The sequence below is a fragment of the Brevibacillus sp. LEMMJ03 genome (assembly GCF_007197875.1).
GTDB classification, from domain to species: Bacteria; Bacillota; Bacilli; order Brevibacillales; family Brevibacillaceae; genus Brevibacillus; species Brevibacillus thermoruber.
Genome location: NZ_VKJN01000017.1, coordinates 1 through 57,248, shown reverse-complemented (window position 1 = coordinate 57,248; position 57,248 = coordinate 1). Strand labels below are relative to the sequence as shown.

54 protein-coding genes and 2 pseudogenes (1 of these 56 running past the window's edge) are annotated in these 57,248 nt (G+C 59.7%); 39 read left to right on the top strand and 17 right to left on the bottom strand.

Annotated elements, in window-relative coordinates:
* Positions 1-995 carry the 5' portion of a CynX/NimT family MFS transporter gene (locus FOI68_RS18650; protein WP_143864004.1) on the bottom strand. 205 nt of this gene lie to the left of the window's left edge, so the window shows 995 of its 1,200 coding nt (coding positions 1-995); the start codon lies at positions 993-995; the stop codon falls past the left edge of the window.
* A gap of 13 nt (positions 996-1,008) precedes the next feature.
* Positions 1,009-1,239, bottom strand: a pseudogene (locus FOI68_RS18645) (GNAT family N-acetyltransferase); the annotation flags it as partial.
* 234 nt (positions 1,240-1,473) lie between these two features.
* Here FOI68_RS18645 and FOI68_RS18640 point away from each other — a divergent pair.
* The 3 genes from FOI68_RS18640 to purD all read left to right on the top strand — a co-directional run bounded on the left by FOI68_RS18640 (position 1,474) and on the right by purD (position 4,895).
* On the top strand, positions 1,474-1,842 hold the full coding sequence (locus FOI68_RS18640; protein WP_044897749.1) for a hypothetical protein: 369 nt from the start codon (positions 1,474-1,476) through the stop codon (positions 1,840-1,842).
* A 162-nt stretch (positions 1,843-2,004) separates the two neighbouring features.
* On the top strand, positions 2,005-3,552 hold the full coding sequence (gene purH / locus FOI68_RS18635) for a bifunctional phosphoribosylaminoimidazolecarboxamide formyltransferase/IMP cyclohydrolase (protein WP_044897748.1): 1,548 nt from the start codon (positions 2,005-2,007) through the stop codon (positions 3,550-3,552).
* A 74-nt stretch (positions 3,553-3,626) separates the two neighbouring features.
* Positions 3,627-4,895 (top strand): phosphoribosylamine--glycine ligase, encoded by a 1,269-nt coding sequence (gene purD, locus FOI68_RS18630; RefSeq protein WP_035298909.1) that lies wholly within the window; start codon positions 3,627-3,629, stop codon positions 4,893-4,895.
* A 60-nt stretch (positions 4,896-4,955) separates the two neighbouring features.
* Here purD and FOI68_RS23625 read toward each other — a convergent pair whose 3' ends face one another.
* Both FOI68_RS23625 and FOI68_RS18625 read right to left on the bottom strand, forming a co-directional pair.
* Entirely contained in the window at positions 4,956-5,093 is a 138-nt protein-coding gene (locus FOI68_RS23625; protein ID WP_185973983.1) for an EYxxD motif small membrane protein, read from the bottom strand.
* A 12-nt stretch (positions 5,094-5,105) separates the two neighbouring features.
* A complete protein-coding gene (locus FOI68_RS18625) occupies positions 5,106-5,561 on the bottom strand; it encodes a YgaP family membrane protein (RefSeq protein WP_143864003.1) in 456 nt (151 codons plus the stop codon).
* 220 nt (positions 5,562-5,781) lie between these two features.
* Between FOI68_RS18625 and FOI68_RS18620 the strand changes: the two genes are divergently transcribed.
* The 10 genes from FOI68_RS18620 (at position 5,782) to FOI68_RS18575 (ending at position 15,444) form a co-directional block, all read left to right on the top strand.
* Positions 5,782-7,542, top strand: coding sequence for an adenine deaminase C-terminal domain-containing protein (locus FOI68_RS18620; RefSeq protein ID WP_143864002.1), 1,761 nt, complete (start codon positions 5,782-5,784; stop codon positions 7,540-7,542).
* A 683-nt stretch (positions 7,543-8,225) separates the two neighbouring features.
* On the top strand, positions 8,226-9,179 hold the full coding sequence (locus tag FOI68_RS18615) for a branched-chain amino acid ABC transporter permease (protein ID WP_035298916.1): 954 nt from the start codon (positions 8,226-8,228) through the stop codon (positions 9,177-9,179).
* Between the two features lie 9 nt (positions 9,180-9,188).
* Entirely contained in the window at positions 9,189-10,478 is a 1,290-nt protein-coding gene (locus FOI68_RS18610) for a branched-chain amino acid ABC transporter permease (protein ID WP_029100811.1), read from the top strand.
* Positions 10,479-10,500: 22 nt separating this feature from the next.
* Positions 10,501-11,277, top strand: a complete 777-nt coding sequence (locus FOI68_RS18605; protein WP_029100810.1) for an ABC transporter ATP-binding protein — start codon at positions 10,501-10,503, stop codon at positions 11,275-11,277.
* Between the two features lie 18 nt (positions 11,278-11,295).
* A complete protein-coding gene (locus FOI68_RS18600; protein WP_044897744.1) occupies positions 11,296-12,003 on the top strand; it encodes an ABC transporter ATP-binding protein in 708 nt (235 codons plus the stop codon).
* 346 nt (positions 12,004-12,349) lie between these two features.
* On the top strand, positions 12,350-12,691 hold the full coding sequence (locus FOI68_RS18595; RefSeq protein WP_160297079.1) for a matrixin family metalloprotease: 342 nt from the start codon (positions 12,350-12,352) through the stop codon (positions 12,689-12,691).
* A gap of 68 nt (positions 12,692-12,759) precedes the next feature.
* Positions 12,760-13,359, top strand: coding sequence for a hypothetical protein (locus tag FOI68_RS18590; protein ID WP_143864000.1), 600 nt, complete (start codon positions 12,760-12,762; stop codon positions 13,357-13,359).
* 23 nt (positions 13,360-13,382) lie between these two features.
* Positions 13,383-14,405, top strand: a complete 1,023-nt coding sequence (gene pdxR, locus FOI68_RS18585) for a MocR-like pyridoxine biosynthesis transcription factor PdxR (RefSeq protein WP_255433674.1) — start codon at positions 13,383-13,385, stop codon at positions 14,403-14,405.
* Positions 14,406-14,456: 51 nt separating this feature from the next.
* Positions 14,457-15,140 (top strand): AzlC family ABC transporter permease, encoded by a 684-nt coding sequence (locus FOI68_RS18580; protein ID WP_143863998.1) that lies wholly within the window; start codon positions 14,457-14,459, stop codon positions 15,138-15,140.
* Positions 15,130-15,444, top strand: coding sequence for an AzlD domain-containing protein (locus tag FOI68_RS18575; RefSeq protein ID WP_238551018.1), 315 nt, complete (start codon positions 15,130-15,132; stop codon positions 15,442-15,444). The genes FOI68_RS18580 and FOI68_RS18575 overlap by 11 nt, the downstream gene beginning before the upstream one ends.
* Positions 15,445-15,484: 40 nt before the next feature.
* On the opposite strand, the gene FOI68_RS18570 is transcribed toward FOI68_RS18575, so the two are convergent.
* The 3 genes from FOI68_RS18570 to FOI68_RS18560 form a co-directional block, all read right to left on the bottom strand.
* Positions 15,485-16,660: an MFS transporter gene (locus tag FOI68_RS18570; protein ID WP_035298921.1), complete on the bottom strand. Its 1,176-nt coding sequence runs from the start codon at positions 16,658-16,660 to the stop codon at positions 15,485-15,487.
* Complete coding sequence (locus FOI68_RS18565; protein ID WP_029100806.1) at positions 16,660-17,106, bottom strand: MerR family transcriptional regulator; 447 nt, start codon at positions 17,104-17,106, stop codon at positions 16,660-16,662. Before FOI68_RS18565 ends, FOI68_RS18570 begins: the two co-directional genes overlap by 1 nt.
* Positions 17,107-17,282: 176 nt before the next feature.
* The gene (locus tag FOI68_RS18560; protein ID WP_035298925.1) at positions 17,283-18,038 is read right to left on the bottom strand and encodes an IclR family transcriptional regulator; all 756 of its coding nucleotides are present in this window, start codon (positions 18,036-18,038) and stop codon (positions 17,283-17,285) included.
* 213 nt (positions 18,039-18,251) lie between these two features.
* Between FOI68_RS18560 and FOI68_RS18555 the strand changes: the two genes are divergently transcribed.
* Genes FOI68_RS18555 through FOI68_RS18535 form a run of 5 tightly spaced genes read left to right on the top strand, consistent with a single transcriptional unit; the run spans position 18,252 to position 23,262 of the window.
* Positions 18,252-19,367, top strand: coding sequence for an ABC transporter substrate-binding protein (locus FOI68_RS18555; protein ID WP_029100804.1), 1,116 nt, complete (start codon positions 18,252-18,254; stop codon positions 19,365-19,367).
* Between the two features lie 8 nt (positions 19,368-19,375).
* Positions 19,376-20,470 (top strand): ABC transporter ATP-binding protein, encoded by a 1,095-nt coding sequence (locus FOI68_RS18550; RefSeq protein ID WP_143863997.1) that lies wholly within the window; start codon positions 19,376-19,378, stop codon positions 20,468-20,470.
* Positions 20,471-20,473: 3 nt separating this feature from the next.
* Positions 20,474-21,316, top strand: coding sequence for an ABC transporter permease (locus FOI68_RS18545; RefSeq protein WP_035298929.1), 843 nt, complete (start codon positions 20,474-20,476; stop codon positions 21,314-21,316).
* Positions 21,313-22,113, top strand: a complete 801-nt coding sequence (locus FOI68_RS18540) for an ABC transporter permease (protein ID WP_143863996.1) — start codon at positions 21,313-21,315, stop codon at positions 22,111-22,113. Before FOI68_RS18545 ends, FOI68_RS18540 begins: the two co-directional genes overlap by 4 nt.
* Positions 22,114-22,125: 12 nt before the next feature.
* A complete protein-coding gene (locus tag FOI68_RS18535; RefSeq protein ID WP_143863995.1) occupies positions 22,126-23,262 on the top strand; it encodes a M20 family metallopeptidase in 1,137 nt (378 codons plus the stop codon).
* Between the two features lie 155 nt (positions 23,263-23,417).
* On the opposite strand, the gene FOI68_RS18530 is transcribed toward FOI68_RS18535, so the two are convergent.
* From FOI68_RS18530 to FOI68_RS18520, 3 genes are all read right to left on the bottom strand, one after another.
* On the bottom strand, positions 23,418-24,623 hold the full coding sequence (locus tag FOI68_RS18530) for a branched-chain amino acid ABC transporter substrate-binding protein (RefSeq protein WP_029100799.1): 1,206 nt from the start codon (positions 24,621-24,623) through the stop codon (positions 23,418-23,420).
* Positions 24,624-24,897: 274 nt separating this feature from the next.
* Entirely contained in the window at positions 24,898-26,295 is a 1,398-nt protein-coding gene (locus FOI68_RS18525; protein ID WP_143863994.1) for a HAMP domain-containing sensor histidine kinase, read from the bottom strand.
* Entirely contained in the window at positions 26,292-26,996 is a 705-nt protein-coding gene (locus tag FOI68_RS18520) for a response regulator transcription factor (protein WP_029100797.1), read from the bottom strand. The genes FOI68_RS18525 and FOI68_RS18520 overlap by 4 nt, the downstream gene beginning before the upstream one ends.
* Before the next feature lie 169 nt (positions 26,997-27,165).
* Here FOI68_RS18520 and FOI68_RS18515 point away from each other — a divergent pair, with 169 nt between their 5' ends.
* From FOI68_RS18515 to pcrB, 3 genes are all read left to right on the top strand, one after another.
* Positions 27,166-28,212: a DUF3048 domain-containing protein gene (locus FOI68_RS18515; RefSeq protein WP_044897762.1), complete on the top strand. Its 1,047-nt coding sequence runs from the start codon at positions 27,166-27,168 to the stop codon at positions 28,210-28,212.
* A gap of 110 nt (positions 28,213-28,322) precedes the next feature.
* Entirely contained in the window at positions 28,323-28,613 is a 291-nt protein-coding gene (locus FOI68_RS18510) for a YerC/YecD family TrpR-related protein (protein ID WP_029100795.1), read from the top strand.
* Positions 28,614-28,631: 18 nt separating this feature from the next.
* Positions 28,632-29,333, top strand: a complete 702-nt coding sequence (gene pcrB / locus FOI68_RS18505; RefSeq protein ID WP_143863993.1) for a heptaprenylglyceryl phosphate synthase — start codon at positions 28,632-28,634, stop codon at positions 29,331-29,333.
* Positions 29,334-29,415: 82 nt separating this feature from the next.
* Here the strand turns inward: pcrB and FOI68_RS18500 are convergent, their stop codons facing one another.
* From FOI68_RS18500 to FOI68_RS18490, 3 genes are all read right to left on the bottom strand, one after another.
* Complete coding sequence (locus FOI68_RS18500; RefSeq protein WP_143863992.1) at positions 29,416-30,342, bottom strand: hypothetical protein; 927 nt, start codon at positions 30,340-30,342, stop codon at positions 29,416-29,418.
* 2 nt (positions 30,343-30,344) lie between these two features.
* A complete protein-coding gene (locus FOI68_RS18495; protein WP_143863991.1) occupies positions 30,345-30,857 on the bottom strand; it encodes an RNA polymerase sigma factor in 513 nt (170 codons plus the stop codon).
* Between the two features lie 269 nt (positions 30,858-31,126).
* Positions 31,127-31,957, bottom strand: a complete 831-nt coding sequence (locus FOI68_RS18490) for a glycerophosphodiester phosphodiesterase (protein WP_044897731.1) — start codon at positions 31,955-31,957, stop codon at positions 31,127-31,129.
* A gap of 443 nt (positions 31,958-32,400) precedes the next feature.
* Between FOI68_RS18490 and FOI68_RS23620 the strand changes: the two genes are divergently transcribed.
* From FOI68_RS23620 to FOI68_RS18450, 8 genes are all read left to right on the top strand, one after another.
* A complete protein-coding gene (locus tag FOI68_RS23620) occupies positions 32,401-32,553 on the top strand; it encodes a hypothetical protein (protein ID WP_160297078.1) in 153 nt (50 codons plus the stop codon).
* A gap of 429 nt (positions 32,554-32,982) precedes the next feature.
* Positions 32,983-33,792 carry a VanW family protein gene (locus FOI68_RS18480; protein WP_143863990.1) on the top strand — a complete coding sequence of 270 codons (810 nt, stop codon included), beginning with the start codon at positions 32,983-32,985 and terminating at the stop codon, positions 33,790-33,792.
* Positions 33,793-34,018: 226 nt separating this feature from the next.
* Complete coding sequence (pcrA, locus tag FOI68_RS18475; protein ID WP_143863989.1) at positions 34,019-36,340, top strand: DNA helicase PcrA; 2,322 nt, start codon at positions 34,019-34,021, stop codon at positions 36,338-36,340.
* A gap of 42 nt (positions 36,341-36,382) precedes the next feature.
* Positions 36,383-38,398: an NAD-dependent DNA ligase LigA gene (ligA, locus tag FOI68_RS18470; protein ID WP_029100789.1), complete on the top strand. Its 2,016-nt coding sequence runs from the start codon at positions 36,383-36,385 to the stop codon at positions 38,396-38,398.
* A gap of 48 nt (positions 38,399-38,446) precedes the next feature.
* A complete protein-coding gene (locus FOI68_RS18465) occupies positions 38,447-39,328 on the top strand; it encodes a WD40/YVTN/BNR-like repeat-containing protein (RefSeq protein ID WP_185973981.1) in 882 nt (293 codons plus the stop codon).
* A 62-nt stretch (positions 39,329-39,390) separates the two neighbouring features.
* Positions 39,391-40,455 carry a CamS family sex pheromone protein gene (locus FOI68_RS18460; protein ID WP_176703328.1) on the top strand — a complete coding sequence of 355 codons (1,065 nt, stop codon included), beginning with the start codon at positions 39,391-39,393 and terminating at the stop codon, positions 40,453-40,455.
* Between the two features lie 309 nt (positions 40,456-40,764).
* A complete protein-coding gene (pruA, locus tag FOI68_RS18455; RefSeq protein ID WP_029100786.1) occupies positions 40,765-42,312 on the top strand; it encodes an L-glutamate gamma-semialdehyde dehydrogenase in 1,548 nt (515 codons plus the stop codon).
* 176 nt (positions 42,313-42,488) lie between these two features.
* Positions 42,489-42,629, top strand: a complete 141-nt coding sequence (locus FOI68_RS18450) for a hypothetical protein (RefSeq protein WP_160297092.1) — start codon at positions 42,489-42,491, stop codon at positions 42,627-42,629.
* On the opposite strand, the gene FOI68_RS18445 is transcribed toward FOI68_RS18450, so the two are convergent.
* The gene (locus FOI68_RS18445) at positions 42,608-43,519 is read right to left on the bottom strand and encodes a diguanylate cyclase domain-containing protein (protein ID WP_065067693.1); all 912 of its coding nucleotides are present in this window, start codon (positions 43,517-43,519) and stop codon (positions 42,608-42,610) included. The genes FOI68_RS18450 and FOI68_RS18445 overlap by 22 nt on opposite strands.
* 164 nt (positions 43,520-43,683) lie before the next feature.
* Here FOI68_RS18445 and asd point away from each other — a divergent pair, with 164 nt between their 5' ends.
* The 4 genes from asd (at position 43,684) to gatB (ending at position 48,050) form a co-directional block, all read left to right on the top strand.
* Positions 43,684-44,532, top strand: a complete 849-nt coding sequence (gene asd, locus FOI68_RS18440) for an archaetidylserine decarboxylase (RefSeq protein ID WP_143863987.1) — start codon at positions 43,684-43,686, stop codon at positions 44,530-44,532.
* Positions 44,533-44,814: 282 nt separating this feature from the next.
* Positions 44,815-45,105: an Asp-tRNA(Asn)/Glu-tRNA(Gln) amidotransferase subunit GatC gene (gene gatC / locus FOI68_RS18435; RefSeq protein WP_035298955.1), complete on the top strand. Its 291-nt coding sequence runs from the start codon at positions 44,815-44,817 to the stop codon at positions 45,103-45,105.
* 33 nt (positions 45,106-45,138) lie between these two features.
* Entirely contained in the window at positions 45,139-46,611 is a 1,473-nt protein-coding gene (gene gatA, locus FOI68_RS18430; RefSeq protein ID WP_035298956.1) for an Asp-tRNA(Asn)/Glu-tRNA(Gln) amidotransferase subunit GatA, read from the top strand.
* 5 nt (positions 46,612-46,616) lie between these two features.
* Positions 46,617-48,050, top strand: coding sequence for an Asp-tRNA(Asn)/Glu-tRNA(Gln) amidotransferase subunit GatB (gene gatB / locus FOI68_RS18425; protein WP_029100781.1), 1,434 nt, complete (start codon positions 46,617-46,619; stop codon positions 48,048-48,050).
* Positions 48,051-48,157: 107 nt separating this feature from the next.
* On the opposite strand, the gene FOI68_RS18420 is transcribed toward gatB, so the two are convergent.
* Complete coding sequence (locus FOI68_RS18420; RefSeq protein ID WP_370512150.1) at positions 48,158-49,903, bottom strand: RNA polymerase sigma factor; 1,746 nt, start codon at positions 49,901-49,903, stop codon at positions 48,158-48,160.
* Between the two features lie 198 nt (positions 49,904-50,101).
* Here FOI68_RS18420 and FOI68_RS18415 point away from each other — a divergent pair, with 198 nt between their 5' ends.
* The 3 genes from FOI68_RS18415 to FOI68_RS18405 all read left to right on the top strand — a co-directional run bounded on the left by FOI68_RS18415 (position 50,102) and on the right by FOI68_RS18405 (position 52,512).
* Positions 50,102-50,458 (top strand): hypothetical protein, encoded by a 357-nt coding sequence (locus FOI68_RS18415; RefSeq protein WP_238551017.1) that lies wholly within the window; start codon positions 50,102-50,104, stop codon positions 50,456-50,458.
* A 144-nt stretch (positions 50,459-50,602) separates the two neighbouring features.
* Entirely contained in the window at positions 50,603-51,331 is a 729-nt protein-coding gene (locus tag FOI68_RS18410) for an ABC transporter ATP-binding protein (protein ID WP_143863985.1), read from the top strand.
* The gene (locus FOI68_RS18405; RefSeq protein WP_143863984.1) at positions 51,331-52,512 is read left to right on the top strand and encodes an ABC transporter permease; all 1,182 of its coding nucleotides are present in this window, start codon (positions 51,331-51,333) and stop codon (positions 52,510-52,512) included. The genes FOI68_RS18410 and FOI68_RS18405 overlap by 1 nt, the downstream gene beginning before the upstream one ends.
* A 111-nt stretch (positions 52,513-52,623) precedes the next feature.
* On the opposite strand, the gene FOI68_RS18400 is transcribed toward FOI68_RS18405, so the two are convergent.
* Positions 52,624-53,595 (bottom strand): ROK family glucokinase, encoded by a 972-nt coding sequence (locus tag FOI68_RS18400; RefSeq protein ID WP_143863983.1) that lies wholly within the window; start codon positions 53,593-53,595, stop codon positions 52,624-52,626.
* A 151-nt stretch (positions 53,596-53,746) separates the two neighbouring features.
* Between FOI68_RS18400 and FOI68_RS18395 the strand changes: the two genes are divergently transcribed.
* Both FOI68_RS18395 and rlmD read left to right on the top strand, forming a co-directional pair.
* Complete coding sequence (locus FOI68_RS18395) at positions 53,747-54,637, top strand: diacylglycerol kinase (RefSeq protein WP_029100775.1); 891 nt, start codon at positions 53,747-53,749, stop codon at positions 54,635-54,637.
* Positions 54,638-54,727: 90 nt separating this feature from the next.
* Positions 54,728-56,164, top strand: a complete 1,437-nt coding sequence (gene rlmD, locus FOI68_RS18390) for a 23S rRNA (uracil(1939)-C(5))-methyltransferase RlmD (protein WP_143863982.1) — start codon at positions 54,728-54,730, stop codon at positions 56,162-56,164.
* 112 nt (positions 56,165-56,276) lie between these two features.
* On the opposite strand, the gene FOI68_RS18385 is transcribed toward rlmD, so the two are convergent.
* Positions 56,277-56,711, bottom strand: a complete 435-nt coding sequence (locus FOI68_RS18385; protein ID WP_143863981.1) for a recombinase family protein — start codon at positions 56,709-56,711, stop codon at positions 56,277-56,279.
* Positions 56,712-56,989: 278 nt separating this feature from the next.
* Here FOI68_RS18385 and FOI68_RS24285 point away from each other — a divergent pair.
* Positions 56,990-57,181: pseudogene (locus tag FOI68_RS24285) on the top strand (DUF4365 domain-containing protein); the annotation flags it as partial.
* Between the last annotated feature and the right edge of the window lie 67 nt (positions 57,182-57,248).

Genomic DNA, 57,248 nt, shown 5'->3' with positions numbered 1-57,248 from the left:
AGGACGATCATCGTCAGCGCCAGGCTGATGCTGGCCCCCAGCCCGATGCCGAGCAGCACAAGCGATCCAAAGAGCAGCAAGCTGTTTCCGCCGCCCAGCAGCCCGCCGAATCCGGCCAGAAAGAAAAGGCCGATCACCAAGGCCATGCCCGACTGGTTGGGCAGGCGGGAGGCCAGCACCGGCGCCAGAAATGTGGCGGGCAGACTGACAAACTGCAGGATGGAGAGCATCCAGCCCGCTGTCGAGACGCTCATGCCGTGGTGATGCAAAATTTCCGGCAGCCAGGCAATGGTGCAGTAGAATGCAAACGACTGCAATCCCATGAAAACGGTAACCTGCCAGGCCATCGGCGAACGCCAGAGCCGGCCGTTGGCGGACGTTTTGCCCTGGTCGCGGGCGAATCGGCCGGAAGAACGAAGCTGCGGCAGCCAAACAACCAGGGCGATGAGGGCCAGCAGGGACCAGCCGGCCAGCGCTCCCTGCCATCCGAGATGCAGTGCCTGGGCAAGCGGGACGCTGAGACCGGACGCCAGCGCGGCGAAAGTGCCCATCGCGGTGGTGTACACGCTCGTCATAAGCCCGACCTTGTCCGGAAACCGCTGCTTGACAAGCCCCGGCAGCAGCACGTTGCAGATGGCGATCCCCAAGCCGATCAAGGCCGTTCCGGCAAATAACGCGGCGGTCCCCCCGAGCGAGCGGAGGACGATGCCGACGATCAAGGCGCACAGTCCCGCCCAGATGGTCCGTTCATTCCCGTAACGCTCCGCGATCTTCGGAGCGAGCGGAGACAGGACGGCAAAGGCGATGAGCGGCAGCGTGGTCAAAAAACCCGCCATGCCGCCGGACAGGCCCGTATCCGTTCGGATGGAGCCGATCAGCGGCCCCACGGAGGTGAGGGCGGGGCGCAGGTTGAAGGCGACGAGAATGATGCCCGCGACAAGAAGTATGTTTCCCGCCGGCAGAGGACGGGAAGCGATGTCTTCACGATTGGTCATGAGAGGATTCCTCCAGACGCCGTAAATCTTCACGCTGCAAGAACTTCACATGGGCTTCGCGAATATTCAGTTCAACGTCTTGTTCGGACTGCTCTTTCTGTGCAAACGGCATCCACGGTTTCAGTTCCGCAATGGACGCCTGGATGGCCTGAAACACTGCTTGTCCGTCTCCAGGCTGCGGCATTCGTATCAACAATCGGTCGGTGAAAAACCGGGTGGGAAATTCCAGCAGCATCGGATTCATGCGAAGATCATCCTTTCATTATTTGCGTAGTAAAAGTTGTTAATTCTTTACGGGATGCACGTTTCCTTTCGCAAAAACACATAAGCGCCCAACCGGCGGAGAAATGCTGCGAGGAGCACGCGTGACGAACCCGTGCCGTTCCGGCCGGGGAGACGGCCTTTTTGGAAAAAACGTTCCCCTCCCGGGCTTCCGCTACATACAGTAGAACGAAAGCGGAAAAAAGGAGGGGGCCACATGGGCGATTTCATTTCCGATCTGCTGGGGAAGCTGAGCAAGAAAACAGGACGGAACTGGACGCTGGAGGATATCGTGCGGCTGGCGCAAAAGCTGCCGAAGGGAGGGACCGGAAACATCGATGACGTGCTCAACGAGCTGTCAGACATGGGTCTCAACCTGAACGAGGAAACGCGGGAGCAGGTGAAGGAGCAGTTGAAAAACGGCAAACCCCCATCCCTCGAATCAATCAGCGACCTGGCGAACAAGCAGGCACAGGGAACGGACACCCCGAAGAAAGAGGTGTCGCAAGCGAGCGGGAGGGCGAAAGGCGATCCGCTTGCCGAACGATTGAAAAAATGGCAGGACGGGAAAAAGAAAAGGCGATAGACGTTTGATGCAAAAGGAACGCAGTCTCACGTGCCCCGGCACGGTGCGGCTGCGTTTGTTTTTTGGGGGAAACCTTGATAAAAACGTACAATTGTGTTTTAATTAACTTATAATGTTCGTGTTTTTCTATTCTCTTTCCAAAAAAGTCAGGAGGTTCTATCCGTGAGTGTGAAAAAGGCACTGATCAGCGTTTCCGACAAGACAGGGTTGATTCCGTTTGCGCGCCGTTTGGCTGACGCCGGCGTGGAGATCATCTCCACCGGGGGTACGGCTGCCATGCTGAAAGAAGCGGGCATTCCCGTCATCGGCATTTCCGAAGTGACCGGTTTCCCGGAGATTCTCGACGGGCGCGTCAAAACGCTGCATCCGAATATCCACAGCGGCCTCTTGGCTGTACGCGACAATGAAACGCACCGGCAGCAGTTGAACGAACTGCAGATTGAAACGATTGATCTGGTTGTCGTCAACCTGTATCCTTTTAAGCAGACGATCGCCAAACCGGACGTGACGTTTGCGGAGGCGATTGAGAATATTGACATCGGCGGGCCGACCATGCTGCGTGCGGCCGCGAAAAACCACCAGTACGTCACCGTTGTGGTGGACGCCGCCGACTACGAGCAGGTAGCCGCGGAAATCGAGAAGGAAGGCGATACGTCCCTGGACACGCGCCGCCGTCTGGCCGCCAAGGTGTTCCGCCATACGGCCGCGTACGACGCGCTGATTTCCCGCTATCTGAGCGAACAGGTGGGCGATTTCCTGCCGGAAAGCTACACGGTGACCTACGAAAAGGCGCAGGATCTGCGCTACGGCGAAAATCCGCACCAGCGGGCCGCGTTCTACCGCGAGCCGCTGGCGGCCGGGGCCAGCATCGCCCGCGCCGAACAGCTTCACGGCAAGGAACTTTCCTACAACAACATCAACGATGCTGACGCCGCTCTGGCAATCGTGCGCGAGTTTGCCGAACCCGCCGTGGTTGCGGTGAAACACTCCAATCCGTGCGGCGTAGGCATCGGTGCCGACATTCGCGAAGCCTACCAAAAGGCGTACGAGGCTGATCCCGTTTCCATCTTTGGCGGCATTGTGGCGGCCAATCGTCCGGTGGACCGCGACACCGCCCTGTTGATGAAAGAAACGTTTTTGGAAATCATCCTCGCGCCTGATTTCACTGAAGAAGCGCTGGCCGTGCTGACCGAGAAGAAAAACCTGCGCCTGCTGCGCATCCCGGCGCTGAACGAGTCCCGGGAGGCGGCGCAAGGCTTCCGCATCGCTCCGGTGGCGGGCGGAGCGCTGGTGCAGGAGTACGACGTGAAACAACTGGAAGATGCCGACATCCGCGTGGTGACCGACAAACAGCCGACCGCCGACGAACTGGCCCAACTGAAATTCGCCTGGAAGGTCGTCAAGCACGTCAAGTCGAACGCCATCGTGCTCGCCAGGGAGAACATGACCATCGGTGTGGGCGCCGGCCAGATGAACCGCGTCGGTGCCGCCAACATCGCCATCGCCCAGGCGGGAGAAAAAGCGAAAGGGGCCGTGCTGGCCTCGGACGCCTTCTTCCCGATGCCGGACACCGTGGAAGCGGCGGCGAAGGCGGGCGTGACGGCGATCATTCAGCCGGGCGGTTCGGTCCGCGACCAGGACTCCATCGACGCCTGCAACCGCCATGGCATCGCGATGGTGTTTACCGGCGTACGCCATTTCAAACACTAATCGTCCGGCACGAATCCATGGGAGCCGAACAAGAAAAGCGGGGATTCCAGAACCGCTGACAGGAGGGAGTACGGATGAACGTACTGGTAATCGGCGGCGGGGGCCGCGAACACGCCATCGTCTGGAAGCTGGCGCAAAGTCCCAAAGTGAAAAAGATTTTCTGCGCGCCCGGCAACGGCGGTACGGCGCAGTTGGCGGAAAACGTGCCGATTCCCGTTGACGATTTTGCCGCCCTGGCCCAGTTTGCCAAAGACGAGGGGGTTGACCTGACGGTGGTCGGTCCGGAAGACCCGCTGTTGGGCGGAATCGTGGACTTTTTTACGGAGCGCAGCCTGCCGATCTTCGGGCCGACCGCCCAGGCGGCGAAGATCGAAGGAAGCAAATGTTTTGCCAAGCATCTGATGAAGCGCTACGGCATCCCGACGGCCCGGTACGAGTCGTTTCTCGACTACGAGTCCGCCCTGGCCTATGTGCGTGAACAGGGGGCACCGATCGTGGTCAAGGCGGACGGGCTGGCCGCCGGCAAAGGGGTGGTCGTCGCGGAAACGCTGGAAGCGGCGGAGGCGGCGCTCTACCGGATCATGAAGGAAGGGGTGTTCGGCCAGGCAGGGGCGCGCGTGGTGATCGAGGAGTGCATGCGCGGCGAAGAGCTGTCCCTGCTGTCGTTTGTCGACGGGGAAACGGTCAAGCCGATGGTGACCTCCCAGGACCACAAGCGCGTCTTTGACGGCGACCAGGGACCCAACACCGGCGGCATGGGCACCTACGCGCCTGTGCCGCACATGTCGGCGGAACTGGTAGAGCAGATCGTGGAAACCATCGTCAAGCCGATGGCCCGCGGCATGGCCCGGGACGGCATTCCGTTCCGGGGCGTGCTTTACACCGGCCTGATGATCACGGACGAGGGGCCGAAGGTGGTGGAGTTCAACGCCCGCTTCGGCGATCCCGAGACGCAGGTGATTCTGCCGCTCCTGGAGACCGATCTGGTAGACATCTGCACGGCTGCCATCCAAGGGGAACTGGCATCCGTCGACGTGCGCTGGAAGCAGGAGAGTGCGGTATGCGTCGTCATGGCCGCTCCCGGGTATCCGGGCGATTACCCCAAGGGAGAGCCGATCAGCGGGTTGGAGAAGGCGGGCGAGTCCGTTACCGTGTTCCACGCCGGCACCAAACAGACGGAGAAGGGCATCGTCACCAGCGGCGGCCGCGTCCTCGGCGTGACCGGGACGGGGCGGACGCTGGAGGAAGCGCGGGCTCGGGCATACGCCGCCGTTGAGCGCATCCGCTTCGAGGGGGCGCATTACCGCCGGGACATCGCGGACAGGGCGCTGCGCAGAAGCTAGATTCATGCAAATCGTGACAAGGACGTTTGCCTGCAGCGAAAAAAAGGGAGACCCGTCCGGTTACTGACGGTATCTCCCTTTCTTTTTGCCGGCTGCGTAAAAAAAGTACCCCATGACGGCGGCACAGCCGATGATCAGGGCGATGACAAAGGCGTTGTGGGAAAACCACTCGTACAGCGGAGGTCCGACAAGTGACATGGGCAGTCCCTCCTAGGAATAGGTTGGATAGAGATGTTCGTCGCGGCTGTGGTGGTCGTCCGGTTTTTGTTCGCGCCCTTGGCTGCGGGAGGCTTCTTCGGCCTGGCGGTAGGAGACGTACTCCTGGACGGCCGCTTCGAACTGTTTGTCTTCGGCCGACAGGTTGGCATGCTCCTGTTTGGGAGTCGTGCCGATGCCCATCTGCTTCAACCCCGCCTGGGCCCCCATGTCCTTGACTTTGCCCAGCATGTTTTGCAGACCGGCCCGATCGCGGCTGTTGACACCCATCGCGTACAGCATCGGACAAAAACGGGTGACACCTTCCGCCACCTTCATGGCCGACAGCGCCATCAACAGCCAGGGGGTGCGGTACGGGCGGCGGCCCATCCGGCCGACTCCGTAGGCCAGCCCTAACAGGCCGACGGTGATGCGAATCACAGCATCCACGGTTCCGACGTTTTTTTGCATCGTTGTCCCTCCTGTCCTAACGGTTCCTGTTTGGTAGTGTGTGCCGGGAGGAAAAAAACACGCGAGGGAATTGTTGTTAGCAGCGATGCGGGGATACAGGATACCGGCAGGCGAACGGAGAAGTGTACACAGGAAGTGACCGAGCGTTCGCTAGAAAACGTCTGCTCAAGCAGAGGGATTCTCTATCCGTGCGCCAAACAGGGAAAGGAGTGCATGCGCAATGCGAGTCCGTCCGATGAACGAGGAGGCTTACCTGCGTCTGATACGGGTGGCGAAGCGGCAGGCCCCGGCCGACATGTGGATCAAAGGAGCGCGGGTGCTGCAGGTGTATACCAAGGAATGGCGGGAGGTGAACGTCGCCGTCGCCGGAGAGCGGATCGCCTACGTGGGGGAAAAGGAGCCGGAGGTGGACGAACACACGGTTGTGGTAGACGCAGCCGGGACGTACGCGGTACCGGGGTACATTGAGCCGCACGCCCATCCGTTTCAGTGGTACAATCCGTTTACGCTGGCCGACTTCGCGCTGGAACGGGGAACGACCACCCTGGTGTCCGACACGATGATGCTGATGAGCCTGCCGTTTGCGCAGGTGGCGGAGATCATGGAGCGGCTGTCGGCCCATCCGGTCAAGCATTTTTTCTGGAGCCGGCTCGATCCGCAGCAGAGGCGGGCGCAGGCCGAACCGCCGTTTGACCGGGCAGGGCTGGCCCGCATGCTGGAGCATCCGCTGGTTGTCCAGGGCGGGGAACTGACCGACTGGCAGGGAGTGTTGAGCGAAGACGAGACCCTGCTGTTCGGGATCAAGCACACCCGCGATCTCGGCAAACGGATGGAGGGACATCATCCGGGAGCGTCGGCGGAGACCCTGAACACGGCGGCTGCCGCCGGGATCACCGCCTGCCACGAGAGCATCACGGCGGAGGATCTGCTGCGCCGCCTGCAGTTGGGGATGTACGCCGCGCTGCGCCACTCGTCCATCCGGCCGGACCTGCCGGAACTGGTTCGCGGCTGGCTGGAGATGGGGCTGCCCTGGTCGCCCCGCATGATGCTGACGTCGGACGGCAGCACGCCGCCGATGCACCGGCACGGCCTGATGGATTACACGATAAGGGTGGCGATCGAAGCGGGCATGCCGCCGGAAGAGGCCTACGCGATGGCGACGCTCAACCCCGCCGTCTACTACGGCATGGACGCCGAAATTGGGGGTATTGCACCAGGCCGGCTCGCCGATGTTCTGCTGCTCGCCCGTCCGGAGGAACCGACGCCCGAGCTGGTCATCGCCAACGGACGGCGGGCGGCGGAAAAGGGGCGGCTGCTGGTGTCCACGGTGCAGCCCCAATGGGAGCGGTACGAGTTTCCGCCCGTCGACCGGCTGGGGAGGGACGTGGGGGCGGAAGCGTTTCGACTTCGCCACACGGGCGGACCGCTGCCGGTCCTGCACATGCGCAATGCGGTGATTACCACACTGGAGCGGGAGGAGCTGCCGGCAGACCGGGACGGCTGCGTTTCGCTGGAGAACGATCCCGAGCTGGCGGTGATCTGCTGTCTCAATCCTGACCGGGAGCGGCTGACACAGGCGCTGGTAAGGGGATACGGCCGCTCTCTGGAGGCGCTGGCCAGCACCTACACCGCCTCCGACGACTGGCTGGTGATCGGGCGCGATCCAGAGGCCATGGCGCAGGCGCTGCGGCGCGTCCGGCAAATCGGCGGGGGCGTGGTGATGATGGACGAGGGGCGGGTGGTCTGCGAATGTCCGCTGCCGCTCGCCGGAATGTTTTCTCCCGCGCCGATGGACGACGTGATCGGCATGGCGGAATCGCTGACGGACCTCTTGCGAAAAAAGGGGTACGCGCATTTGGACCCGCTCTATTCGCTGCTGTTTTTTACCGCCACCCATCTGCCGTATGCCCGGCTCACCGCCGAGGGGATCGTCGATGTGAAGTCGGGGGCCGTCATGGTGCCGTCCATTTTCCTTCCATGAGGGGAACGCGTTTTCTCAACGGATCGCCTCAACGGATTGCTTTAATTAAATAAAGTATTGATATATTTATTTGATTTAAAAACAGGTTCATTTTTACGCTGATATATGCTTGAAAAATATGTTTTTGAAAATACCATTTTTCATCTCTTGTAAATTTCCTAATATATTTTACAATTAAGAAAGGCCAGACAGGAACGGTCCTGCGAGACGATCGGCCCATGGCGAGAATCCTCCCGGGGTGGACGTTTTACGGGCCGGACAGGTGATTTCATGGGTGGCGGTGGACGGGTGGTTCTGATATGATTATGCTAACCTGTCCCGCCGTGGAAGGGGTGCTTTGAGGGGACGGTTTCATCGTGGGCATTCGTCGATCGGGACGACCAGCCGACTCCGGAATCGCAGGGAACGCTGCTGAATAGGGCCAGACATCGCAGACTGCCGAACAAGCCTCTGCCAACCCGGGGCGACACTCAGGTGTGCGCCCTTTCTGTTTGAGGAGTTGTCCGGCGCGCGGACGAGCCTCTCGCCGACTGTGCTGCCGCTCAACGGAAAGACAGCGCGTCAGGCGAAGAACGCAGCGGATGTCCCGACAGCCGCCGGGCGGGAAGTCGTTTTTTGCGATCGCCGAATGCAGAAAATTTACAATTACCGCAAGTTTACAAAGGAATGAGGGATGGGAAAGTATGCTGCTCGACATTTTGCCTCAGGTGTTGGTTGACGGCTTGACGCTGGGCTTCATGTACGCCGTCGTTGCGCTCGGCTACACCATGGTGTACGGGATTCTGGAGTTCATCAACTTCGCTCACGGCGAGATTTTCATGGTGGGCGCCTTTGTGGGGACGGAGGTCCTGCTGATCACGGACGCCCTGGGAGCGCTGGAGGGGATGAATCCGTTTGTCGCGCTGTTTTTGACCCTGCTGATCGCGATGATCATAACCGGAGCCCTCGGCGTCGGGATCGAGCGGGTAGCCTACCGTCCGCTGCGCGGCGCGCCGCGGCTCGTTCCGCTGATTTCCGCGATCGGCGTGTCGTTCCTGCTGCAGGACCTCGTCCGCTTTACGGAAGCCATTGCCCGCAACGAATTTTATCTGAACAGTCCCATTCTTTTTACAGGTTCCATCCCGTTGGGCAGCATCGCCACGATTCCGACGAAGGCGTTGATCGTCATCGTGCTCGCCGTTGTGATGATGGTGTCGCTGACCTTGTTCATCAACAAGACCAAGTGGGGAATCGCCATGCGGGCCGTTGCGCAGGACCAGTCGACGGCGTCGCTGATGACCATTAACGTGGACAAAGTCATTATGCTTACCTTTTTGATCGGCTCCAGCCTGGGTGGCGCAACCGGGGTGCTGTTTGCGCAGAACTACGGCACGATTGACCCTTACATCGGCTTTATTCTCGGCCTCAAGGCGTTTACCGCAGCCGTCCTCGGCGGAATCGGCAACATCCGCGGAGCGATGGTGGGCGGCGTTCTGCTCGGCCTGCTGGAGTCCCTGTCCGGCGCGTACATGGGTCCGCTGACCGGCGGAGCGTTTGGCGCCGAGTACAAAGACGTGTTTGCGTTCAGCATTTTGATTCTCGTGCTTCTGTTCAAGCCGGAAGGGCTGTTTGGCGAAGCCGTAAAAGAGAAAGTGTAGGTGAAACGCATGGCAAACATGGTATGGAAGTCGTTCAAGGGGATTCCGCTTCCGGTTACGCTGATCTGGATCGCCGGGTTTTCCGCCGCGCTCCACTTTTTGGACAAATCGGTCATCGCGTTTCTGGGAATCTTGTGCTCCATTGTTTTGATCTACTACACCAACTCCTCGAAAATGGTCCGGATGCTCATCGGGGCGCTGGTGCTCCTGGTCATCATTCCGCTGGTGGCGGGGGACAACCGCTACTACATGGAAGTGGCTTCGCAGGTGGGCATCTACGTGGCGATGGCGCTCGGCCTGAACATCGTGGTCGGCTTTGCCGGTCTGCTTGACCTCGGCTACGTCGCCTTTTTCGCCGCCGGTGCCTACGCGTACGCGATTTTTTCCACGTCCCAGGCCAACCAGTTCATTCCCGGCGACCTGTTCCCGCTGTCGGGCGAGTGGTTCTGGCCGTTCCTCATCGTCGGCTTGATCGTGGCCGCGATCTTCGGGATTTTGCTCGGCCTGCCGGTCCTGCGGGTGAAAGGGGACTACCTGGCCATCGTCACCCTTGGGTTTGGCGAAATTATTCGGATTATTTTCAATAACCTGGACAAACCGATCAACATCACCAACGGCCCGCAGGGGATTACTCCGATCCCGCAGCCGGAGCTGTTGGGGATGAAGATGGGGACGCCGTTCCACTTCTACTTTATCGTGCTGGTTGTCATCGCCTTTATCGTCCTGGCCAACCTCCGCTTTGAAAACTCGCGCATCGGCCGCGCCTGGATCGCGGTGCGGGAAGACGAGCTGGCGGCCCAGTCCATGGGCATCTCGCTGCTGAACACCAAGCTGGCCGCGTTTGCCACGGGCGCTTCCTTCGCCGGTGTGGTCGGCGTCATTTTCGCCGCCAAGCAGACGTTTATCGATCCGACCTCGTTTACGCTGATGGAGTCGATCGGGATTCTCGTCATGGTCATCCTCGGCGGCAGCGGAAGCATCCCCGGCGTAGTGCTGGGGGCGGCGTTCGTCACGGTGCTGCAGGTGCAGCTGCTGAAAGAGCTCTCCAATTTCCTGCACTCGCTGCAGCAGGCGGGCGTCATCAACCTTCCCAACCAGTTGGATCCGTCCAAGTTCCAGCGCCTGATCTTCGGCATCATGTTGATTCTCGTGGCGCTCTACCGTCCCAACGGATTGATTCCGGCGAAGCGCAGGAAGAACGACCTCGACGCCATCCGGGCAAGCAAATTCGCCGAGAACCGGCTGGGGATCCTGAGCAGGCTGTCGAAAGGCAAGCTGTCCCAGGGCAGCCAGTCGTAGCGGACAAGGAGGGAGCATCAGTATGGCACTGTTGGAAGCAATCGGCTTGACCAAGCGCTTCGGCGGTCTTGTCGCCAATCAGGACATCACGATCAAGATCGAGAAGGGGACGATTACGGCGGTCATCGGGCCGAACGGGGCCGGGAAAACCACGTTTTTCAACATGATCACCGGCTTTTACGAGCCGGACGAAGGCGATGTCCTGCTGAACGGGAAAAGCATCAAGGGACTGCGGCCGGACCAGATTGCCGAGCGGGGCATCACCCGCACGTTCCAAAACATCCGCCTGTTCAAGGAGATGACCGCCCTGGAAAACGTGATGGTGGGCACGCACAGCCGGCTGACGGCGGGGCTGTTGGGCATCCTGTTCAACATCAGGCGGGTGCGCGAAGAGGAAGAGCGGGCCCGCGTCGAGGCCTATCAGCTCCTGGAATACGTCGGGATCGCCCACGTCGCCAACGAAGCGGCCGGCAGTCTGCCGTACGGCTTGCAGCGCCGCCTGGAGATCGCCCGGGCGCTGGCGACCAATCCGCAAATCATCCTGCTGGACGAGCCGGCGGCGGGGATGAACCCGCGCGAAACGGCGGAGATGACCGAGTTTATCCGCCGGCTGAAAAACGAACTGGATCTGACCATCATCCTGATCGAACACGACATGAAGCTGGTCATGGGCTTGAGCGAATACATCCACGTGCTGGATTACGGACGCAAAATCGCCGAGGGAACGCCGGAGCAGATCCGCCACAATCCCAGCGTCATCGAGGCGTACCTGGGCAAAAGCGCGTCGGAAGTGTCGTAAGCGGGGGAGGAATCAAAGATGGCATTGTTGGAACTGCATAACGTACACACCTATTACGGCGGCATCCACGCGTTAAAGGGGCTGAGCATCCAGGTCAACCACGGAGAAGTGGTGACGCTGATCGGCTCCAACGGGGCGGGCAAGTCGACCACGCTGAAGACGATCTGCGGCCAGACACGCGCGCGGGAAGGGAAAATCCTCTTTGACGGCAAGGACATCACCCAGATGCGCACGCACGAAATCGCCCTGCTGGGCATCGCCCACGTGCCGGAGGGGCGGCGCATTTTCCCCAAGCTGACGGTGCGGGAGAACCTGGAGATGGGCGCCTTCTCCGTAACGGACAAGAATCTGATCGAGGAAGGGATTGAGCGGGCGTTCCGCTACTTTCCCCGGCTGAAAGAGCGGATCAACCAGAAGGGCGGCACGATGTCCGGCGGGGAGCAGCAGATGCTGGCCATCGCCCGCGGCCTGATGATGAAGCCGAAAATCCTGATGCTGGACGAGCCGTCCATGGGGCTGGCGCCGATTCTGGTCGAGCAGATTTTTGACATCATCACGGAGCTGAACCGGGAGGGCATGACGATCCTGCTGGTGGAGCAAAACGCCAATCAGGCGCTCTCCGTGGCCCATCGCGGTTACGTCATCCAGACGGGAGAGATCATCCTGCAGGACGAGGCGCCCACCCTGCTGGCAAACCCGCAGGTTCGGGAAGCATACCTCGCATAGCGGTCAAACACCGATGGAGTCTACACTACCCCATCGGTGTTTTTTTATGGTTGCCGCTGATCAGCTCCTGCCGGTTGGCCGATCAAGCAAATGGAGACGTGATTTCATCATAATATTTGCAGTTAAGCAATTCTTTTTTTTGTAATGAAATGGAAATTTCCTCGTCATATAGATACACAGATTTGCAGGAAAACAAATAAATAGAAAATATTTACAAAAACGAGTGGTGGTATATTATAAAAATTGTAAAAAAAGTAAATGGAGGGAATGATATTGAAAATCGCCGCAAAAATCGGACTTTCTAGCCTTTTATTATTAGCTGCATTGGCTTCGGCAAAACCAACATTTGCGTACAATTTGGCAGGATACTATTGGGACACCCCAAAAAAGTAGATTGTTCATTTTTAAAGAGGAGGATTATGGAAATACAGGGTGGAATGCAGTAACGTCAGTAAAAGTTTATACAGGATCTGACATCGTACAGACAGCGACAATTAGCCCTAATTCTTACTATATGGATGAGATGGGAGCATTTGATTTGCAAGGAGTTTTTGCTCATGAATTAGGTCATGTGCTTGGCTTAGATCATGTGAAAGATAAAAACCAGGTAATGTGTACTGCTGCGGACGGCAGAAAAGTGAATAAACCCGGTGATGATGATATTGATGGGATTAAGGCGATATACTGATGATCCGATTGCTAAAGAATACTCTGATAAAATGAAACGCAAAATGATCCTGAAAGGAAGATATTTCGATGATAAACAAAAAATCAGTAATTTTGCCTATTATTGCAACTGCCATTGTCGTTACAGGTGGGTACCTTTACGTAAGTGCCAATCAAACTGCATCCAGCCAAGCAAATCAATGGCAGGAAGACGTTCATGGGGCTGAAAATAAGGGGAAGGCGGGAGCTGCGGTAAATATAAGCGGAGATGTTCATGAGAGTTTTACCAATATCGAACAGTTGAAAGACAGCTCTGAATTGATTGCTGAGGTTGAAATTGAAAAGTCGGACAGCTTCCCATACAAACATGTTGTGTTTACGCTTAGTGAAGCGAAACTGCTGCATGTATATAAAGGAGAGGTCCAAAACGACGAAACCATCAAGATTCTCGAAACCGGTGGATATAAGGATGGAACGGAATACACGTTTGAAGGCAACAAGGTATTTACGGAAAAGGAGACAGCGATTGTATTTTTGGAAAAGTACGAAGGTCCGATTGTTGATCACGCTTATGTAATAAAAGGGGGTTATCAAGGAAAATTTGTAACAGACGGTCATACAGTAAAACCAGCCAATGGCGTACAAAAGGGGCTGCAGGTAAAAACCATGGAAGAGTTGGACTTGGAATAGCATGGTATCAGACGGCCAGCCAGGTGAATCCTGGTTGGCCGTTTCCATGTGCCCGTTCCCTCCCCAAACGGCGACGGCTTCGCGCGGAGATAGCCCGCTACCTCAGGCAGGCGCGGGGAGTCGCCTGCACCCCGGACGAGATTGTGATCGCCGCCGGTACGCAGCTCTTGATCCAGCAGTTGTGCTGCCTGTTTGGCCTGGACGGCCGGGCGGTCGCCATCGAGGAGCCGGGGTATAACGGCGTGCGAATCGTCTTTCAGCATCTCGGCTTTGCCGTCACGCCGATTCCGTTGGAGGAGGACGGCATTGACGTGGAAGCACTGGAGGCGAGCGGCGCCCGGCTTGTCTACATCACGCCGTCCCATCAGGAGCCGTCCGGCATGGTCATGCCCTACGCGAAACGGATCAGGCTCCTCCAGTGGGTGGCCCGGACCGGCGTTTACATCGTGGAGGACGACTACGACGGCGAATTCCGCTACCGGGGAAAGCCGATTCCCTCGCTGCAGGGCTTGGACACGGAGGGGCGGGGCGTCTATCTCGGCACGTTTTCCAAGTCGCTCCTGCCGTCCATCCGGATCAGCTACATGGTGCTGCCGCCGGCGCTGATGGACGTCTGGCGGGAACGGATGAGCCCGTACGACCAGTCCGCCTCGCGCATCCACCAGGAAACGCTGGCCCTGTTCATGAAAAGCGGCGAGTGGGAACGGCACATCCGCAAAATGCGCACGGTGTACCGCAAAAAGCACCAGGCCATGCTGAATGCGCTGCATGCGGTCATGGGCGGCCACATCCGCATCATGGGCCAGGATGCCGGCTTGTCGGTTACGGTCGAGGTGTACAGCGACAAGACGGCAGAGGAACTGACGGCGGCTGCGGCGTCGGCGGGCATCCGCGTCTATCCCACCGCGCCGAAGTGGTTCCGTCCCCCGCAAAATCGGCTGCCCGCCTTTCAATTCGGCTTCGGCGGCCTGTCGGTGGAGGAGATGGATGCGGGGCTGCGGCTGCTGTACGAGGTGTGGAAGCCGTATATGCACTCCTGCATTTGACAGAACTTACTGACAAGCGTAGAGTGTAGCAGTGTATGGAGGGTGAAGCGAGTGAACTCTGCGCGCACGTTGTTTGTCACAGGCATGATTAAAATTATCCCGGTCGCCGCCGCGGGGATCGTGGACGGGCTTGTGTTTGGCATCCTCGCCCGGCAGGCAGGTCTCGGCATCGCGGAAGCCTTGCTGTTTTCGCTCCTGGTCAATGCAGGGTCGTCGCAGTTTGCCGCCGTCGGCCTGATCTCGCAGGGGATTGTGGGCTGGCCCATTCTGGTCTCCACGGCTTTGCTGAACGCCCGTCACCTGCTGTACGGACTGTCGCTCGGGCCCCACTTTCGCGGGACGCCTCCGTGGAAGCTGTCGTTGATGGCGGCTGGCCTGAACGACGAGACGTACGCCCTGACATCCACCTATCTGGCGTCCGGCCAAAAGCCCAGCCTCTCCTTTTTTGCCGGTGCGAGCGCGGTCGACTATCTGATCTGGAACGCCAGCACGCTGGCCGGCGCCTGGTTTGGCGCGGTGTTTACGGAAACGGAGGCGTACGGCCTGGACTTTGCGTTTGTGGCCACGTTCCTCGGCTTTCTCGCGATCAATCTGCTCTCCCCGTTTCATGTGAAGGTGGCGGCCGGCGCTGCGGCTGTCGCCTGCCTCGCGTACTGGGGAGGTGGCGGGACGGCGGCGGTGATCGCCGGGACGCTGACGGCAGTGGTGATGGGAGCGGTGAGCCGTGAACGATAAGGTGCTGCTGATCATTGTCTTGATGGCCGTGATTACCTATCTGACGCGGTTTCCCATGTTGCTGATCAGCTCGCGCTGGGAGATCCCCGACTGGCTCCGGCGCGGACTGGCCATGGTCCCGGTGGGCGTGTTCAGCTCGCTGACCGTGCCGCCCATTCTCTTTCATGGGAATGACGGGCAGTGGAGTCCGGAGTACCTCGCGGCGGGGGTGGTTTCACTCGCCGTCGGCCTGTGGAGAAAGCAGGTCGTCTGGGCGCTGTTGGCCGGGGTGGGGGCGATTGTGCTGTGGCGGGCTCTTTTCTGATGATTCGGGAAGAGCGTGTAAAAAAAGGCGAGCTTGCGCATCAACGCAGGCTCGCCAGTTGTTTTTTGCCGGCGTACAGCGCCAGCATGCTGAACAGAACGGCCAGCGCGCCCGCGTAAAACGGGACGTGCGGCGAGTACCACTCGGCCAGCTTGCCGGCCAGCCAGGGCGCGACCGCGCCGCCGACGAAACGGACGAAGCTGTAGGCGGAAGACGCGACGGCACGTTCCACCGGCGCGACGTCCATCACCGATGCGGTCAGGACGGTGTTGATAATGCCCAGAATCGCGCCGGCCATGACGATGGCCAGTACCAGCGTCACTTGCGACGAAACGCCGAATCCCATGGCCGCCAGGTCTGCGGCCAACAGCAGCAGCATGGCGAACAGCGTGGGGACGGACCCGTAGCGCTCCTGCAGCTTCGGCGCCACGATCACCGAGGTGATGGCGAGCATCACACCCCAGAAGAAGAACACGTACCCCAGGCTGTGTTCGTCCATGTGCAGCACAAACGGAGAAAACGCCAACAGCGTAAAAAACCCGAAGTTGTACAGGAGCGCCGTCAGCGCCATGGTAAACAGGCCGCGGTGCCCCAACGCGCGGAACGGATCGAGAAGCGAGCTGCGCCGCTTCGGCTTGGGCACGTCGCTGAGCAGAACGAATACAGCGAGCAGCGCGATCGCCATCAGCACGGCGACGCCGAAAAACGGCCCGCGCCAACTGATGCCCCCGAGCAGCCCGCCAAGCAGCGGTCCCACGGACATCCCCAGACCGATGGCCGCTTCGTACAGGACGATCGCTCCCGCCGTGCCGCCGCTGGCTACGCTGACAATCACCGCCAGGGCGGTGGAGATGAAAAAGGCGTTGCCCATTCCCCAGCCGGCGCGGAACCAGACGATCTGCATCACCGAGTGGGACATGCCGCCGAGGAAGGAAAACAGGATGATTCCGGCCAGGCCGGCCAGGAGCGTCGCCTTGGGGCCGATCCGGCTGGAGACCCATCCCGTGACCAGCATCGTCAAGCCGGTCATCAGCATGTAGCTGGTGAACAGCAGGGATACTTCACTGGGCGTGGCATTCAGTTTGCTCGCAATCGCGGGCAGGATCGGGTCGACCAATCCGATCCCCATGAAAGCGACCACACAGGCAAAAGCGACAGCCCAGGCTGACTTGGGCTGCTGCATAATGATGCGCCATGCATGAGCGTGACTCTCCATCAGGGTTCCTCCTTTTCGTTTTCGATCTCCGCCTGCAGTTCCCGTTTTTTCCTGGCAATGCGGGTCAACTTCTCATCGTAGTTGGCCAGCAGTTCCGAGAGTTTGTTCATTTTTTCCTGCAAAAAGCCGCGCTTGGCCAGGAGCGTCCGCTCCAGTTCGGTCAGCAGGTTCAGCTTTTCTTCGGCGGACACTCCCTGGTAATAGCCCTGCTTCAACAGCTCGTATTTGTGGGCCAGGTCCATCATGTCCTTGATTTCCTGCAGCGACGCCCCCAACAGGTCACGGGTGTTTTTGACGTGCAGGATGTGGGCGATGTCCTCGTCCGTGTACATGCGGTATCCGCTCTCCGTTCGCCCGGACGGATTGACCAGCCCCAATTCCTCGTAATAGCGAAGCGCCCTTTTCGTCAGGCCGGTTTTTTTAGCTGCCTCCTCGATGCGGTACAACGGGCTCCCTCCCATTCGCTTGCGTACTGGCACGACGACATGAAGACAGGTATTATGATACAAAACTGTAACGTTAACGTAAACGTTATTGTTTTCCGCTTATATGGACCAGCCGCGTGCGCAAAAAAAGCCCGGACCAGACCAAACGGCTGATCCGGGCGCAGCATGGGCAGCGCTCACGGACGGTACCCCAATTCCGCGGACATCTCTCGCACCGTCTCCAGCAGTTCCCTGAGGATCGCATCCTTCTGGGGAAGAACGCGGTCGGACGGGCCGATCACGCTGACCGATGCGGCTACTTCGCCGGTGGAATCAAACAGCGGCGCCGCCATCCCGGTGACGCCCACGTTGCGCCGGTCGGAGCTGAATTCGTAGCCCCGTTCCCGGATCTCCCGCAGCGCCAGCTTGATCTCGTCGGCTGACGTGTACGAGTAGGGCGTGTACGTCCGGATTCCCTCCGCCAGCACCTCGTCCTGAAACGATTCCGGTTTGTAGGCCAACAGCACGCGGGACGCAGAGGTGGAATAGAGGGGGAAGCGGCGGTGCGTCTCGACCGTAAAGCGGATCGGGTGAGGCGAATCCACCTTGGTGACATAGATGGCGTCGGTGACGTCCTGCACGCACAGCACGACCAGCTCCTGCGTGCGGGACACCAGGCGGTTGATATAGGGAGCGGCAAAGTCGACGATGTCGTGGTTTTTCAGCACCTTGTTGCCCAGCTCCAGCAGCGTGTAGCCGAGCGTGTACTGCCTGGTTTTTTCGTTTTGGCGGATAAATCCTTCCGCCTCCAGCGTCGCCAGCAGCTTGTGCACCGCTCCCTTGGAGAGCTGCAGCCGCTTGCTCAATTCCGTCACGCCGAGCTCCTTGGGCGCGTCGAGGAAGATTTTCAACAGCCGGCAGCTGTTGCGTACGGAAGACAGAAAATGATCCATGGACACGACTCCTCCGAAGTTCACATTTAGCAATAGTCTACCATAACCGGGAAGACTTTACGGTTCGAAAAGAGATAATCATCCCTTTACTCAGACTACCTTGAATTGTCAGTCTCTTCATGATAGTATATCACTAGAGTTCTCGGATAGGAAACGATGTTTTCTATTCGTGAACAATTTGTCAAAAACATACACATAACGGGGGATGAACACGTGAAGAAACAGGCATTATCGGTACTGTCCATTCTTGCTTTGACCGGTTCACTGCTCGCCGGCTGTGGGTCTTCCGCCGGGCAGCCAGCCGCGTCCGGCCAGCCTGCGGGGCAGGGCGGCGGCCAGGCACAGGCTCAGTTGGAGGACACGCTGGTCGTGGCGGGCAACGGCGCCACCGTCGAACAGCTAATGAAAGACGAGATTTTCAAGAAGTTCAACGAGAAGTACCCGAACGTGAAGCTGACCTACGTCTCCGGCGTCTCGACCGAGATCGTGGCCAAGGTAAAAGCGCAGAAAAACGCGCCGCAGATCGACGTCACCATCGTCGAGGGCGGCGAACAGGAAAAAGGGCGCCAGGAAGGGCTGTGGGAGGCGCTCTCCGAGACGGACATCCCCAACATGAAAAACGTGCCGCAGGACCTGCGCGTCGCGGAAAACAGCGGGGTAACCGTCAACTTTACGCCGATGGGCATCTCCTACAACGCGGAGCTCGTCAAGGAAAAAGGCCTGCCGGTGCCCAAGTCGTGGAACGACCTGACCAGGCCGGAAGTGAAGGGCTACATCACGATGACCGACGTGGCCAGCAACTTCGGCCGCTCCACGATGATCATGCTGGCCTACGCCAACGGCGGTTCGGAGAAAAACATCGAGCCCGGCTTTGAAAAAATGAAAACGATTGCGAGCTACATGCCGACGTTTGCCAAGAGCGCGGCCCAACTGCAGCAAAACCTGCAAAACAAAAGCGCGGCCTACACCACCTGGACGATGGCCCGCAGCCTGACGCAGAAAGAGACGGGCCTGCCGCTGGAATTCGTCTTCCCGGAAGAGGGCGGCAACATCGTGCCGAACGTCGCCACGCTGGTCAAAGGGGCCAAGCACCCCAACGCCGCCAAAGCGTTTATCGACTTCCTGCTGAGCGACGAGGTGCAGATCATGTACGCGACCAAGCTCTACTACAACCCGGCCACGGCCGTGAAGCTGCCGGAAGACGTGGCCAAGCAGTTGGAGTTTGACCGCAGCAAAGTGGTGAACTTCGACTACGACACGATCAGCAAGGAAACGTCCGCGTGGCTCGATCGCTTCAACAAGGAGATCGCGCCGCTGACAGGAAAGTAGGTGTCCCTTTGAGCAAGGTAATTGACGTCGAACTGCGCAACATCATGAAGAAGTTCCAGAATAACGTCGTGGTTCGGGACTTCAACCTGCAGGTGGAGCAGGGAGAGTTTGTCTCGTTTCTCGGGCCGTCCGGCTGCGGCAAGACGACCACGCTGAACATGATCGCCGGATTTTTGGACCCGGACGAAGGGGAGCTCTTGATCAAGGGGCGGCGCATGAACGGCGTTCCCCCTTACAAGCGCGAACTGGGGATGGTGTTTCAAACCTATTCCCTGTTCCCGCACATGACGGTGGCGGAAAACGTCGCCTACGGGCTGAAGCTGCGCAAGGTGGGCAAAGCCGAGATGCAGGAGCGGGTGAAGCGGGTGCTGGAACTGGTCAAGCTGCCGCATGTGGCCGACCGCTATCCCAAGCAGTTGTCCGGCGGCCAGCGGCAGCGGATTGCGATCGCCCGCGCGCTGGTGATCGAGCCGTCGCTGCTCCTTTTGGACGAGCCGCTCAGCAACCTGGACGCCAAGCTGCGCGAAGAACTGCGCGACGAACTGAAGCGGCTGCACCAGGAGATCGGCGTGACCACCATCTTCGTCACCCACGACCAGGAAGAAGCGCTCTCCCTGTCGGACCGCATCGTCGTCCTGAACCACGGCCGCGTCGAGCAGATCGGCACGCCCGAGGAGATCTACAACCGTCCCGCCTCCGAGTTTGTCCACACCTTCATCGGCAAGACCAACCGCCTGGAGGGAGTCGTACTCGCCCAGGACGGCGAGGGTCTCACCGTGAAAACGGCGGGCGGCCTCATCGTCAGGGCGGCCCGGCAGCAGCGGGTGTTTGCCCCTGGCGAAAGAGTGGCGGTGTTTGTGCGGCCGGAAAAAATCCGTCTGGCGGACGGAGCGGCTGCGGATGAGGTCAACCACGCCAGCGGCCAGTTGATGATTGCCTCCTTTTTGGGCGCCTTTACCGAATGCGAGGTGAAGGCGGGAGGGCATACCCTGTCCGTCAAGGTGCAGATGGACGGGCAGGGTATGCCGCTTACCCCCGGCAGGGCGGTCAACTGCCGCTGGGAGAGCGAAGACGTGCTGGTCATGCCGGCGGAGAGGGGATAGCCGATGAGCAAGCGTCTCTCCATCCTGCTGTTGACAGCGCCGAGCATGATCGTGCTCCTGGGCGTGTTTCTGATTCCGATGCTGCTGATGCTCCTGTTGAGTTTTCAGGACGACACGCAGGCGTTCAGCCTGCAAAACTACCTGTTGTTCATCCAGGACCCGTTTTACCTGGAGATTCTCTGGCGGACCATCCGCATCAGCCTCTGGACGGTGCTGTGCACGCTCCTGCTCGGCTTTCCCGTGGCCATGTTCATGGCGCAGGCCTCGGGCCGGATGCGGGGCGTCGTCACCATGCTGATTCTGGCGCCGCACCTGATCAGCGTGGTGATCCGCAACTTCGGCTGGGTGGTCGTACTGGGCGAAAAGGGCTGGATCAACGAAACGCTGCTGAAGCTCGGCGTGATCGACCAGCCGCTGCGCCTGATGTACAACGAGCTGGGCGTGGTCATCGGCCTGACCGATTCGTTTATCGCCTACATGGTGCTGGCGATCGCCACCAGCCTGTACGCGATCGATCCGTCGCTGTCCAAGGCGGCGTCCATTTTGGGGGCGTCCCGCGTGCGGACGTTTTTCACCGTGACGCTGCCGCTCAGCCTGCCGGGAATTATCGCCGGCACGACACTGGTGTTCAGCTTGTCGATGAGCGCGTTTGTGACGCCGGCGCTGATGGGGGGCACCTCGGTGAAGGTGATGCCGGTCATCGCCTACGAACAGATCATGTCGACGCTCAACTGGCCGCTGGGAGCGGCGCTGGCCTTCCTGCTGCTGGGCAGCACGATCCTGCTGGTCACCCTGTACACGCGGCTGATTGAAACCAAGCGATACAAAGAGGTGTTTGCGTCATGAAAAAGCTGAATGGGTACGGACTGATCACCTTCTTTGTGCTGCTTCTGGTCAACCTGCCGTTTCTGGTCATCATCCCCAGCTCGTTTACTGCCGCCGGCTACCTGTCGTTCCCGCCGGAGGGCTTTTCCTGGCAGTGGTACGCCAAGATTCTGGATCGGCCGGAGTTTATCGAGTCGTTCTGGTTCAGCCTGCAGCTTGCCGCGATTACGGCGGTGCTGGCGACGCTGATCGGCACGCTGGCGGCCTTTGCCTTGAGCAAGTACAGATTCCGCGGCAGCGGGGTCATCAACAGCCTGCTGCTGTCGCCGCTGACCGTGCCGTCGCTGATCATCGGGATCGCCGCGCTGCTGTTCTTTACGCGGATCGGAATTGCCGGCACGTTTACCGGCCTGCTCCTGGCCCACACGCTGATCTCCATTCCGTACGTGGTGCGGCTGGTGCTGACCGGCCTCAGCACGTTCGACTACACCCTGGAAAAGGCGGGCTACATGCTGGGAGCCCGGCCGCTTCGGGTGTTCTGGGACGTCACGCTGCCGCTTCTGCGGCCGGCCATCGTGTCGGGCATGATCTTTTCGTTTCTGACGTCGTTTGACAACGTGACGGTGTCGCTCTTCTTGGTGGCGCCCGACACGACGACGCTGCCGCTGGCCATTTTCACCTACATGCAGGAGACGCTGGACCCGCTGGTGGCCTCCATCTCCGCGGTCGTCATCCTGCTCAGCCTGGTGTTTATCGTCCTGCTGGAAAAGGTGTACGGGCTGGAGCGCCTGTTTGGACTCAATTCCCAATCCCATTAAGGAAGAGGCACGATGTCAATTCACTCGTATCTGCAACAACATCACCAACACCTGATCCAGCTCTTGGAAGCCTGCGTCAACATGGATTCCCCCTCACGCGACAAGGAGGCGGGGGATCGGATGGCGGAGTGGTTTGCCCGCCGCTTCGAGGAACTGACCGGCGGCAGGGCGGAGCGAATCCCCAACAGCGTCTACGGCGACCAGGTGCGCTGCGTGCTGGGAAGCGGCAGCAGACAAGTCCTGCTGATCGGCCACTACGACACGGTCTGGCCGCAAGGGGAAGCGGCCCGCCGTCCGTTTTTCATCCGGGAGGGAAAAGCGTACGGCCCGGGCGTCTACGACATGAAGGCGGGCGTGCTGCAGGCGATGTTTGCACTGCGCGCGCTGGCGGAGCTCAACCGCCTGCCGGCTGACAAGCAGGTGGTGCTTTTGCTCAACAGCGACGAAGAAATCGGCAGCCCCACCTCGCGGGCACTCGTCGAACGGGAGGCGTCCCGTTCCCTGGCCGGCTTCGTGCTGGAGCCGCCGATGGAGCCGGACGGCGCGCTGAAGACGTGGCGCAAAGGCAGCGCCCACTTTATCCTGCGCGTCCACGGCGTTTCCGCCCACGCCGGGGTGGACCACGACAAAGGAGTGTCGGCGATTGAGGAGATGTCCCGGCTGGTGCAGTACCTGCACGGACTGACCGACTATGCGAGCGGGACGACCGTCAACGTGGGGCTGGTCAAAGGGGGAATCGGCTCCAATGTGGTGGCCGATTACGCCGAAGCGGAAGTGGACGTCCGGGTGCGGACGCTGGAGGAAGCGCGGCGGATCGAGCGGCTGTTTGCGGGACTGACGCCCAGCCTGTCCGGCGCGCGGCTGACGGTGTCCGGCGGCATCCGCCGCCCGCCGATGGAACGGACGGAGCAGGTCGCCGCCCTGTTTGCCCTGGCCCGGAAGATCGGGGCCGAGGAGCTGGGCATGGCCCTGCAGGAGTCGGGCACCGGCGGCGTCAGCGACGGAAACTTCGCCGCCGCCTGCGGTCTCCCCACCCTTGACGGGCTGGGGGCAAAAGGCGGGTTTGCCCACTCGCCGGAGGAATTTGTGGAGCTGGACGAGATTCCCAGACGCGCTGCCCTGCTGGCCCGGTTGATCGAAGAGGTGTAGCACATGTCGAGGAACAATCCTGTTTGTTGATGGACAACCCTTTTGCGCAGCGGCTGCCGGCCCTGTCCGGCCGCTTGCGCAAAAGGGTTTTTTGCTGCGTTTAAGCCGGAAGACGCAAAAAAGGCGCCCGCTGAACGCAGGCGCCGGAAAGCGGGTCACTGTCCCGCTTCGCCGATAAACTCGGCTTTGTCTTTGCCGTACCGGTAGATATACACCTGGGAGTGCTTGTTGTCTCCTTTTTCGTCAAAGGTCACCTTGGTAAACAAACCGTTAAACTCGTTGGTGGAGCGGATGGCGTTCATCACCTGTTCGCGCGTCGGCTTTTTGCCGCCGTTATCCTTGATGGCCTGTTCGATGCCGTTCAGGGCGACCAGCGTAGCGTCATAGGCAAACGGAGAAAACGCGCCCGGCTCCTTGTTGAATGCCGTTTTGAACCGGTCCACCCACTTCTTGCCTTCCTCCTGGGAGCGGATGTCGCTGACCACGGTGGCGTAGACGATGCCTTCCGCAGCGGAGCCGGCGATTTTGTACATGTCGTTCGACTCCAGCCCTTCGCCGCCCATGAATTGGCCGGTGTAGCCCTTCTCGCGTGCCTGCTTGGCGATGATCCCCAGTTCGGCGTACATGCCGCCGTAGAAGACGAGGTCGGGCTTGTGCGCCGCCAGTTGGTTGACGATCGCGCTGTAGTCTTTTTCCCCGGGGTTGATGCCTTCATAGGCCACTTCCTTCACGCCCAGCTCCTTGAACGCCTTGCGCACCTCGTCAGCCAGTCCCTGTCCGTACGAGGTCTTGTCATGGGCGATGTAGACCGTGGTGACGCCCATCTTCTCCTTGGCGTATTTGGCGGCGGCCGGCGCGATCTGGTCGTTGCGCGCCACCAGGCGGTTCACGCTCTTTTTGCCCGCCTCCGTCAGTTCAACGCCGGTGTTGGCCGGGGAGATCATCGCCAGCTTGCCTTCCTCGTACTTGACGGAGGAGGGGATGGCGACGCCGGTGTTGTAGTGGCCGATCACGGCGTAGACGTCCGGGTCGGCGATCAGCATTTCCGCGTTGGAGACGCCGATTTTCGGGTCTGCCTGATCGTCCTGCGGGAAGAGCTGCAGGTCAAAGCCCAGCTTTTTGAAGTCTTCCGCGCGGTCCTGCACGGCCAACTGCGCCCCCAGCTTGATGCCGTCCCCCTCCAGCGACTGGGAGCCGGACAGCGGGCTTTGCGTGGCAATTTTGATTACGCTGGAGCCGGCGTTTCCGCCGCTGCCGGCATTGTCCCCCGTCGAAGAAGCGGAATTGCCCCCGCCGCAACCGGCGACGAGCGAACCAGCCAGCAATCCGGCAAGCAACAAGCGAACGGTTTGTGTTTTCATGACGTAACCCCCAACTCATTTGTGAGAAATATATTTTCTACTAACATATCAGGATAAAGGACAGGCGTCAACGAATATTCCGTATTGTTTGAAAATGGAAATTGTTTTGTACAAAGCGGGTGAACATCTGGAAGGTTCGACGGCGTTTCTTGTTTGGTCATAACATTTTTCGGCCGAATGCTCCGCCCTGCCGCTTCTGGCGGTCGGCCCTTCCACGGAAGAAAGAAAAACGGCCGGCCCGCATCAAAAAAGTCCCGGAATGACCGGGACTTCTCTATTTCCTGTCGACCGGCAGCGTCACTGTAAAACAGGGGCCGTCCGCCTCGTTGCGCACGGAAATGCTGCCGCCGTGGGCTTCGAAGACGGCGCGGGCGATGGCCAGACCGAGGCCGTGCTTGCCCGATTTGCCTTTACGGAAACGCTGGAACAGATGGGGCAGCAGGGCTTCCTCGATCGGCGGGCCGTCGTTGGAGATGGTGACGGTCACCGTTTCACCCGCCTGGGAACCGGTGATCGTCAGCCGGCTGTTCGCGTAGCGCAGTTGATTTTCCAGGATGTTGACGAACGCCGTGCTGAGCTGCTCGCCGTCTCCTTCCAGCACCAGTTCGGAAGGCAGGCGCAGTTCCCAGGTGACGGCCGGGTTGAGCACGGAGAGGCGCTGCTGCAGGAGGCTGAACATCTCTGCCAGATCGACGCGTCCCATCTGCATCATCTGGGAGACCGACTCGATCTTCGTCAGGTAGAGGAGCTGGCCCACCACCTTTTCCAGCCGCTTGCTCTCCTCCATGATGATCTCCAGCCCCTTTTCCGCCTGGGGTCCCTTGAACACGCCTTCCAGCAGGCCGTGGGCATACCCCTGGATCGCCATGATCGGCGTCTTCAGCTCGTGCGAGATGTTTTGAATAAAGTAGCGCTGCGACTCGTCGTATTCCTTCAGTTGGCTTTTCATCGACTCAAACGAGCGGGCCAGTTGGCCGATTTCGTCCTCCCGGTCCATCGTCAGCGGGATGTCAAACTGCCGGCGGGCAATCTTTTGGCACGACTCGTCCAGGGTTTGCAGCGGCTTGCTCAGATAGCGGCTGAACCAGACGGCCAACAGCCAGCTCACCAGCAGCAGGACGAGGAAGATGACCATAAACTGGCGGGTCAGAAGCGCGTTGATCTGGTTCAGCTCCCGCTCCTTGGAAAAGAGGACGAGGTAGTAGGGAAATCCGTGGTAATCCATCAGCTTGCTGACAAACAGGTAGTCCTCCCCGCCCCGTTCGAGCGTGCCGTGCTGCAGCCGGTTCCGGGAATAGGAGGCCGCCCCCCGGAACAGGTCGATCGTGTCCTCGTAGGAGAGATTTTCCGTCAAGCGTTTGCCCAGCACATGGCCGTCCGCAGAAAAGACGATCATGTCAAACGAGTATTCGTATCGCGACAGGAGCAATTGCAAAAAGTAGGGAGCGGCCGCGGGAACGGGGAGCAGTTCGTTGTGCTCGTTGAAGGCGATGTGTTCCGACAGGGTGTAGAACTCTTCCTCCAACAGGGCATACGTGTTGTTGACCAGGTACTGCTTGACGGCAAAGGGATAGACGATGCCCACGCCGATCCCCAGCACGCTGGTCAGCAGCATGAACAAAATCAGAATCTGCCGGGAGAGCGGCAGGTTTTTCAGGCGGAATTTGCTCATGGCCGGGTCAATCGGTAGCCGAAGCCGTAGACGGTCTCCAGCGGGAATTTGGGCATCTTTTTGCGGATGCGTTTGACCAGGTCATCCACCGCCCGGTCCGATCCGATGTAATCCTCTCCCCAGATGGCCGTCAAGATTTGTTCCCGGTTCAGGGCAAGCCCCTGGTTGTGCAGGAGGTAGACGATCAGCTCAAACTCCTTGGTGGTCAGCTCGATCGGTTTTTCCCCTTCCTTGACCAGCCGGCCTTTCTCCGAAATCAGGTACGGCCCCACCGCGACCCAGTCCTGGTACGTCTGCGGCTGGGCCGATGCGAGGGCAGGCCCCTTTTCGTACGTGCGCTGCAGCAGCTTTTGCACCCGGATGACCAGTTCCCGGGGCAAAAACGGTTTGGCCAGATAGTCGTCGCTGCCCAGCTCCAGCCCGATGATTTTGTCGATGTCCTGATCCCGGGCGGAGATGAAAATGATCGGCACGTCCGATTTGCTGCGAATCAGCCGCAGGAGCTCGTATCCGTCAATGTCGGGCAGCATGATGTCCAGGATCCAGATGTGGGGCTGTTCCGGCTCGTCCAGCACCGGCAGCACGTCGGCCCCGCTGGAAAACGCCCGGACCCGGAAACCGGCGCTTTCCAGATAGGACTGCAAAAGCCCCAGCAGATTGGTTTCGTCGTCCACGAGATAGACGAGGTAGGGAGTCTGCATGGTTCATTCCTCGCTTTGCCTCTGTCGTTTGGTAACATTGTAGCACAGCGCCGTTCGCGATGTGTGGGAGGGGCGTATGAGAATCGTGGAAAACGTGTGGAAGCAGGATTCTCCTGTCACGCGCAGAAAAGAGAGGAAGTCGAAGAGAAAACTGGAAAGGAGCGCTCCCATGCGACGACGCATCCCATTCACGTTGACGCTGCTGACTCTGGCGCTGCTCACGGCGTGCACCGGAAAGCCGGGCGACACCCCGCCCCAGCCGGAGCAGCCGCCCGCTCCCCGCGTGGAAACACCTCCGACCGAACAGCCGAAAGACGCCTACACCGCCCCGTTTACCGGCCTGGGAAGCCCGGTGAAGCTGGAACAGCGGCCGATCATGGTGATGATCAACAACGCGCCGCCCGCACGTCCGCAGTCCGGGCTGAACCAGGCGGACCTGGTGTACGAGGTGCTGGCGGAGGGGGAAATGACCCGTCTTCTCGCCGTCTTTCACAGCCAGCGGCCGGACGTGATCGGCCCGGTGCGCAGCATTCGCCCGTATTTTATCCAGATTGGCGTCGGACTGGACGCCGTGCTCGTACACGCGGGCGGCAGCCCGGAAGCGTTGGGGACGCTGGCCCGTTCCGACTACAGCCATCTGGACGAGATTCCCAACGGCCGCTATTTTTGGCGGGAAACGTTTCGCAAGGCGCCGCACAACCTCTACACCAAGCCCGACCTGATCGATCAGGCGATCCGCGACAAGGGCATGCGGACGCGGGGCGAACTGCCGCGCCTTTCCTTTCTGCCGGCCGATGCCGTGATTGCGGAGGGAGAGCCGGCCCGTCAGATCGACATCACGTTCCATCCGCTGAACAAAGCCGGCTTCCAGTACGACGCCGGGAAAAAGAAATACCTGCGCCTGACCGCAGGCAAGCCGCACCTCGACCTGACGACCGGCGAGCAGCTTTCCGCCGCCAACGTGCTGGTGATCGCCGCCCGACACCGCGTGCTGGACAAGGAAGGACGGCGCCAGGTGGATGTCGTCGGACCGGGAGACGGCTATCTGTTTCAGCAGGGAACGGCGCGCAAGATCAAGTGGAAGCGGCAGGGCGGCGTCATCCGCGCGTACGAGGACGCGGCCTTGACCAAAGAACTGCCGCTGCTTCCGGGAAACACGTGGGTGGAGATCGTCCCCAACGCACCGTCGCTGTCCCACTATGTGAAATTCCAATAGGGACTTGCGAAGCGGCGGCATATCTTCTAAGATTAAGATAGCCTCGGGGCTTTAGTGCTTGAAAATTTTACAGCGAAAAACTTTCCCTGCGAAATGATGGGGTGATCGTGATGCAATTGGAAAAACTGAAAGGAAAAGGGATCGAGCAGCTTTTTGAAGCGATTCTCTCCCTGGAAACCATCGAGGAGTGCTATCGCTTTTTCGACGATCTCTGCACCGTGAACGAAATGCAGTCGCTGGCGCAGCGCCTGGAAGTGGCCCGCATGCTGCGCAAGGGCTACACGTACAACCAGATCGAAGCGGAGACAGGGGCGAGCACGGCGACCATCTCCCGTGTGAAACGCTGCCTGAACTACGGCAACGACGGTTACCAACTGGCGCTGGAGCGGATCGGCAAATAGAGTGGGAGGCAAACACCGGTGATTGACTATCGTGGCTGGCGCCATACCTTCAAACTGGACCCGGACAAAGCGATCGGTGACGAGGCGTTGGAAGCGCTGTGCGAATCGGGGACGGATGCGATCCTCGTCGGCGGCACCTACGGCGTGACGTACGACAACACGCTGGAGCTGATGTCGCGGATCCGCCGCTACGCGGTCCCGACCGTGCTGGAAATCTCCTCGCTGGATGCGGTGGTGCCCGGCTTTGACGCCTACTTCATCCCGCTGGTGCTCAACGCGGGCGATCCGGACTGGATCTTTGCGCCGCACGTCTCCGGCCTGAAGGCGTACGGTTCCTACATCCACTGGGAGGAGATCTTTACGGAAGGCTACCTGATCGCCAACCCGGCGGCAGGCGTGGCACAGTTGACCAAGGCCCGTCCGATCGCGGACAGCGAAGAGGCCAAGGCCTACGCCCAGGTGGCCGTCAACATCTGCCGCCTGCCCATCGTCTACGTGGAGTACAGCGGCACCTACGGCGACCCGGAGCTGGTCCGGGCCTGCCAGGCGGGAGCCGAAGGGGCGCATCTGTTCTACGGCGGCGGCATCCGCACGCCGCAGCAGGCGGCGGAGATGGCGGCGATCGCCGACACCGTCGTGGTGGGCAACGTGATCTACGACGACCTGCAGGCGGCGCTTGCGACGGTGGCTGCCGTCAAAGGCGTGCAGAAGAAGCGGTAAGGAAAAGGAAGGAGACTCATCGCGAGTCTCCTTTTCCATGTGCAGACACAGTGACGGATGGGGGAAGCCAACAGGCTGCGAATCAGTCCAAAAATCGCTCTGCTGCTTTCCACAAATCTGCTTTCGTAGCATCCCCCGTTTTGGCGTAGAGCTGATACATGCGGCTTCGATTGGTGCCGGGAATCTTGCTGCCGATCCATTTCAACACCTGCATCTCTTCCCCCGACGGGTCTGTGAACGTGGCATACAGCGCGTCGAAGTCGGAAAGCGGCACTTTCTCCAGAGAGGTATAGGGAAAACCGACTTCTCCCGCTCCGGAGCCCACGTCATCGATCGAGACGGTGATCTGCCTGTCCTGGATGCGATATATCGCGTTTGCCTGCCTGATGAAATCCCGCTGCAGCGGAACCTGTTTCACCGCTACCTGCCTGTTGTTCTTAACGGCTTCCTCCCGCATCACCTGAAGGTATGCCTCTTCATCGTAGCTCGCTCGGTCTATTTCAAAGTTCAATGACCCTTCGACGAATTGATAGCCGCCAGCCAATTCTTCCGGAATGTCTGCAAACAGGCCCAACTGGTCTTGGAATGTGGAAAAATCGGAAATGACCAGGCTCTTTTGCTTGTAGTAATGGGATTCCATTTCCTCCGTTCGTTCATAGACAAGGTAAGCCGTTCCCGGCGAAAAGCGCTTTTCCAGTTCGGCCAATTCCTGATCAGCCTTTGTCTTCGCAGGCTGCATTCGCTCTTCTTTGCCGACGATCCAGGCCGGTTCGATTTTGTACGAGAAACGTCCGCTCCTGTCTGTTATCTCATCGATGTTCAGCGCTGCCAGACCTACTGAGGACGTAAAAGCCAGACTTCCCGCCAACGCAATCAGGATGCGTCTTTTTCGAGCTGCTTTTCGCCTCGTGACCAGCTTTTCGATGCGCTGCCGAATCCGGGTGTCCAGCTCCTCGGGAACCGGCATTTGTTTGTGGAATTGAGAAATCCCTTCCCCTATCTTGTCCATGGTCAAACTCCCTCCGCTTCCAGACTGCGTTTTAACCGCTTCAGATTACCGTAAATCTTCGTCTTGACCGTCCCCACCGGGAGCTGGGTCAGCTCGGCGATCTCATCAAGCGTGTAGCCATCAAAAAATTTGAGGGAAATCAACAGCCGGTCAAGCGGTGCCAACTGGTTGAGGAGAGCCTGCACATCCATCACCTCTTCCTGCGCCGGCGTTTCGTGTTCCGGCTTGCCGGACAGTTGCTGCGACAGTGTGAGAGCACGCTGCCGCTTCTGCAGTTGGGCTTTGCACTCATTGATCACGATGCGGATGAACCACGAGGAAAAATAGCGGTTGTCCCGCAGGGTTTCCAGATGGAGAAACGCTTTTTCCACCGCGTCGCAAACAGCGTCCATGCTGCTCTCCTGATCGTTCAGATACGAATAGGCAACGCGGTACGCCTTGTCCTTTACCTGCATGACTGCCTGTGCAAAGCTCTCACCATCTCCTTTTTTTGCCTTCTCGATGAAATCCGTCATCTCGTTGCCTCCTTCCTCCCATTTATTAGATAGCCGGACTCGCGAAATGGTTTTTCGTTCCCATCTGTTAATGTGGAAAAAATTCCAAGAAACGACATCTTTCATATGTTACTATGGTTGTTAAACGGCCAAAATCTCATATTTTCCCAATGGGTGAGGAGCGCTTATGAAACAAAACGAATCCCGTCCGGCACCGAAAAAAGGGCGCCCGTACCCTGTGAGGCGACCCTTTGTCTGCTTTGCCCGACGCATGGTGTGGCTGTTGGCGCTTATCTGCGATGGCTGCGCGGCACGTAATCCGGAAAGTCGGTAATGATGCCGTCGACGCCCGCAATCAGCAGCGGCTTCACCTCGTCCCGTTTGCGAACGGTCCAGGCGAAGACCTGCATGCCGCGTTCGTGGATGCGGTCTGCCAGATCGGCGGTCACCAGATTGCGGCTGGGGTTCACGTAGTTCGCATAGGTCGCAAACTCGTCCAGCATCGCGTCCGTCAGTTGACTCGCCTTGTTGGTCAGCACGCCGATCGGAATGTCCGGCAGGAGCTTGTGAAACCGTTTCAGCGAATCGAAGTGGAAGGACTGCACGATAACCCTGGCGCTGCGGGTCTTATCCATGCCGCGCTTCCGCAGGGCGTCGGCCACCCTTTTTTCCACGCCCGGATACAGCTCCGGCGACTTCAGTTCGATCAGGATGCCGACTTTGCCGCGGAATTCGTCCAGCACCTCGTCAAGGGTGGGGATCGGTTCCCTGGCAAAGGCGGAGTGGAAGAAACGGCCCGCATCCAGCCTGCGCATCTCCTTGAATGTGAGGGCGCCCACCCTGCCGGTGCCGTCGGTCGTCCGGTCGACCGTATTGTCGTGGATGACCACCAGATGACCGTCCCTGGTGACCTGCACGTCAAGCTCGATGTAATCCGCCTTCATCTCCACCGCCTTGCGAAACGCGGCCATGGTGTTCTCCGGCGCGTAGCCGGAGGCACCCCGGTGAGCGATCGTGTCTGCCCGGTGGTAAGTGAGATCGTTTGCGGCGGCCAAAGCGGCAGCCGGCTGAAACAGCGCCGTCAACAGGGCGGCGGACAAGGTGATTCCCGTGCGAAACATGCGCATCTCCTCCCCTGAATACCAGTATGTGAATGTGCGGACCTTTGGTTGCAGATGGAATGATTGGTCTATGAATGATCCTTGTGGTAAGGGGATGATTGAGAAAAGGGGCTCCTGCGGGAGTCCGCTTTACTTTATGAGGACATCTGTGCTCCGGAGCAGATCCCCCGAAATCTCAATGGAAAATGGGTATCATCAGGATATTTTTTTGAGTTACCACTTGTATGAATGGAACCCTAACCGGTCAATCCTAATGCCGTCTCAACAAGAGAAGGTGCTGAAGCGTGAAACATATCGTTCATACATTGTTTCGTTTGAAAATAACAATCAGATTCGTAATCAGTTTGCCTGCGAAAGGGTAGATACATATGGACAAATCATACGGAAAACCATATAATGGTAATCAATGCGTGGGTTTGAAATGTATGCTAGGAGTGATCCGGATGTCAACTGTCACAGCTCCTAATTTGAAACCCACCAATCAACAAATTCCGGAAAAAGCATTGCCCAAGACAGCAAAAGAACTTCGAGCTATGTTAGGAGGCAAGCGTGCTTTTGGACGTGGTTTAGTTGATTTGTACAAGGAAGGCAAGTAATTTCACATGTCGGGCATTTTATCGTTTAACGAGATAATGGACGAGGATTTTAAGCAAGCATCTGTATATGTCGATGCTTGTTTTTGTTTGGCTTATATTGATCCGCTCGCCACTGCTTGATTACTACTATGCTGAAGCAGTCAATCAGTATCATTTGTTCCGGTCTGGTTTGGAGAGCTTGGGAATACCAGTTCGTATCTTGGATTCAACAGCTGCCGTTCATGATTTGTCATTACAGTACGCATCGCAATATCAGCTAGAGTCGTTTGACGCCTTGCACTTTGCGATTTCCCAGGTTAACAACTGTGACTATTTTGCAACACTTGATGGCAATTTTGTACATGGAGCATTTATAACAAATCCTGTTCACACACGAATACTTAAAATTGCGTAAATGATCCGAATTGACGCCGGAAAGGGAGGAAGCAAATGAGACCTGTCGCGCGAAGCCGGCTGCGGCTGGCGGCGGGAGTGTGTTACTACCGCCTGAAACGGTACGGGGAGTGGCTGCTGGGGGGAAAGCGGTTTTCGCGGGAGAAGCAGAGCGTGCCGCTGCCCCATCTGCACGTCCGCCATCAGACGCCACTCCTGCGTCGGCTCAAGGATGTGGACATGTGGATGCAGCACAACAAAATCATCAATCTGCGGCTGGCTGTCGAACGGCTGGACGGGGTGGTCGTTCGTCCCGGTGAAACCTTTTCCTATTGGCGGCTGATCGGCAAGCCGACGCGGCGAAAAGGGTACGTGGAGGGCATGCTGCTGTCGCACGGCCGCGTGCTGGCCGGTGTGGGGGGAGGACTCTGCCAGTTGTCCAACCTGCTGTACTGGATGACCCTGCATACGCCGCTGACGGTCACGGAGCGGCACCGGCACGGCTACGACGTGTTTCCCGACGCCGACCGGACCCAGCCGTTCGGCAGCGGGGCCACCTGTTTCTACAACTACCTCGATCTGCAAATCGCCAACCGGACCCGGCAGTCTTTCCAGGTGCGCGTGTTTCTCACCGACACCCACCTCGTCGGCGAGTGGCGGGCCGAATTTCCTCCCACGCGGCGGTATGACGTGTACGAAAAGGACCATGCCATTATCCCGGCCATCTGGGGCGGCTACGAGCGAACCAATGTCCTGCGCCGCCGGGTGTACACGCTGGACGGGGAATGGCTGGATGACGAATTCATCGCGGAAAATCGCGCAATGATGATGTACGAACCGCTGCTGTCGTCCCATCAATCCCGCTGACAGCGATGCGGGGAAACGTTCACGGATGGGCTGCCAGTGATTCCGGGTGCGCGGAGAAACGGACCGCTGCCGCTCCTGTGCGGGTACAGCGGTCTTTCCCGTTGGCAGGGATTGCCGGTTAGAGGTCTCGGATTCAACTGGAACTTGCCTTCGATCTGTGCGAAAATAGGAACATATGCTTTCGTTCGGGAGCGCTTTGACAGGCAAGAAAGGTGGACGTATACATATGGCAACAGTTGACCGAATTTTAGCCGGACTGAATCCGCAGCAGCGGGAAGCGGTCCTGACCACGGAGGGGCCGGTGCTGATCCTGGCGGGTGCGGGCAGCGGGAAGACCAAGGTGCTGACCCAGCGCATCGCCTACCTGATCAGCGAAAAACAGGTGGCGCCGTGGAGCATCCTCGCCATTACCTTCACCAACAAGGCGGCACGGGAGATGCAGAGCCGCGTGGCGTCCATCGTCGGCGCGGGAGCGGAGGACATCTGGATCTCCACGTTCCACTCGCTGTGCGTGCGGATTTTGCGGCGGGACATCGACCGCCTGGGGATCAGCCGCAGCTTTTCCATTCTCGACGCGGGCGACCAGCTGTCCGTCGTCAAGCAATGTCTCAAGGAGCTGAATCTCGACCCGAAGCAGTACGAGCCGCGCGGCATCCTGGCCGCGATCAGCGGGGCGAAAAACGAGCTGACGGACCCGGCGGCATACGCCAAGCGGGCGGCCGATCCGTACGCCCAGGTCGTGGCCAGGGTGTACGAGGCCTACCAGAAAAAGCTGAAGAGCAACCAGTCGCTGGACTTCGACGACCTGATCATGACCACGGTCCGGCTGTTCAAGGAAGTGCCGGAAGTGCTGGAATACTACCAGAAAAAGTTCCGCTACATCCACGTGGACGAGTACCAGGACACCAACCGGGCCCAGTACATGCTGATTTCCATGCTGGCCGACCGCTACCGCAACGTCTGCTGCGTCGGGGATGCCGACCAGAGCATTTACAAGTGGCGCGGGGCGGACATTTCCATCATTTTGAACTTTGAAAAGGACTATCCGGAAGCGAAAATGATCAAACTGGAGCAGAACTACCGCTCCACCAAGACGATTTTGCAGGCGGCCAACCAGGTGATCGCCCACAACGTGATGCGCAAGGAGAAAAAGCTCTGGACGGAAAATCCGACCGGGGAGAAGATCGGCTGCTTCCAGGGCGATTCGGAGCACGACGAGGCGTACTTCATCGTCGACACGATCAACAGGCTGATGCCCGCCTACAAGCGCTACGACAAGTTCGCCGTGCTCTACCGGACCAACGCCCAGTCCCGCGTGGTCGAGGAAGTGTTCATCAAATCGAACATCCCGTACACGATCGTGGGCGGCACGAAGTTCTACGACCGCAAGGAGATCAAGGACATTCTCGCCTATCTGCGGGTCATCTCCAACCCCGACGACGACATCAGCCTGGCGCGGATCATCAACGTGCCGAAGCGCAACATCGGGGAAACGACCGTGGAAAAGCTGCAGACCTACGCCAGCGCGCACGGCCTGTCGCTCTACGGCGCGATCCAGGAAGTGGGCTACATGGGGCTGCCGGCGCGCACGACCAACGCCATCCTCGCTTTTAACGAGCTGATCACCAACCTGATGCAGATGACTGATTACCTGACGGTGACGGAGCTGGTGGAAGAGGTGCTGAAGCGGACCGGCTACCGGGAGGCGCTGAAAGAGGAGAAGACGCTGGAAGCGACCGCCCGCCTGGAAAACATCGAGGAGCTTTTGTCCGTTACCCAGGAGTTTGAGCGGAAAAACGAGGACAAGAGCCTGCTCGCCTTCCTCACCGACCTGGCGCTGATCGCCGACATCGACACGCTGACGGAGGACGGGGCAGCGGAAGAAGACGTATCCGCGGAAGGCCAGGTCGTCCTGATGACCCTGCACAGCGCCAAGGGGCTGGAGTTCCCCGTGGTCTTTCTGGTCGGCATGGAGGAAGGGGTGTTTCCGCACAGCCGGGCGCTGTTTGACGAGGGGGAAATGGAGGAGGAGCGCCGCCTCGCTTACGTCGGCATCACCCGGGCGGAAGAGCGCCTCTACCTGACCTGCGCCCGGATGCGCACCCTGTTTGGCCGGACGACGAACAATCCGCCTTCCCGCTTTTTGCAGGAAATTCCCGCGGAACTGCTGGACGGCAGCCCGGTGATCGAGGGACGCTTCGCCCGGACCGGCGTGTTCGGCCAGCGGGAAGCGGCCGGTCGTTCGTTTGGCGCGGCACCGCAAACAGGAGCGGGGCTGCGCTCCGGGACAGGCCCGCGGACGGGAGCGGGGACGGGCGCCTCGCCGTTTGCCCGGCCTGCGCAGCCCGCTGCCAAGCTGCCGGGTCACGGCGCGGCGGCAGGAATCGACTGGAAAGTGGGCGAAAAGGTGAAGCACGGAAAATGGGGCATCGGCACGGTGGTCAAGGTGAAGGGAAGCGGGGACGACATGGAGCTGGACATCGCGTTCCCCAGCCCGATCGGCATCAAGAAACTGCTGGCCAAGTTTGCCCCGATTGAACGGGCGTAACACAGGATGAAACATGAAACGGTATAGCAAAGGATGAATGAGATGGACCGATTGACGGCAGAAGCACGAATTCGCGAACTGCGGGAACAAATCGAGCGGCACAACCGTCTGTATCATGTAGAAGACCGACCGGAAATCACGGACCAGGAATACGACATGCTGATGCGGGAACTGCGCGATCTGGAAGACCTGTTCCCGGACATGGTGACGCCCGATTCGCCGACACAGCGGATCGGGGGCGAGCCGCTGCCCTTTTTTGAAAAAGTGGTGCACAAGACGCCCATGCTCAGCCTGAGCAACGCGTTTGACGACGAGGACCTGCGCGATTTTGACCGGCGCGTGCGGCAAACGGTGGGCAGCCAGACCGTCCACTACGTCTGTGAGCTGAAAATCGACGGGCTGGCCGTCTCCCTGCACTACGAGAACGGCGTGTTCGTCAAGGGGGCGACCCGCGGCGACGGCACCATCGGGGAGGACATCACGCAGAATCTCCGGACGATCCGGTCCATCCCGCTGCGCTTGACCCGGCCGCTGACGCTGGAGGTGCGGGGCGAGGCGTACATGCCGCGCAGCGCGTTTGAAAAGCTGAACCGGGAGCGGGAAGAGCGGGGCGAAGCGCTGTTTGCCAATCCGCGCAACTCGGCGGCCGGCTCGCTGCGCCAGCTCGATCCGAAAATCGCCGCGTCCCGCCAACTGGACACGTTTATCTACGGCATCGGCGAGCTGCAGGGCGAGAGCGTGGAATCGCACAGCGAAGGGCTCAACCTGCTGGAGTCGCTGGGCTTCAAGGTAAACCCGGAGCGGCGGGTGTTTGACAACATCGAGGACGTGATCGACTTCGTCCACGGCTGGACGGAAAAGCGACGGAACCTGCCGTACGACATCGACGGCATGGTGATCAAGGTGGACAGCTACGCCCAGCAGCAGGAACTGGGCTTTACCGCCAAAAGCCCGCGCTGGGCGATCGCCTACAAATTCCCGGCGGAAGAGGCGGTCACGATTCTGGAGGGCATCGAGGTGTCCGTCGGCCGCACGGGGGCGGTCACCCCGACCGCCCTGCTGAAGCCGGTCAGCCTGGCGGGAACGACGGTCAAGCGCGCTTCCCTGCACAACGAGGACATCATCCGGGAAAAGGGGCTGTTGATCGGCGACCACGTGGTGGTCAAGAAGGCGGGGGACATCATCCCCGAGATCGTGGCCGTCCTGCCCGAGCGGCGAACCGGCGGGGAAGTGCCGTTTTCCATGCCGACGCACTGTCCGGAATGCGGCAGCGAACTGGTCCGCCTGGACGAGGAGGTGGCCCTGCGCTGCATCAATCCCATGTGTCCGGCGCAGATTCGCGAGGGCATCATCCACTTTGTTTCCCGGCAGGCGATGAACATCGAGGGGCTCGGAGAAAAAGTGGTGGCGCAGTTGTTTAATGCCGGCATCATTCACAGCGTCGCCGACCTCTACTATCTGCACCAGCAGCGGGACGTGCTGCTCGGCATGGAGCGGATGGGCGAAAAGTCGGTCGACAACCTGTTGGCGGCGATCGAAGCCAGCAAGGAAAACTCGCTGGAGCGGCTCCTGTTCGGCCTCGGCATCCGCCTCGTCGGAGCCAAGGCGGCGCGCGTCCTGGCCGAACACTTCGGCGACATGGACGCCATCATGCGCGCCAGCGAGGAAGAGCTGACGCAGATCAACGAGATCGGACCGAAAATGGCCGCCAGCCTCGTCAACTACTTCCGGCAGCCGCAGGCGGAAGCGGTGATCGAACGGCTGAAGGCGGCAGGCGTCAACATGACCTACAAGGGCGTGCGGGCGGAGAGCGGAGCGGACCTGCCGCTGGCCGGCAAGACGATCGTCCTCACCGGCACGCTGTCCAGCATGACCCGCCAGGAAGCGGAGGAAGCGATCGCGCGCCTGGGCGGCAAAGTGACGGGCAGTGTCAGCAAAAAGACCGACTTGGTCATCGCCGGCGAAAAGGCGGGCTCCAAACTGGAAAAAGCGGAAAAATTGGGTGTGGCCGTCATGGACGAGGCCGGCTTTTTGCAGCTGCTGGAAGGGAACAAGTAGCCGTACGGCGATCACCTGCGGATGAGAACGGGAAAGGGTGTGGTAAGCATGAAACGCTTGCTGCGTACGGGAATGGTCATAACGGTGCTGGCGCTTCTGGCAGGCTGCAGCGAGAGCGGGCGGAGCAAGCCGGTGACACCTGCGGTGACAGCGGCCGCCATACCGGGTGACTTGACCTACCAGGACGTTCTGCAAAAAGGGGAAGTGGTGCACAACCTGACGATGACAGCGGATGCCCGGCATGTCTGGGTGGGCACCCACTCCGGTCTGTACAGCTCGGCCGGCGAAGGCTTGTGGGGGCTTGTCTTCCCGCAGTTGGAGCAGGAAGACGTGGCGGGCTGGTTTGTCGATCCGCAGGACCCCCGGCAGATCTTCACGGCCGGAAGCGACGGGGTCATGCACTCCCAAGACGGGGGGAAAACGTGGACCCGGACGGGGGAAGGGCTCCCCAAGCCGGCCAACATCGGCAGCTTTGTCGGCATCCGTGAGGGCGACCAGATCCGGTTGTTCGCCTTTGTCACCGGCGAGGGCATTTACCAGTCGGCTGACGCGGGCGGCCGGTGGAAGCTGTGGCTGCCGCTGGATCAGGAAGTGTACGCGATGGATTACAATCCGCTGGAAGACCGCCTGTACGTGGCCGCGCAGTACAACCTGCTCTATCACGAGAACGGGCAGTGGCACACGGAAACGGTGCCGGACGCGCAGCAGGTCTACTGTCTGGCCGTCGACCGGCAGACGGGCGTATTGGCGGTAGCCACCGAGCGGGGCATCATGGAAAAAGCGGACGGGGAATGGCGGCCGCTTGCGGCCAAGGCCCCGGAAAAGCTGATCGTGGTCGCGCCCGGAGCGGGCCCGTACAGGTGGGTGGGCATCGGCGAATCCGCCTTTGTGTACGCGCTCGCCGACGACAAGTGGACGAAGTGGAACTGACCATCCAGGCTAGAAACAAGGGCGTTTCGCCCTTTTGCAGATAAAGGGAGTAGGCTATGAGAATGGAAAAACAATCCAAATTCTATACGCTGGCGCTGACGGCAGTGCTGTCGGTTGTCACCGCGGGCTGCTCGCTCTGGCCCGGGGGCAACCAGGAAAACACCCTGCCGGCCAATCCCACCCTCTCTCCGGTGGTGGAGGTGTCGGAGGATTACTACGGGAGCATTCAGCCCTACAAACCGAACCAGACGCGCGGCATGCTGGCGGAAACCCGCTACCGGATCGATTTCAGCCATCTGGAGCTGGGGATGCTGGAAATTGCCCGGGATACGTTTCCCACGGACGAGTATCTGTTTCAGGAAGGGCAGCAGATTAAACCGGACCAGGTCCGGGAATGGATCGCTCAGAACATGACCAAGGCTCCGAACGGACAAAAGAAGACGGGAATGCTCGTCCACGTGCTGGAGCACGACTATCTGGAGAGGCAAAAACAGCAGTTGTCCGGCATGGTGCTCGGCATCTCCCTGTCGCCGGTCTACCTGGACGCGACGGGTCAGGAGAAGACCTACACCACGGATGAACTGCGCGCCAAAGGGCAGCAGTTGGCCGCCCGCATCGTGCAGGCGGTCCGCGTAGACACGCCGCACGTCCCGATCGTGATCGCGCTCTACCAGGTGCCGGACAAAAACTCGTCGCTGGTGCCGGGCCGGTTTATCATGTCCGGCACGGTCAACGCCAACGAATCGGCCGTGTCCAAATGGCAGAAGATCGACGAGGAGTTTTACCTGTTCCCGAGCGACGACGCGGAGAAAGCGTATCCGCAGCAGGCGCTGCAGTACGACAAGCTGATGCGGCAGACCCAGGCCTCGTTTTCGGAGTACATCGGCATGACCGGACTGGGCCGTTTCATGGGGGGAAAACTGACGGAACTGACGATCACCGCCACCGCCGAGTTTGACTCGCGAACGGAAGTGCTGCAGTTCACACAGTTTGCCGCTGCGGGAATCGATCAGTTGATTGACAAAGGCGTACACGTCAATCTGTACGTGCAGACGATCAACCAGCCATTGGCCATCTACATCCGGCCGACCAGCGGCGAGCCGTACATGCACATTTACCGAAAATAACGATCATCTGCCGTGGGAAAACCGTACCGTTTGCGTACGGTTTTCGTTTGGCCGATGTCCGCCATGCTCCTTCTCCGGTAAGCAGCGGGGTGGCCGCGGTAAAAGAAAATCGGATGGATCGGACACACATGTGTGTATTTATGTGCAAACATTGAACACTTTTGTGCAATCATGTTGAAGCATATGCCGTGTTGATTTTCGGCAAAAATGCAAACACTATAGCGGTGGAGCAGGTCGTACAAGATTGGTATGATCCTTGCATATAATTTGGGGTGACAGTTTGGAGAACACGATAAGGAGGCGTCACAGATGCAAGTGGAATTCAAAAACGAACCGTTTACCAATTTTAGCTTGCCGGAGAACAAGCAGGCGTTTGAAGCAGCGCTTGCCAAAGTGGAAAGTGAGCTGGGCCGCGAGTACGATCTGATCATCGGCGGCGAGCGCATCAAGACGGAAAAGAAATCCCGCTCCATCAACCCTTCCAATAAAGAACAAGTGATCGGGATCGTTTCCCAGGCCGATCAGGCGCTGGCGGAAAAAGCGATTCAGGTTGCCGCCCAAACCTTTGAGAGCTGGAAAGCCGTTCCGGCAGAAGCGCGTTCCCGCTACCTCTACAAAGCGGCTGCCATTCTGCGCCGCCGCAAGCACGAATTTTCCGCGTGGCTGGTCAAGGAAGCGGGCAAGAGCTGGGCGGAAGCCGACGCCGACACGGCGGAAGCGATCGACTTCATGGAATACTACGGCCGCCAAATGGACAAACTGGCTCAGCGCCAACCGCTGACCCGCATTCCGGACGAAGACAACGAGCTGTACTACATCCCGCTGGGCGTCGGCATCGTAATCCCGCCGTGGAACTTCCCGCTGGCGATCATGGTGGGCATGACCACGGCTGCGATCGTAGCGGGCAACACGGTTGTGCTGAAGCCGGCATCCACCACGCCGGTCATCGCCGCGAAGTTCATGGAAATCCTGGAAGACGCGGGCGTTCCGGCCGGTGTCGTCAACTTCGTGCCCGGTTCCGGCAGCGAAATCGGCGACTTCCTCGTAGAGCATCCGCTGACCCGCTTCATCAGCTTTACCGGTTCCCGCGACGTGGGCCTGCGCATTAATGAACTGGCAGCCAAACACCGTCCGGGCCAAAAATGGATGAAGCGCCTCATTGCCGAGATGGGCGGCAAAGACTCCATCATCGTGGACAACGACTGCGATCTGGAGCTGGCGGCGCAGGCCATCGTGACCTCCGCGTTCGGCTTCTCCGGCCAAAAATGTTCCGCATGTTCCCGGGCGATCGTTCACCAGGACGTATACGACCAGGTGCTGAACCGCGTCGTGGAGCTGACGAAACAGCTCACCGTCGGCGACGTCCGCAATCCGGAATTCTACACCGGCCCGGTCGTTGACGAAAAAGCGTACAACAAGATTCTCGAGTACATCGAAATCGGGAAACAGGAAGGCAAGCTGATGGTCGGCGGCGAAAAAGGACCGGACAGCGGCTACTTCATCATGCCGACCGTATTTGCCGACGTTGATCCGCAGGCGCGCATCATGCAGGAAGAAATCTTCGGTCCTGTGGTGGCCTTCACCAAGGCGCGCGACTTTGACCACGCGCTGGAAATCGCCAACAACACCGAGTACGGCCTGACCGGCTCCGTGATCAGCCGCAATCGCGCGCACCTGGAAAAAGCGCGCACCGAATTCCACGTGGGCAACCTGTACTTCAACCGCAAGTGCACGGGCGCCCTGGTCGGCGTGCATCCGTTCGGCGGCTTCAACATGTCCGGCACGGACTCCAAAGCGGGCGGTCCGGACTACCTGCTGCTGTTTACGCAGGCCAAACTGGTTTCCGAAAAACTGTAAACCGCGAAACGACGAAGGCTGCCCCCATGCGGGGCAGCCTTTTTGCTGCGCCGGCCGCTCTTTTTGCCCGCACAAGGGACAAGCAAGCCGAAAAACGGGCGGATGAGTGGCGCTGGTGACCATTTATTTTGCAGGGGTGCCAAAATTGTTGGCGGTTCTCGCCGCTGGAGGGGGCGATGAAGAGGCGGCGCTGCGTTCACCACCGGCTGATGTCCCGGGGCTTGTCCGTGAAGCAGATTGTGGTGGTGCTGTACCTGGTCAGCCTGGCGGGTTCGACGTTGTCCCTTCTTCTCGTTTACTCCCTGGTCGGGGAGTAAAAGCGGTAGCCGTTTCGCCCGCCGCTCTTGGCCTTGTACAGAGCCTGGTCCGCGTGGCGCAGCAGTTGATCGGCGTCGGTGCCGTCGTGGGGAAAGAAGGCGATGCCGATGCTGGTGGTGATGGAAAACCGCTGCTTGGCTATCAACCACGGCTGCTGGAGCACGTCCAGGATGCGGGCTGCCACTTTGGCCGCCTCCGTGTCCGATTCCAGGGATGTCAGCAGGATCACGAATTCGTCGCCGCCGAGACGGGCGACCGTGTCCACATCCCGTACGCACGATGCCAGGCGTTTGGCCAGCACCTGCAAAAACTGGTCGCCGACGTCGTGGCCCCAGGTGTCGTTGATCTCCTTGAAATTGTCACAGTCGAGAAACAGGACGGCCAGGAGCTGATCCGAACGCTTTGCCTTGGCGATCGCCTGCTGCATCCGATCCAGCAGCAAGCGTCGGTTGGGAAGGCCGGTGAGCATGTCGTGGTACGCCATGTGCTCGAGCTGCGATTCCAGCTTTTTGCGTTCGGTGATGTCCCGCGTCACGGCAAACACGTGGGTGCATACGCCTTCGCTGTTGCAGATCGGGGTGAGGATGGTTTCACCGACGAACTCGCCGTAGGTGGTGAAATGGGTCGGCTTTCCGCTCGCCACCGCCTGCCGGTACATGCTGTTGAGGACGGCCGCCTTTTCTTCCGGATTGGCCTCTTCGATCAGCTTGCCGTACGCCGCTTCCGTCAGGCGGGCCGCCTGCATGGCGGCCGGGTTCATCAGCACGTAGCGAAAGCGCGGTCCCTCTTCGACTGCCATGAGGAACACCATGTCGGACATATGTTCAAAAAAACGGGTCAGAACGCTGCCGTATTGATTGATCAGCACCTCAATGTCTCGTTGTCCCATTCCCCGGTCTCTCTCCTGTAGGTAAGCTTGTACCGCCATTATAGTATAGCAATCAGCCCCCTCAAAATGATGAGGCCATGGTCGGAGTCCGGGGTTTACGGCCCGCGTCAAGAAATGGTACAGTAGGGTTATGACCTTTGAACGGAATATTGAGGAGTTGTCGTATGCGCAAGAAGCTGCTTCCCGGCTTGATACACCGCCTGCCGCAGAATGCGATGTCGCGGACGATGGGAAAAATCACCGCGTCCCGCTTCAGCCGGCTGGCGATTCGCCATTACATCCGCCATTACAAGATAGACCCGTCCATCGTGGAAAAGCCGGTTAATGAATACCGCACGCTGAAGGAATTTTTTACGCGCCGCCTGAAACCGGGCGCCCGGCCGATTGCTCCGGGAGCGGATGTCGTCGTCAGCCCCGTCGACGGAACGGTATCGCAAATGGGGGACATCCGGGAGGGGACGCTGATTCAGGCCAAAGGCAAGCTGTACGGCCTTGCCGAACTGTTGGGCGATGCTCCGGAAATGGCGGAACGCTTCTACGGCGGCAAGTTCATCACGATTTACCTGAGCCCGCGCGACTATCACCGCATCCACATGCCCGTGGAAGGCAGACTGGTCTGCTACACGTACGTGCCGGGTCGCCTGTATCCGGTCAACCAACTGGGCATTGAACACGTGGACAGGCTGTTCGCCCGCAACGAGCGCCTCGTCACCTACATGGAGACGGAACAGATGGGCTGCGTCGCGCTGGTCAAGGTGGGCGCTCTGTTTGTCGGCAGCGTGAAAGTGGTGTACAACACCGCCACGACCAACGTCAAACACGGGCGGCAGACGAGCGGGCCGATCCTGGGAGAGCCCTGCCTGGCCAAAGGAGACGAACTGGGCTGGTTTGAATTCGGTTCCACCGTCATTTTGCTGTTCGAATCGAATGAGCTGCAGTGGGCGCCCGAGGTGCGGCCAGGGGCTTCGCTGCTGATGGGGCAGCGCTTGGCGTCCAAAGAGATGAATGAGTGATCGTCGGAACGGCAGGCTCTGTACCGGGATTCCCCGTGCAACGCCAGGAAAGAACCGTGATGTGGAGCTTGCGGACGTACATGAAAAAGGTGGCCTTGCTTCCAGCGGGGCCGCCTTTTTTGCATGCCGCTTGCGATGATTCGATGGGCAGGGCGCCGAACAGGGAGTCAAACGGCACCGGGGGTTCTTCTGTTTTTGTCACCGCTGATGACGCGAAAATTGACTGAACCCGTTCTTTTCAAGTAAGATCAAAGTTATGTGATAGTTTCGGAGGTGGAATGGATGAGCGCCATTACCCGCAGGGAAGTGGAGCATGTAGCCAACCTCGCCCGCTTGAAGCTGACCGAGGAGGAAGCGGAGCGATACACGAAAGACCTGAACGCCATTTTGGAGTTTGCCGCCAAGCTGAACGAGCTGGACACGTCCAGCGTCGAGCCGACCAGCCACGCGACCGACGTGAAGAACGTCATGCGCGAGGACGTGAACCGTCCGTCCCTCTCGCGCGAAGAAGCGCTGAAAAACGCGCCCGATCACGAAGACGGCCAGTTCAAGGTGCCGGCCGTATTTGAATAACCGCAGACATACAGGAGAAGGGAGGACACCATCATGTCGCTGTTTGACAAGCGATTGTCGGAAATACATAGCGCCCTGCGCAAAAAAGAGCTGTCCGTCACCGACCTGGTGCAGGCGTCCATCGCCAGCGTCAAGGAGCACGACGAAGACATCCGCTCCGTCCTGTTCGTGGACGAAGAAGGGGCCCTGGCGCAGGCCAAAGCGCTGGACGAGCGTCTGGCCAAGGGAGGAGAGGAGCTGGGCCTTCTCTACGGCCTGCCTGCCGGTTTGAAGGACAACATCGTCACCAAAGGCGTGCGCACCACCTGCGCCAGCAAGTTCCTGTCCAACTACGACCCGATTTACGACGCCACCGTCACGAAAAAGCTGAAGGAAGCGGACGCGGTGATTGTCGCCAAGCTGAACATGGACGAGTTCGCCATGGGCGGCTCCAACGAAAACTCAGGCTTTTACCCGGTGAAAAACCCGTGGAATACCGAGTATGTGCCGGGCGGTTCCAGCGGCGGTTCGGCGGCTGCCATGGCATCCCGCCACTTCTTTTTTACGCTCGGCTCCGACACCGGCGGGTCCATCCGCCAACCGGCCGCCTTCTGCGGCGTCGTCGGGCTGAAACCGACCTACGGCCGCGTCTCCCGCTTCGGGCTGGTGGCGTTCGCGTCGTCGCTGGACCAGATCGGACCGATTACGAAAAACGTGGAAGACGCCGCCTACGTGCTGCAGGCGATCGCCGGCCACGACGAGTACGACTCCACGTCGGCCAACGTCGAGGTGCCTGACTACCTCTCCGCGCTGACCGGCGAGGTGAAAGGGCTGCGCATCGGCGTGCCCAAGGAGCTGATCGGCGAGGGCATCGACCCCGAGGTGCGCGAGGCGGTGCTGGCCGCGCTGAAGCAGTTGGAGAGCATGGGCGCTACCTGGAGCGAAGTCTCCATGCCGCACACCGAATACGCCGTGCCGGCCTACTACCTGCTCGCTTCCTCGGAGGCTTCTTCCAACCTGGCGCGCTTCGACGGGGTGCGTTACGGCGTGCGCGCCGAAAACGCCGCCAACCTGATCGAGCTGTACAAGGAGTCGCGCAGCCAGGGCTTCGGACCGGAAGTGAAGCGGCGCATCATGCTGGGGACCTACGCGCTTTCGTCGGGCTACTACGACGCCTACTACAAAAAAGCGCAGCAGGTTCGCACCCTGATTATCCAGGACTTTACCAACGTGTTTGCCGATTTTGACGTGATTTTGCACCCGACCACGCCGACCACGGCCTTCAAGATCGGGGAAAACATCGACGATCCGGTCAAAATGTACCTGGAAGACATCTGCACCGTGCCGGTCAACCTGGCGGGGCTGCCGGCCATCAGCGTGCCGTGCGGATTTGCCCAAAACGGCCTGCCGATCGGCATGCAGATCGTCGGCAAGGCGTTTGACGAATCCACCGTGCTGCGCGTGGCCCACGCTTACGAACAGGCGGCCGGCCATCACCTGCGCAAGCCGGAACGGGTGAGGGGGTAAGAGTCATGAGCCAGTTTGAAACCGTCATCGGCCTGGAGGTACACGCCGAGCTTTCCACCAACAGCAAAATCTTCTGCGGCTGCCCGACCGAGTTCGGCGCGCCGCCGAATACCCATACCTGCCCGATCTGCCTGGGCCATCCCGGCGTCCTGCCCGTCACCAACAAGCAGGCCGTGGAGTTCGCGATGAAAGCGGCGCTCGCGCTCAACTGCGAGATTTCCCGCGAGACCAAGTTTGACCGGAAAAACTACTTCTACCCGGACCTGCCCAAGGCGTACCAGATCTCCCAGTTTGACCAGCCGATCGGCAAGAACGGCTGGATCGAGATCGAAGTCAACGGGGAGAAAAAGCGGATCGGCATCACCCGCCTGCACCTGGAAGAGGACGCGGGCAAGCTGACGCACAGCGACTTCGGCGACACGCTGGTCGACTTCAACCGCGTCGGCGTGCCGCTGGTGGAGATCGTCTCCGAACCGGACATCCGCTCGCCCGAAGAGGCGAAGGCGTATCTGGAAAAGCTGAAGGCGATCCTGCAGTACACCGGGGTGTCGGACGTGCGCATGGAGCAGGGCTCGCTCCGCTGTGACGCTAACGTCTCCATCCGTCCGGTGGGCCAAAAGGAATTCGGCACCAAGACGGAGCTGAAAAACATGAACTCGTTCCGCAACGTGCAGGCGGCGCTGGAGTACGAGGTGGAGCGGCAGAAGCAGGTCGTTCTCTCCGGCGGCACGATCGTGCAGGAAACCCGCCGCTGGGACGAAGCCAACCGGAAGACCGTCTCCATGCGCTCCAAGGAAGAGGCTCACGACTACCGCTACTTCCCGGACCCCGACCTGGTGCGGATGCAGATTTCCGAAGAGTGGATCGAAGCGGTGCGGGCTACCATTCCGGAGCTGCCCGACGCCCGCCAGGCCCGCTACGTGAACGAATACGGCCTGCCGCAAAGCGACGCCGCCGTCATCACGATGTCCAAGGAAACGGCCGACTTCTTTGACGAAACCGTCAAGACGGGCGCTGACCCGAAAGCGGCCGCCAACTGGCTGATGGTGGAACTGCTGGGCTATCTGAACGCCAACAACCTGACGCTGGCCGACGTGAAAATCACGCCGCACGGACTGGGCGAGATGATCAAGCTGATCGAAAACGGCACGATTTCCTCCAAGATCGCCAAAACCGTCTTCAAGGAAATGGTGGAGACCGGCAAGGAGCCGAAACAGATCGTCGAGGAAAAAGGGCTGGTGCAGATCAGCGACGAAGGCGCCCTGCGCCAGATCGTCCAGGACGTGGTCAATGCCAACCCGCAGGCGGTTGCCGACTACAAGGCCGGCAACGAGAAGGCCGTCGCCTTTTTCGTCGGCCAGGTGATGAAGCAGACCCGCGGCAAAGCCAACCCGCCGATGGTCAACAAGCTCTTGCTCGAAGTGCTGCAAAACGCGTAAGATACAGACGGACAAAACAGGGACACGCTTTCCCAAACGGGGAGCGTGTCCCTTTCTTTACGCGGGAAGAGCCGATCCCGGACGGAGAGCGGCTCCTGTTGCGGCAATCAGCGCGCGATGTGTCTGCGCATCGTTTCCAGCAGCGACACGGCCTGCTGTTCCAAGGAGCGGAGCCGGTCGATCTGCCGGATGGCGTGCTCCCTTTGCTCGGGATGGTTCGGATCGCCGCCGGACGGGAACGGAAACAACCGGGCCAGCACGGCGTACTCCTCGGCGATTTGTCCGTAGAGGGCGGACGCTTCCCGGCAGGCGGGACGAACGGCGTCAAAGACGGCATCCGTCCACGTGTCGGCCACTTCCTGCCAGAACAGCGCGGCGTGCCGGCGGGCGTCCTGGGCGACGGCGATCGTGTAGGCGTTGCCGTTCGGCTCGACCCCTCCCCTTTGGAAGGCGTCCCGCCAGGCGTCGTAGGCAGCCAAGCCGTGGGCGCAGAGCGGACCGCCCGGTTCCTCGCCGCGATAGTGGGCGAGCGCGGTGTCGAGAGCGCCCTGCAGCATGGTGCGCCGATCGGTTTCCACCGGCTCGTCGAGGACCAGGACAAACAGTTCTTCCAACAGCCCCCGCCCGAGGGCGTCGTACGGGATGTTCTGGTCGTGGCCGCAGTTGTCCCCTGCCCGCAGTTCTCGGGCGTCGTCGTCGTACCCGTAGATCAGGCCGAACTCGGGGATGAACAAATCCCAGGAGAGCGCGGGATAGCCCTTGTCGATGGACACGTGAATCAGCTCCAGCGCTTCCGGCAGCAGTTCCGGGAGCTGCCGCTTCAGCCGGGCTTCGGGGGTCAGCAGGTCCGGGCTGACCAGATTGGCGTTGGGGCCGGGGATGACCGCCGTCATCCGGCTCACCACGCGCGTGCGGAAACCGATGTTGCGCAGCCCTTGCTGCAGCACCTCTTCAAAGCGGAACATGGTCGGCCCGGCGATGTGCACGTTCTCGGGCACGACGTTGAGGCGAAAGGCGTGGCCGGTCAAGCCCATCACTATCGGCAGGGAGCATGGGCGCTCCGTGAATTCCAGCAGGCCGCAGATGGCCATGGCGCAGCTCGACCAGGTGCGCAGGGAGAGCGCCTCCGGTTTGTTCAGCATCACTCGTTTCATCCGTCCCTCATCCTTTCGGTTGCGTACGTAGTGGTCAACGGCGACGCGAATCTTTTCCTGAACCAGCTTTTTGCGGGAACGGGACAGGATCTGGTACACGTTGGCCGGGGACATCTGAAACAGACGGGCGATCTCCTGCGGGGAGAGATGATGAAAAAAATGGGACTCGACGATGCGCCGCTCCCGCGGATTCAAACAGCGCAGCATGCCCGCAATCGTCTCCAGCAGCTCACGGCGGACGAGCGCCTCTTCCGGATTGGCCGCCTCCCCGGCCGGATCGCTCCATCGCCGCCCCAGGCGGTAGAGGATGCTGTCCAGGTCGTCCCAGTCGGTTTCACCGTCCGCGTCCGGCGGGTTCCAGACGGAGAAGACCTGTTCCTTGGCCCGCTTGGACGCATGCAGCCGGGTGTACGCCTGGTTGCGGACGATCCGGTGCAGCCAGGGCAAAAAACGGCGGCTGTCGACGAGTGTGCCCAGATGGAGAAAGGCGCGGATCAGCGCATCCTGGACGATATCCTCCGCCAAAAACGGCTCCTGCGTAAACGACCGGGCGTAGCCGAACACCTGGGCCCGATGGCGCCGAACCAGCTCGCCAAACGCCTCCCGGTCGCCGGTACGCGCCCGTTCCACCAGGACGCTGTCGTCCTGTTCCGCTTCTTCGTCCCCAAACGTTTCCCGTACAAACACATCCTGTTCCACTGCAAACACCTCGCTCGCACGTTGACCTGATTCATAGACTTCGGATGAGGGGAATTTCTGACAGCCCATGCCTTTTTTGCGAAAGGCTCTGATGTGATGATACAAGAGTTTGCCGTCAGGGCAGGAAGTCCTTGTTTGAATTGTAAGAATGTGCCCGCTCCCCTATAATGAAAGGGACAATGTGTGGAGGAGGATGGCATGGAAATGAACATCGTGTCCGTCACGGGAGAAAGCGTGCCGCCGAGCAAAGGCGGGTCGCCTGCCGATACATTTGAACGTTCCATCGCGACCTGTGAGGTGAACGGTGAACAGAAAACGGTCACCGTCACCTACGTCCGCTACTTTGAAAAGGTGCTGGCCGAGCGGGGCATCTACGATCAGGACGCGGAGGGCGTTCCGGTAAACCGGCTGGTGGCCGTGCTCTTTTTGGAAAAGCACCCGGATGTGCGGGAGAGCCGCCACTACATCAACGACACGGACGCGTTTCTGTCGCTGTTTGCCGGTTTTTCGCTGGAAGACTTCAAACGGAAACATGTCGGATTATCCCTTGCGTAACAGGCAAGGGTTTTCTTTTTTTGTCCGTTTGTCGTTTTTTCTCAGGGGACATCGGTCGGGCGATTTCATATATAATGGATGGTAAGCCAAAAATTCGAATTCACTCGCATGATGTCGCGATTGGACCGGAAAGGGGAGCAGTCAGTGATCGAAGTCAATCAGGTCAGCAAACGATTTGGCAACATCGCGGCGGTGCGGAACGTGACGTTTTCTGTCTCCTCCGGCGAGGTGTACGGGCTGCTCGGCGAAAACGGCGCGGGCAAGACGACGACGATGCGCATGATGGCGACCATCCTGCAGCCAACCGAGGGAGATATTCGAATCGGGGGATTCTCCGTCCGCACCCAGCCGGTGGAGGTGCGGCGGCGTATCGGCATTCTGTTCGGGGGAGACGTCGGCCTGTACAACCGGCTGACGGCGCGGGAAAACATCGCCTATTTCGGCAGGCTGTACGGTCTGACGGGGTCGCGGTTGGACCAACGCATCGACCAGTTGAGCCGGATGCTTCACATGGAGGCGTTTATCGATCGGCGGGTAGGCGGGTTTTCCCGGGGGATGAAGCAAAAGGTGGCGATCGCCCGCACGCTGGTGCACGATCCCGACGTGATTCTGCTGGACGAACCGACGACCGGACTGGACGTGACGGCGGCCAACATGTTTCGGCGCATGGTGGCGATGCTGCGGGAAGAGGGGAAGACCATCCTGTTCTCCAGCCACAACATGGGGGAAATTGAAAAGCTGTGCAGCCGCATCGCGATCATTCACAAGGGAAGCCTCCACTATGCGGGCACGGTGGCGGCGCTTCGGGAGCGCTGCGGCATGAACGATCTGGACGACATCTTCATGGCGATGGTCGAGGAGGGCGGACGTTGATGGACAGACAGGTCGTGTGGACGATTTTCGGCAAGGAGATGCTCGATCTGCTGCGCGACCGCAAGACCTTGATCGGCACGTTTCTCATTCCGCTTGTCGTGATTCCGTTTGTCTTCTTTTTGCTCAGCATGTCGTACAGCAACGTGGAAAAGGAAGCGCGCGCCTACGTGCCGATCGCCGTCACGGGCACGTCGAAACTGGTGGATCATCTCCGCTCCCAGCCGGGCGTCCGCATCCTGTCGCCGGACAGACCGGCGGAGGCGCTGCAGGCGGGAGAACTGCGGGCGATTGTGACCATCCCCGACCATTTCGACCAGGCTCTGCGGAGCGGGGGGAGCGCCCGTCTGCATGTCGCCTACGACAACACCAACCAAAAGTCGGTGTACGCGAAAAGCGTGATCGACAGCGCGGTGCAGCAGTACAGCTCCGACATCGTCAGCATGCGGCTCAGGCAGGCGGGCTTGTCCGCCGAGGCGATCAAGCCGATCGAGACGACGTACGAAAACGCGGCGTCCGACGAACGGCAGACCGGCGGCATGCTGGCGGGGATCATTCCCCTGATGGTGGTGCTGTCGCTCGCTTCCGGCGGGGTGGCCGCCGCCACCGATCTGGTTGCCGGCGAAAAAGAGCGGGGCACGCTGGAGTCGCTGTTGACCACCCCGATCGCCGCCAACCAGATCCTGACGGCCAAGCTGCTGGCGGTCATGGTGATGAGCTGCATCAGCGCTACCGCCTCGCTGCTGTCCCTCTCGTTTGTGTTTCGGCTGGGACCCCTGAAGGTGGACGGCACCGTCCTTTCCTTCGGCTTTTTGTCCCCGGCGTCACTCGCCGTGCTGGCGGCGACCATTGTGCTGCTGGCCGCCTTGTTCGCCGGGCTGGAGCTGACGCTCAGCACCGTCGCCAAATCGTTTAAAGAGGGGCAGACCTACATGACCGGCGTCGTCATCCTGGCGATGATTCCGTCCTACATGCTGATGCCGATCCACCCCGTCGACATCCCCGGGCTGTACTACGTTCTGCCGGTTTTCAACGGGGTGGCCTTGTGCAAGGAGGCGTTTTACGGTGCGGTCGATCCGCTGCACACCTTGGTCGGACTGGGGACGTCGCTTCTCTACGTGTCCGTCGTCATCGCCGCGACGGCCCGGCTGTTCCGCCGGGAAGGAGCGGTCGTGAGGTGGTGACGCCGGGGCGGCCGATGCCGGCGATGATCCACTTGGCCCGGCGCACCCCTCCGGTCTACGGCGGTCAGCAGCGGTTTCGGTGAGGGGGGTTGGGCCGCCACGGGATTTCGCCTATGCATCCAGGCGGTCGCGAATCAGCCAGCCGGCGCCGATCACGCCGGCATCGTTGCCCAGCGTGGCGGGCAGGATTTCGGTCGACTCCACCACGTAGGAAAACGGAACAAACCGGCGGAACGACTCACGCACCCGGGAAAAGAGAAACTCGCCGGCCGCCGCGACGCCGCCCCCGATGACAAACTTGGCCGGGTTGAGCGTAATCGCCAGATGGGAGAGGGCCAGTCCCAGATAGAAGGCGGCCTGGTCGGCGATCGCCAGGGCGGCGGCGTCTCCCGCCTTGGCCGCTTCCAGCACGTCCTTGGCCTTGACGTCGCCGTGGCGGGCGAGCGCTTCCGCCAAGAGCGGGCTTGTCCCCTCCTGGGCGGCTTTCCGTCCTTCGCGGATGATCGCGGTGGCGGAGGCGTACGTCTCCAGACAGCCGGTCTTGCCGCAGTTGCAGACCGGCCCTCCCTCGGGTACCATCGTGATGTGGCCGATTTCGCCGCCTACGCCATTGATGCCGTTGACCACCTTGCCGTGCAGGATCACGCCGCCGCCCACGCCGGTGCCCAGCGTGATCAGGACCAGATCTTTGGCGCCCTGGCCGGCCCCCCGCCACATTTCGCCAAGCGCGGCGGTGTTGGCGTCGTTGTCGACAGCCACCGGCAGACCGGTGAGCGCCTGCAGTTTGTCCCTAAGCCGTACGGGGCGCTTCCAGTGCAGGTTGACCGCCTGATGGACGACGCCGTTGGCCGTGTCGATCGGGCCGGGAATCCCTACGCCGATGCCGGCCACCTGTTCCTTGGCGAAGCCGTGCCGGCGAAGCATGTCCATCGCCATGTCCGCCACTTTTTGCAGGACGCTGTCTTCACCGTCCGCCACGGGCGTCGGCTCCTGGGTCTTGGCGAGAATCGCGCCGTCATTGTCGAGCAGGGCCATTTTGATCGCGGTTCCTCCTACGTCGACCCCCACGATGATTGTGTTCACAACAAGCTCCTCCTATCTCCTCCGATTGTAATCGTTTCCTATCTTATCATGTTATCATGTCGGGAACAGCATAGCGATTCCCAAAAATGGCTATACAGGATATGATGAATAGAGAGAAGCCATGAGCGAGTACAGGAAGAAGGGACATGCGTTGAAACGTGCCAGATTGATTTACAACCCCAGCTCCGGCCGGGAAATCGTGCGCCGGCGGCTGCCGGACATTCTGGAACTGCTGGAGTCCGCCGGTTACGAGACGTCGTGCTACGCGACCAAAGGGGAAGACGACGCCACCGAGGAAGCGGAACGAGCGGTCAAGCGCGGCTTTGACGTGATCATCGCCGCCGGCGGAGACGGCACCATCTACGAGGTGGTGAACGGCATGGCGGGGAAGCCCGCCCGGCCCGCTCTCGGCATCATCCCCTGCGGAACGAGCAACGATTTTGCACGCGCTCTCGGCATTCCCAAATCGATCACCCGTTCCTGCAAGATCATCGCGGCGGGAAAGCGGAAGCGGGTGGACGTCGGCCGCATCAACGACCGGTATTTTATCAACATCGCCGGCGGCGGTTCGCTGACCAACCTGACCTACGAGGTGCCCAGCAAGCTGAAAACCCTGCTGGGCCAGTTGGCTTACTATGTCAAGGGACTGGAAAAGCTGCCGTCGCTGCATCCCATCCGCGTCAAACTGGAGACGCGGGACAGGGTGCTGCTCGACGAAGAGATCATGATTTTCCTGATCACCAACAGCCATTCGGTCGGCGGCTTCGACCGGCTGGCCCCCAACGCCGACCTCTCCGACGGCAAGCTGGACCTGATCGTCGTCAAAAAAGTCGGCCTGGGCGATTTTATTCGCCTGGCGACGCAGGCCGTGCGGGGGGAGCACGTGAAAGACCCCAACCTGCTGTATTTTCAAACCGACTACATCAAGGCGACATCCCCGGCAGGCGAGACGGTCCAGCTCAACCTGGACGGGGAGCTGGGCGGCGTGCTCCCCTGCGTATGCGAAGCGCTGCCGGGGCATCTCGAATTGTTCGTACCGTGAGTCAGTGGGGTCATCCTCCCGCCATGACGCGGGTCAAAGGCGGCGGGGAACGACCCGTTTTTCAGTATGAAGTGAAAAGGAGCAGAAGTTGTGGCCAAGACAGCAAAGAAGCGGCGCGGACTGGCGGTCAAGCAGGAGCTTGACCTGCCGGTCCGCCTCGGACAAACCGTAGAAGTGGAGATTACCGGACTCAATCACGAAGGAGCGGGCGTCGGCCGGGTGGACGGCTACACCCTGTTCGTGCAGGGAGCGCTGGCCGGGGAGCGGGTGCGCGCACGCGTGGAGCACGTGAAAAAGAGCTACGGCTTCGCCGCGCTGCTGGACGTGATCGAAGCCAGTCCGCACCGCGCCCAGCCGCCCTGTCCGGTGTTTGACCGCTGCGGCGGCTGTTCGCTGCAGCATCTCGCCTACGAGGAGCAGCTCCGGCACAAGCAGCAGATCGTCAAAGACAACCTGCGCCGGATCGGCGGCTTTCCCGTGGAAGGGGAGGGCGCGGTCGTCGTCCATCCGACGATCGGGATGAGCGATCCGTGGCGCTACCGCAACAAGGCCCAGGTGCCGATCGGCGAGGAGAACGGGGCGCTGGTGGGCGGCTTTTACGCCGAGCGCTCCCACGAAATTGTCGACATGGACGAATGCCTGATCCAGCACCCGGCCAACGACGAGGCGGTCGCCGCCGTCAAGCGGATTGCCGCCCGGCTGGGCATTCCGCCGTACGACGAAGTGCGCCACACCGGCCTCCTGCGCCATGTGGTGGCCAAGGTGGGGGCACGCACGGGCGAAGTGATGGTCGTGCTGGTGACGACGGAGGATTTCATCCCGCAGCGGGAGATGCTGATCGAATCCATCCGCGCCCAGGTGCCGGGCGTGACCAGCATCGTGCAGAACGTCAACCCGGAGAAGACCAACGTCATTTTCGGCAAAAAGACGGTCACGCTCTGGGGCAGCGACGTCATCTACGACTACATCGGCCCGATCAAATTTGCCATCTCCGCCCGCTCGTTCTACCAGGTCAATCCGGTGCAGACGGAGGTACTGTACAACAAAACGCTGGAGTACGCCGGCGCCACGGGGACGGAAACGGTGATCGACGCCTACTGCGGCATCGGGACGATCTCGCTCTTTCTGGCGCAAAAATCCCGTCACGTCTACGGCGTGGAGATCGTGCCGGAAGCGATCGCCGACGCCAACCGCAACGCCGAACTGAACGGCATCGCCAACGTCACCTTTGAGACCGGCCCGGCCGAGGTGGTCATCCCCGCGTGGAAGGACCAGGGCATCCGCCCCGATGTGATCGTCGTCGACCCACCGCGCAAAGGCTGCGACGAGGCGCTGTTGACGACCATTTTGCAGATGAAGCCGCAGCGGGTGGTGTACGTCTCCTGCAACCCGTCGACGCTGGCCCGGGATTTGAAGGTGCTGGCGGAACTGTACGAGGTGAAGGAAGTGCAGCCGGTGGATATGTTTCCGCATACGGGGCATGTGGAGAGTGTAGCATTATTGGTAAGAAGGGGAGCCGAGCATTAGGCTCCCTTTTGTGTTGGATGTTTGAAATTGTAATGACAGTGTGATCTGTCCGTCCGCCAATTCTTATACACGGTCGATGAGCCGATGCAGGACGTGCCGAAGCGTTTCTTCGTTATCGAACTGAAGGCTGATAAAACCCCGCGCCGCAATCCGCACAGAAAGCCAACCGTGCAAACAGCGCCTTTTTCCCGCGCCCGCGAAAGATTTTTTCTCCCTTTTTGCTGATCTTCCCCTGCACTTCCTGAAACGCTTCCCGCGAAAAGATAGCGGGGTGGGCGTCAGGAATGACAATCCATTCATCCTGTTTGTTCTTTAGCCGCTTTTTGTAGCCCTTCTTTTGCAAAAATATCTTGTCATTCACGTCCGTCTTGGAACGCCCCTGTACTAGATTCCCCGTATAGTGAGGATTGGTCGGAATCAATTTCACCGCTGAGTATTGCCATTTGTCGCCTGCATTTTTCGCTCCCGCTACTGCCCGCGGGGTAGGGGGGTTCTTAGCGGTCAGGCTATCTCTTTCGAAAGTGTATCCATCCTTTTGCTGTTCCAATGTGGATTATTCATCGTGGATTAATCATCAGTTAGCAGACTAGTCTTACTCCCGCCGCCGCCAAAAATCTACTTAATGAATCTGACATCCTCTTTTTATCTCTGAAATGGTGGTGTGTGGTGCAAATCATGTGACGGTTTTTTACTGAAAAAGGTAATAATCTGCTATAATTAGATTTATAGTAGAAAAATTTAGGATGACATCTTAAATGGAGAAAACAATGTCATTTCCAAAAAAAATAGTAGCAATTTAAATGAAGCAATTGGACAGTAACAGGTAAGCTTATTGGGATTCAATTAAAACATGGTAATTCTTATTTTAAATTTTTAAATCAAAAACCAGCGGGGGATTTAAAGTTATTAGGAAAGAATAAGCACTTAAACTATTATCTGAATAGTCAATCTCCTATATTTATTATTATAATGGATAACTGTTTTAAGAGAATGCATTGGGTTGAGTTGAGTCTATAAACTATTTTGTGTAAACTCCTAACCTTCAAAATAGGGTACAATGAATTCAAAGAAAGGTTGGGAGAGC

Bases quoted from the DNA above. Each gene is read 5' to 3' on its own strand.
- FOI68_RS18445 (WP_065067693.1), bottom strand. From the start codon at position 43,519: ATGGGACAACGAGACATTGAGGTGCTGATCAATCAATACGGCAGCGTT.
- gatB (WP_029100781.1), top strand. From the start codon at position 46,617: ATGAGCCAGTTTGAAACCGTCATCGGCCTGGAGGTACACGCCGAGCTT.
- asd (WP_143863987.1), top strand. From the start codon at position 43,684: ATGCGCAAGAAGCTGCTTCCCGGCTTGATACACCGCCTGCCGCAGAAT.
- FOI68_RS18490 (WP_044897731.1), bottom strand. From the start codon at position 31,957: ATGTTTCGCACGGGAATCACCTTGTCCGCCGCCCTGTTGACGGCGCTG.
- pruA (WP_029100786.1), top strand. From the start codon at position 40,765: ATGCAAGTGGAATTCAAAAACGAACCGTTTACCAATTTTAGCTTGCCG.
- FOI68_RS18605 (WP_029100810.1), top strand. From the start codon at position 10,501: ATGGCACTGTTGGAAGCAATCGGCTTGACCAAGCGCTTCGGCGGTCTT.
- FOI68_RS18415 (WP_238551017.1), top strand. From the start codon at position 50,102: ATGGAAATGAACATCGTGTCCGTCACGGGAGAAAGCGTGCCGCCGAGC.
- FOI68_RS23625 (WP_185973983.1), bottom strand. From the start codon at position 5,093: ATGTCACTTGTCGGACCTCCGCTGTACGAGTGGTTTTCCCACAACGCC.
- FOI68_RS18600 (WP_044897744.1), top strand. From the start codon at position 11,296: ATGGCATTGTTGGAACTGCATAACGTACACACCTATTACGGCGGCATC.
- FOI68_RS18560 (WP_035298925.1), bottom strand. From the start codon at position 18,038: ATGGATCATTTTCTGTCTTCCGTACGCAACAGCTGCCGGCTGTTGAAA.
- FOI68_RS18570 (WP_035298921.1), bottom strand. From the start codon at position 16,660: ATGGAGAGTCACGCTCATGCATGGCGCATCATTATGCAGCAGCCCAAG.
- FOI68_RS18480 (WP_143863990.1), top strand. From the start codon at position 32,983: ATGAGACCTGTCGCGCGAAGCCGGCTGCGGCTGGCGGCGGGAGTGTGT.
- gatA (WP_035298956.1), top strand. From the start codon at position 45,139: ATGTCGCTGTTTGACAAGCGATTGTCGGAAATACATAGCGCCCTGCGC.
- FOI68_RS18640 (WP_044897749.1), top strand. From the start codon at position 1,474: ATGGGCGATTTCATTTCCGATCTGCTGGGGAAGCTGAGCAAGAAAACA.
- FOI68_RS18620 (WP_143864002.1), top strand. From the start codon at position 5,782: ATGCGAGTCCGTCCGATGAACGAGGAGGCTTACCTGCGTCTGATACGG.
- FOI68_RS18540 (WP_143863996.1), top strand. From the start codon at position 21,313: ATGAAAAAGCTGAATGGGTACGGACTGATCACCTTCTTTGTGCTGCTT.
- FOI68_RS18525 (WP_143863994.1), bottom strand. From the start codon at position 26,295: ATGAGCAAATTCCGCCTGAAAAACCTGCCGCTCTCCCGGCAGATTCTG.
- FOI68_RS18450 (WP_160297092.1), top strand. From the start codon at position 42,489: ATGAAGAGGCGGCGCTGCGTTCACCACCGGCTGATGTCCCGGGGCTTG.
- FOI68_RS18460 (WP_176703328.1), top strand. From the start codon at position 39,391: ATGGAAAAACAATCCAAATTCTATACGCTGGCGCTGACGGCAGTGCTG.
- FOI68_RS18515 (WP_044897762.1), top strand. From the start codon at position 27,166: ATGCGACGACGCATCCCATTCACGTTGACGCTGCTGACTCTGGCGCTG.
- FOI68_RS18495 (WP_143863991.1), bottom strand. From the start codon at position 30,857: ATGACGGATTTCATCGAGAAGGCAAAAAAAGGAGATGGTGAGAGCTTT.
- FOI68_RS18545 (WP_035298929.1), top strand. From the start codon at position 20,474: ATGAGCAAGCGTCTCTCCATCCTGCTGTTGACAGCGCCGAGCATGATC.
- FOI68_RS18625 (WP_143864003.1), bottom strand. From the start codon at position 5,561: ATGCAAAAAAACGTCGGAACCGTGGATGCTGTGATTCGCATCACCGTC.
- FOI68_RS18520 (WP_029100797.1), bottom strand. From the start codon at position 26,996: ATGCAGACTCCCTACCTCGTCTATCTCGTGGACGACGAAACCAATCTG.
- FOI68_RS18500 (WP_143863992.1), bottom strand. From the start codon at position 30,342: ATGGACAAGATAGGGGAAGGGATTTCTCAATTCCACAAACAAATGCCG.
- FOI68_RS18615 (WP_035298916.1), top strand. From the start codon at position 8,226: ATGCTGCTCGACATTTTGCCTCAGGTGTTGGTTGACGGCTTGACGCTG.
- FOI68_RS18510 (WP_029100795.1), top strand. From the start codon at position 28,323: ATGCAATTGGAAAAACTGAAAGGAAAAGGGATCGAGCAGCTTTTTGAA.
- FOI68_RS23620 (WP_160297078.1), top strand. From the start codon at position 32,401: ATGTCAACTGTCACAGCTCCTAATTTGAAACCCACCAATCAACAAATT.
- purD (WP_035298909.1), top strand. From the start codon at position 3,627: ATGAACGTACTGGTAATCGGCGGCGGGGGCCGCGAACACGCCATCGTC.
- FOI68_RS18405 (WP_143863984.1), top strand. From the start codon at position 51,331: ATGGACAGACAGGTCGTGTGGACGATTTTCGGCAAGGAGATGCTCGAT.
- FOI68_RS18610 (WP_029100811.1), top strand. From the start codon at position 9,189: ATGGCAAACATGGTATGGAAGTCGTTCAAGGGGATTCCGCTTCCGGTT.
- pcrA (WP_143863989.1), top strand. From the start codon at position 34,019: ATGGCAACAGTTGACCGAATTTTAGCCGGACTGAATCCGCAGCAGCGG.
- FOI68_RS18465 (WP_185973981.1), top strand. From the start codon at position 38,447: ATGAAACGCTTGCTGCGTACGGGAATGGTCATAACGGTGCTGGCGCTT.
- gatC (WP_035298955.1), top strand. From the start codon at position 44,815: ATGAGCGCCATTACCCGCAGGGAAGTGGAGCATGTAGCCAACCTCGCC.
- FOI68_RS18530 (WP_029100799.1), bottom strand. From the start codon at position 24,623: ATGAAAACACAAACCGTTCGCTTGTTGCTTGCCGGATTGCTGGCTGGT.
- FOI68_RS18535 (WP_143863995.1), top strand. From the start codon at position 22,126: ATGTCAATTCACTCGTATCTGCAACAACATCACCAACACCTGATCCAG.
- ligA (WP_029100789.1), top strand. From the start codon at position 36,383: ATGGACCGATTGACGGCAGAAGCACGAATTCGCGAACTGCGGGAACAA.
- FOI68_RS18590 (WP_143864000.1), top strand. From the start codon at position 12,760: ATGATAAACAAAAAATCAGTAATTTTGCCTATTATTGCAACTGCCATT.